This is a genomic window from Staphylococcus sp. CoH_129_LAB_1 (genome assembly GCF_058191515.1).
This window is the reverse complement of record NZ_JBXWKZ010000005.1, coordinates 12,198-69,868: the sequence shown is the minus strand read 5'-3', so window position 1 is coordinate 69,868 and position 57,671 is coordinate 12,198. Positions and strand designations below refer to the sequence as shown.

Annotated in this window: 53 protein-coding genes, 2 pseudogenes and 2 riboswitches (1 of these 57 only partly in view); of the genes and pseudogenes, 34 read left to right on the top strand and 21 right to left on the bottom strand. The window is 32.0% G+C overall.

The genetic code is table 11. The features are described 5' to 3' along the window. A protein-coding gene (locus AC2FB1_RS02960; protein ID WP_490673791.1) for a DMT family transporter crosses the window boundary here: on the top strand, window positions 1–475 show its 3' portion. It extends 446 nt beyond the left edge of the window; 475 of the gene's 921 nt are visible here — the last part of the coding sequence; its start codon lies beyond the left edge, outside the window; its stop codon occupies window positions 473–475. A gap of 362 nt (window positions 476–837) precedes the next feature. Then, window positions 838–2,006, top strand: a pseudogene (locus AC2FB1_RS02955) (MFS transporter). 64 nt (window positions 2,007–2,070) lie between these two features. Here AC2FB1_RS02955 and AC2FB1_RS02950 read toward each other — a convergent pair. Together AC2FB1_RS02950 and AC2FB1_RS02945 are read right to left on the bottom strand one after the other, a co-directional pair. Then, window positions 2,071–3,612, bottom strand: coding sequence for a bifunctional metallophosphatase/5'-nucleotidase (locus AC2FB1_RS02950; protein ID WP_490673790.1), 1,542 nt, complete (start codon window positions 3,610–3,612; stop codon window positions 2,071–2,073). A 100-nt stretch (window positions 3,613–3,712) separates the two neighbouring features. Further along, window positions 3,713–5,311, bottom strand: a complete 1,599-nt coding sequence (locus AC2FB1_RS02945) for a DNA-binding protein (RefSeq protein WP_490673789.1) — start codon at window positions 5,309–5,311, stop codon at window positions 3,713–3,715. 250 nt (window positions 5,312–5,561) lie between these two features. Between AC2FB1_RS02945 and AC2FB1_RS02940 the strand changes: the two genes are divergently transcribed. The 4 genes from AC2FB1_RS02940 to phnE (AC2FB1_RS02925) all read left to right on the top strand — a co-directional run bounded on the left by AC2FB1_RS02940 (window position 5,562) and on the right by phnE (AC2FB1_RS02925) (window position 9,064). Continuing rightward, window positions 5,562–6,524, top strand: coding sequence for a phosphate/phosphite/phosphonate ABC transporter substrate-binding protein (locus tag AC2FB1_RS02940; protein ID WP_490673788.1), 963 nt, complete (start codon window positions 5,562–5,564; stop codon window positions 6,522–6,524). A gap of 140 nt (window positions 6,525–6,664) precedes the next feature. Then, the gene (gene phnC / locus AC2FB1_RS02935) at window positions 6,665–7,438 is read left to right on the top strand and encodes a phosphonate ABC transporter ATP-binding protein (protein WP_490673787.1); all 774 of its coding nucleotides are present in this window, start codon (window positions 6,665–6,667) and stop codon (window positions 7,436–7,438) included. 1 nt (window position 7,439) lies between these two features. Beyond that, window positions 7,440–8,240, top strand: a complete 801-nt coding sequence (gene phnE / locus AC2FB1_RS02930) for a phosphonate ABC transporter, permease protein PhnE (protein ID WP_087436633.1) — start codon at window positions 7,440–7,442, stop codon at window positions 8,238–8,240. Further along, window positions 8,237–9,064: a phosphonate ABC transporter, permease protein PhnE gene (phnE, locus tag AC2FB1_RS02925; protein WP_490673786.1), complete on the top strand. Its 828-nt coding sequence runs from the start codon at window positions 8,237–8,239 to the stop codon at window positions 9,062–9,064. Before phnE (AC2FB1_RS02930) ends, phnE (AC2FB1_RS02925) begins: the two co-directional genes overlap by 4 nt. Before the next feature lie 143 nt (window positions 9,065–9,207). Here phnE (AC2FB1_RS02925) and AC2FB1_RS02920 read toward each other — a convergent pair whose 3' ends face one another. Next, window positions 9,208–9,843 (bottom strand): hypothetical protein, encoded by a 636-nt coding sequence (locus tag AC2FB1_RS02920; protein ID WP_490673785.1) that lies wholly within the window; start codon window positions 9,841–9,843, stop codon window positions 9,208–9,210. A gap of 208 nt (window positions 9,844–10,051) precedes the next feature. Between AC2FB1_RS02920 and AC2FB1_RS02915 the strand changes: the two genes are divergently transcribed. Then, entirely contained in the window at window positions 10,052–10,534 is a 483-nt protein-coding gene (locus AC2FB1_RS02915; protein WP_490673784.1) for a GNAT family N-acetyltransferase, read from the top strand. 560 nt (window positions 10,535–11,094) lie between these two features. On the opposite strand, the gene AC2FB1_RS02910 is transcribed toward AC2FB1_RS02915, so the two are convergent. From AC2FB1_RS02910 to AC2FB1_RS02900, 3 genes are read right to left on the bottom strand one after another with little or no spacing between them, the layout of a single operon-like run. Next, window positions 11,095–12,093: a sensor histidine kinase gene (locus tag AC2FB1_RS02910; protein WP_049413992.1), complete on the bottom strand. Its 999-nt coding sequence runs from the start codon at window positions 12,091–12,093 to the stop codon at window positions 11,095–11,097. A 3-nt stretch (window positions 12,094–12,096) separates the two neighbouring features. Continuing rightward, window positions 12,097–12,753: a response regulator transcription factor gene (locus AC2FB1_RS02905; protein ID WP_490673783.1), complete on the bottom strand. Its 657-nt coding sequence runs from the start codon at window positions 12,751–12,753 to the stop codon at window positions 12,097–12,099. Window positions 12,754–12,774: 21 nt separating this feature from the next. Further along, window positions 12,775–12,966, bottom strand: a complete 192-nt coding sequence (locus tag AC2FB1_RS02900) for a hypothetical protein (protein WP_049413988.1) — start codon at window positions 12,964–12,966, stop codon at window positions 12,775–12,777. Between the two features lie 219 nt (window positions 12,967–13,185). Between AC2FB1_RS02900 and AC2FB1_RS02895 the strand changes: the two genes are divergently transcribed. The 4 genes from AC2FB1_RS02895 to AC2FB1_RS02880 all read left to right on the top strand — a co-directional run bounded on the left by AC2FB1_RS02895 (window position 13,186) and on the right by AC2FB1_RS02880 (window position 15,098). After that, complete coding sequence (locus AC2FB1_RS02895; RefSeq protein ID WP_235063263.1) at window positions 13,186–13,809, top strand: DUF4352 domain-containing protein; 624 nt, start codon at window positions 13,186–13,188, stop codon at window positions 13,807–13,809. A 103-nt stretch (window positions 13,810–13,912) separates the two neighbouring features. Further along, on the top strand, window positions 13,913–14,176 hold the full coding sequence (locus AC2FB1_RS02890; protein WP_235063264.1) for a hypothetical protein: 264 nt from the start codon (window positions 13,913–13,915) through the stop codon (window positions 14,174–14,176). Window positions 14,177–14,190: 14 nt separating this feature from the next. After that, window positions 14,191–14,595 (top strand): hypothetical protein, encoded by a 405-nt coding sequence (locus AC2FB1_RS02885; protein ID WP_490673782.1) that lies wholly within the window; start codon window positions 14,191–14,193, stop codon window positions 14,593–14,595. Between the two features lie 26 nt (window positions 14,596–14,621). After that, window positions 14,622–15,098: a peptide-methionine (S)-S-oxide reductase gene (locus tag AC2FB1_RS02880; RefSeq protein ID WP_490673781.1), complete on the top strand. Its 477-nt coding sequence runs from the start codon at window positions 14,622–14,624 to the stop codon at window positions 15,096–15,098. Between the two features lie 50 nt (window positions 15,099–15,148). On the opposite strand, the gene AC2FB1_RS02875 is transcribed toward AC2FB1_RS02880, so the two are convergent. Both AC2FB1_RS02875 and AC2FB1_RS02870 read right to left on the bottom strand, forming a co-directional pair. Then, the gene (locus AC2FB1_RS02875; RefSeq protein WP_490673780.1) at window positions 15,149–15,502 is read right to left on the bottom strand and encodes a hypothetical protein; all 354 of its coding nucleotides are present in this window, start codon (window positions 15,500–15,502) and stop codon (window positions 15,149–15,151) included. Window positions 15,503–15,639: 137 nt separating this feature from the next. Next, window positions 15,640–15,993, bottom strand: coding sequence for a hypothetical protein (locus tag AC2FB1_RS02870; RefSeq protein WP_490673779.1), 354 nt, complete (start codon window positions 15,991–15,993; stop codon window positions 15,640–15,642). Window positions 15,994–16,205: 212 nt separating this feature from the next. Between AC2FB1_RS02870 and AC2FB1_RS02865 the strand changes: the two genes are divergently transcribed. Next, a complete protein-coding gene (locus AC2FB1_RS02865; protein WP_490673778.1) occupies window positions 16,206–17,384 on the top strand; it encodes an MFS transporter in 1,179 nt (392 codons plus the stop codon). A gap of 326 nt (window positions 17,385–17,710) precedes the next feature. Here the strand turns inward: AC2FB1_RS02865 and AC2FB1_RS02860 are convergent, their stop codons facing one another. The 5 genes and pseudogenes from AC2FB1_RS02860 to AC2FB1_RS02840 form a co-directional block, all read right to left on the bottom strand. Next, window positions 17,711–18,271, bottom strand: a complete 561-nt coding sequence (locus AC2FB1_RS02860; RefSeq protein WP_490673777.1) for a TetR/AcrR family transcriptional regulator — start codon at window positions 18,269–18,271, stop codon at window positions 17,711–17,713. 183 nt (window positions 18,272–18,454) lie between these two features. Then, the gene (locus tag AC2FB1_RS02855) at window positions 18,455–19,396 is read right to left on the bottom strand and encodes a glycine betaine ABC transporter substrate-binding protein (RefSeq protein WP_490673820.1); all 942 of its coding nucleotides are present in this window, start codon (window positions 19,394–19,396) and stop codon (window positions 18,455–18,457) included. A gap of 397 nt (window positions 19,397–19,793) precedes the next feature. Continuing rightward, window positions 19,794–21,939, bottom strand: a pseudogene (locus tag AC2FB1_RS02850) (MMPL family transporter); the annotation flags it as partial. Window positions 21,940–22,176: 237 nt separating this feature from the next. Then, entirely contained in the window at window positions 22,177–22,344 is a 168-nt protein-coding gene (locus AC2FB1_RS02845) for a hypothetical protein (protein ID WP_002449294.1), read from the bottom strand. Between the two features lie 269 nt (window positions 22,345–22,613). Continuing rightward, window positions 22,614–23,486 (bottom strand): LysR family transcriptional regulator, encoded by an 873-nt coding sequence (locus AC2FB1_RS02840; protein ID WP_490673776.1) that lies wholly within the window; start codon window positions 23,484–23,486, stop codon window positions 22,614–22,616. Window positions 23,487–23,709: 223 nt separating this feature from the next. Between AC2FB1_RS02840 and AC2FB1_RS02835 the strand changes: the two genes are divergently transcribed. From AC2FB1_RS02835 to AC2FB1_RS02825, 3 genes are all read left to right on the top strand, one after another. Next, a complete protein-coding gene (locus tag AC2FB1_RS02835) occupies window positions 23,710–24,321 on the top strand; it encodes a metallophosphoesterase (protein ID WP_490673775.1) in 612 nt (203 codons plus the stop codon). Window positions 24,322–24,436: 115 nt separating this feature from the next. Beyond that, a complete protein-coding gene (locus tag AC2FB1_RS02830; RefSeq protein ID WP_490673774.1) occupies window positions 24,437–26,695 on the top strand; it encodes an LPXTG cell wall anchor domain-containing protein in 2,259 nt (752 codons plus the stop codon). A gap of 288 nt (window positions 26,696–26,983) precedes the next feature. Then, window positions 26,984–28,561: a YfcC family protein gene (locus AC2FB1_RS02825; protein ID WP_490673773.1), complete on the top strand. Its 1,578-nt coding sequence runs from the start codon at window positions 26,984–26,986 to the stop codon at window positions 28,559–28,561. A 60-nt stretch (window positions 28,562–28,621) separates the two neighbouring features. On the opposite strand, the gene AC2FB1_RS02820 is transcribed toward AC2FB1_RS02825, so the two are convergent. Then, complete coding sequence (locus AC2FB1_RS02820; RefSeq protein WP_490673772.1) at window positions 28,622–30,838, bottom strand: amidase domain-containing protein; 2,217 nt, start codon at window positions 30,836–30,838, stop codon at window positions 28,622–28,624. A 263-nt stretch (window positions 30,839–31,101) separates the two neighbouring features. Here AC2FB1_RS02820 and AC2FB1_RS02815 point away from each other — a divergent pair, with 263 nt between their 5' ends. Beyond that, entirely contained in the window at window positions 31,102–33,930 is a 2,829-nt protein-coding gene (locus AC2FB1_RS02815; protein WP_490673771.1) for a YhgE/Pip domain-containing protein, read from the top strand. Window positions 33,931–33,986: 56 nt separating this feature from the next. On the opposite strand, the gene AC2FB1_RS02810 is transcribed toward AC2FB1_RS02815, so the two are convergent. After that, window positions 33,987–34,502, bottom strand: coding sequence for a hypothetical protein (locus AC2FB1_RS02810; protein ID WP_490673769.1), 516 nt, complete (start codon window positions 34,500–34,502; stop codon window positions 33,987–33,989). Window positions 34,503–34,704: 202 nt separating this feature from the next. Between AC2FB1_RS02810 and isaB (AC2FB1_RS02805) the strand changes: the two genes are divergently transcribed. Next, the gene (gene isaB / locus AC2FB1_RS02805) at window positions 34,705–35,226 is read left to right on the top strand and encodes an immunodominant staphylococcal antigen IsaB family protein (RefSeq protein WP_490673768.1); all 522 of its coding nucleotides are present in this window, start codon (window positions 34,705–34,707) and stop codon (window positions 35,224–35,226) included. A 46-nt stretch (window positions 35,227–35,272) separates the two neighbouring features. Here the strand turns inward: isaB (AC2FB1_RS02805) and AC2FB1_RS02800 are convergent, their stop codons facing one another. Further along, window positions 35,273–35,671 carry a YolD-like family protein gene (locus tag AC2FB1_RS02800; protein WP_490673767.1) on the bottom strand — a complete coding sequence of 133 codons (399 nt, stop codon included), beginning with the start codon at window positions 35,669–35,671 and terminating at the stop codon, window positions 35,273–35,275. A gap of 319 nt (window positions 35,672–35,990) precedes the next feature. On the opposite strand from AC2FB1_RS02800, the gene isaB (AC2FB1_RS02795) reads away from it, so the two are divergent. The 3 genes from isaB (AC2FB1_RS02795) to AC2FB1_RS02785 all read left to right on the top strand — a co-directional run bounded on the left by isaB (AC2FB1_RS02795) (window position 35,991) and on the right by AC2FB1_RS02785 (window position 38,911). Beyond that, a complete protein-coding gene (isaB, locus tag AC2FB1_RS02795) occupies window positions 35,991–36,515 on the top strand; it encodes an immunodominant staphylococcal antigen IsaB family protein (protein WP_490673766.1) in 525 nt (174 codons plus the stop codon). Between the two features lie 262 nt (window positions 36,516–36,777). Next, window positions 36,778–38,013: an arginine deiminase gene (gene arcA, locus AC2FB1_RS02790; protein ID WP_490673765.1), complete on the top strand. Its 1,236-nt coding sequence runs from the start codon at window positions 36,778–36,780 to the stop codon at window positions 38,011–38,013. Window positions 38,014–38,149: 136 nt separating this feature from the next. Beyond that, window positions 38,150–38,911: an alpha/beta hydrolase gene (locus AC2FB1_RS02785; RefSeq protein WP_490673764.1), complete on the top strand. Its 762-nt coding sequence runs from the start codon at window positions 38,150–38,152 to the stop codon at window positions 38,909–38,911. Between the two features lie 42 nt (window positions 38,912–38,953). Here AC2FB1_RS02785 and AC2FB1_RS02780 read toward each other — a convergent pair whose 3' ends face one another. Continuing rightward, the gene (locus AC2FB1_RS02780; protein ID WP_232133104.1) at window positions 38,954–39,082 is read right to left on the bottom strand and encodes a magnetosome magnetite crystal formation protein family; all 129 of its coding nucleotides are present in this window, start codon (window positions 39,080–39,082) and stop codon (window positions 38,954–38,956) included. Between the two features lie 249 nt (window positions 39,083–39,331). On the opposite strand from AC2FB1_RS02780, the gene AC2FB1_RS02775 reads away from it, so the two are divergent. Next, complete coding sequence (locus tag AC2FB1_RS02775) at window positions 39,332–40,474, top strand: CapA family protein (RefSeq protein ID WP_490673763.1); 1,143 nt, start codon at window positions 39,332–39,334, stop codon at window positions 40,472–40,474. Between the two features lie 80 nt (window positions 40,475–40,554). Here AC2FB1_RS02775 and AC2FB1_RS02770 read toward each other — a convergent pair whose 3' ends face one another. Then, window positions 40,555–42,195: an alpha-keto acid decarboxylase family protein gene (locus AC2FB1_RS02770; RefSeq protein WP_490673762.1), complete on the bottom strand. Its 1,641-nt coding sequence runs from the start codon at window positions 42,193–42,195 to the stop codon at window positions 40,555–40,557. Window positions 42,196–42,342: 147 nt separating this feature from the next. Here AC2FB1_RS02770 and AC2FB1_RS02765 point away from each other — a divergent pair, with 147 nt between their 5' ends. The 5 genes from AC2FB1_RS02765 to AC2FB1_RS02745 all read left to right on the top strand — a co-directional run bounded on the left by AC2FB1_RS02765 (window position 42,343) and on the right by AC2FB1_RS02745 (window position 45,532). Beyond that, on the top strand, window positions 42,343–42,798 hold the full coding sequence (locus AC2FB1_RS02765) for a MarR family winged helix-turn-helix transcriptional regulator (protein ID WP_490673761.1): 456 nt from the start codon (window positions 42,343–42,345) through the stop codon (window positions 42,796–42,798). Between the two features lie 154 nt (window positions 42,799–42,952). Then, window positions 42,953–44,521 (top strand): poly-gamma-glutamate hydrolase family protein, encoded by a 1,569-nt coding sequence (locus AC2FB1_RS02760; protein WP_490673760.1) that lies wholly within the window; start codon window positions 42,953–42,955, stop codon window positions 44,519–44,521. A gap of 155 nt (window positions 44,522–44,676) precedes the next feature. After that, window positions 44,677–44,910 (top strand): DUF1361 domain-containing protein, encoded by a 234-nt coding sequence (locus AC2FB1_RS02755; protein ID WP_490673759.1) that lies wholly within the window; start codon window positions 44,677–44,679, stop codon window positions 44,908–44,910. Between the two features lie 80 nt (window positions 44,911–44,990). After that, window positions 44,991–45,269, top strand: a complete 279-nt coding sequence (locus AC2FB1_RS02750) for a hypothetical protein (protein ID WP_490673758.1) — start codon at window positions 44,991–44,993, stop codon at window positions 45,267–45,269. A 161-nt stretch (window positions 45,270–45,430) separates the two neighbouring features. After that, window positions 45,431–45,532, top strand: coding sequence for an SE2200 family small protein (locus AC2FB1_RS02745; protein WP_071859546.1), 102 nt, complete (start codon window positions 45,431–45,433; stop codon window positions 45,530–45,532). A gap of 355 nt (window positions 45,533–45,887) precedes the next feature. Here the strand turns inward: AC2FB1_RS02745 and AC2FB1_RS02740 are convergent, their stop codons facing one another. Next, on the bottom strand, window positions 45,888–47,363 hold the full coding sequence (locus tag AC2FB1_RS02740; RefSeq protein ID WP_490673757.1) for an alkaline phosphatase: 1,476 nt from the start codon (window positions 47,361–47,363) through the stop codon (window positions 45,888–45,890). Between the two features lie 206 nt (window positions 47,364–47,569). Next, window positions 47,570–47,670, top strand: a riboswitch (SAM riboswitch). A 76-nt stretch (window positions 47,671–47,746) separates the two neighbouring features. On the opposite strand from AC2FB1_RS02740, the gene AC2FB1_RS02735 reads away from it, so the two are divergent. From AC2FB1_RS02735 to AC2FB1_RS02705, 7 genes are all read left to right on the top strand, one after another. Further along, complete coding sequence (locus AC2FB1_RS02735; protein ID WP_490673756.1) at window positions 47,747–47,920, top strand: hypothetical protein; 174 nt, start codon at window positions 47,747–47,749, stop codon at window positions 47,918–47,920. Between the two features lie 170 nt (window positions 47,921–48,090). After that, window positions 48,091–48,258, top strand: a complete 168-nt coding sequence (locus tag AC2FB1_RS02730; protein WP_490673819.1) for a hypothetical protein — start codon at window positions 48,091–48,093, stop codon at window positions 48,256–48,258. Window positions 48,259–48,270: 12 nt separating this feature from the next. Beyond that, the gene (locus AC2FB1_RS02725; RefSeq protein ID WP_490673755.1) at window positions 48,271–48,936 is read left to right on the top strand and encodes a response regulator transcription factor; all 666 of its coding nucleotides are present in this window, start codon (window positions 48,271–48,273) and stop codon (window positions 48,934–48,936) included. Window positions 48,937–48,940: 4 nt separating this feature from the next. Further along, window positions 48,941–49,837 (top strand): sensor histidine kinase, encoded by an 897-nt coding sequence (locus AC2FB1_RS02720; protein ID WP_490673753.1) that lies wholly within the window; start codon window positions 48,941–48,943, stop codon window positions 49,835–49,837. A gap of 128 nt (window positions 49,838–49,965) precedes the next feature. Further along, complete coding sequence (locus AC2FB1_RS02715; RefSeq protein WP_490673752.1) at window positions 49,966–50,715, top strand: ABC transporter ATP-binding protein; 750 nt, start codon at window positions 49,966–49,968, stop codon at window positions 50,713–50,715. A 1-nt stretch (window position 50,716) separates the two neighbouring features. Continuing rightward, entirely contained in the window at window positions 50,717–52,672 is a 1,956-nt protein-coding gene (locus tag AC2FB1_RS02710; protein WP_490673751.1) for an FtsX-like permease family protein, read from the top strand. Between the two features lie 92 nt (window positions 52,673–52,764). Continuing rightward, window positions 52,765–53,529: a DUF4064 domain-containing protein gene (locus tag AC2FB1_RS02705; protein ID WP_490673749.1), complete on the top strand. Its 765-nt coding sequence runs from the start codon at window positions 52,765–52,767 to the stop codon at window positions 53,527–53,529. A 108-nt stretch (window positions 53,530–53,637) separates the two neighbouring features. On the opposite strand, the gene AC2FB1_RS02700 is transcribed toward AC2FB1_RS02705, so the two are convergent. Both AC2FB1_RS02700 and AC2FB1_RS02695 read right to left on the bottom strand, forming a co-directional pair. Then, complete coding sequence (locus tag AC2FB1_RS02700) at window positions 53,638–54,933, bottom strand: LLM class flavin-dependent oxidoreductase (RefSeq protein ID WP_490673748.1); 1,296 nt, start codon at window positions 54,931–54,933, stop codon at window positions 53,638–53,640. A 63-nt stretch (window positions 54,934–54,996) separates the two neighbouring features. Then, a complete protein-coding gene (locus tag AC2FB1_RS02695; RefSeq protein WP_490673747.1) occupies window positions 54,997–55,746 on the bottom strand; it encodes a 3-oxoacyl-ACP reductase in 750 nt (249 codons plus the stop codon). Between the two features lie 124 nt (window positions 55,747–55,870). Then, window positions 55,871–55,971, bottom strand: a riboswitch (TPP riboswitch). A 428-nt stretch (window positions 55,972–56,399) separates the two neighbouring features. Here AC2FB1_RS02695 and AC2FB1_RS02690 point away from each other — a divergent pair. Continuing rightward, window positions 56,400–57,602: a 5,10-methylene-tetrahydrofolate dehydrogenase gene (locus AC2FB1_RS02690; protein ID WP_490673746.1), complete on the top strand. Its 1,203-nt coding sequence runs from the start codon at window positions 56,400–56,402 to the stop codon at window positions 57,600–57,602. The last annotated feature ends 69 nt before the right edge of the window (window positions 57,603–57,671 follow it).

Below are 57,671 nucleotides of genomic sequence, written 5' to 3'. Positions count from 1 at the left end.
TACGATATATCTAGGGTTAGACCGTTCATTGCTAGGGTGGGGTGCGTGTGTCGCATTACTTGGTTCACTATGTTGGTCATGTAATACTGTCGTGACTAAGCAATTTAAGTTTGATAAAGGTGCCTGGGTATTAACGGGATGGCAGCTATTATTTGGTGGCATCATCATGTTCTTGATTAGCCAATTGTTAGGAGAGCGCTATCACATTGGACAATTGAATGGTTGGGGATGGGTATGGTTTTGGTGGCTTGTGTTTCCTGCGTCTATTGGATCATTTGGATTATGGTTTAGCAGTTTAAATTTACGAGGTGCTACGATTTCGAGCAGTTTTCTATTTTTAGTGCCCTTATTTTCAACCATTTTTTCAATTATAGGGTTAGGTGAACCTTTCACATTGCACATTATGATAGGCGGATTATGTGTTGTGGTCGCATTGATTGCAATTAATTATTCACCACATCACTTAAGTAATTAAGGTATTAAATGTTTGAAAAATCGAATGATCGCACTAAATAGTTCTAGGATAATATTAATTATGAGTTCCCAAAGTGGCTGTTTGGATTTATCTTTTTTAGATTCAGACATCATATCACTCCTATGCTAGTTAGATTAACATAGTGACATTTTGATTGAAAATGTTGCATATATGGAATGGTTTTCGAAATACTTCATACTTGAAATTGTCTTAATTTTAATACAATGAAAATATATGAAAACTTGCGAACACTGACTTAAGAAAATAAAAAAATCTGAACAAATCTCTTCACATGGTATCTAATTTTTTGTAATATAGCACTCGTATTATTTTTGAGAGCAACAAAAAAGGAGGTAGCAATGATGAAAGGTAACAGAATGATGTTTTTCATATTCATGTTAGGTACATTTACAGTCGGTATGGCAGAATATGTTGTTACAGGATTATTAACTCAAATCGCAAGTGATATGAAAGTGTCTATTTCAAGTGCAGGTTTATTAATTAGTGTGTATGCTGTGAGTGTTGCATTAATTGGACCATTCATGCGTATATTTACAATGAATGTACGTGCCAAACGCTTATTACCATTTTGGTTGCCATATTTATAGGTAGTAATGTGGTAGGGATGTTGGCACCCAATTTTCAAGTATTGCTGTTATCAAGATTGTTGTCAGCTTCAATGCACGCACCATTCTTTGGCGTATGTATGAGTGTGGCTGCAGCCGTTGCACCTCGTGGTAAACAACCGCAAGCCATCGCATTAGTCCAAGCAGGATTAACAATTGCGGTTATGATTGGTGTGCCATTCGGATCATTCTTAGGTGGCTTTGCGAATTGGAGAGCTGTATTTGACGTTATGATTGGTTTAGCGATTATTACAATGCTAGGTATGTTGAAGTTTGTACCAGATGTATCTCTAAGTACAGAATCTAATGTAAAAAATGAATTAAAAGTATTTAAAAACCCACATATCTTAATTGTTATGGCAATTATTGTCTTTGGTTATTCAGGCGTATTCACAACTTATACGTTTATGGAACCAATGATTCATAAATATGCACCATTTGGCATTGTTGGTTTAACTGTATGTTTATTTATGTTTGGACTTGGTGGAGTTGTTGGTAATTTACTTACAGGTAATGTACCAGAACATAAGCTGACGCAATATCTATTTTATACGTTTATTTTGCTGTTTGTAACTATTGTTTTATTTGTGACAGCGGTTCATAGTGCGATTTTAGCAATTATTATTTGTTTCTTATTTGGTTTTGGCACATTTGGTACAACGCCTTTATTAAATAGTAAAATTATTTTAAGTGCACATGAAGCGCCACTTTTATCAAGTACACTTGCAGCGTCTATTTTTAATATTGCAAACTTCTTAGGGGCAATTATTGGCTCAATATTATTATCAATAGGCTTCCCGTATCTCATCATTACATTTGTATCAGGCGGGATCATTATCTTAGGAATTATAATTAATATAATTAATCATTTTTATGAAAAAAAGTATGTTACATTTGATAACTAATAAAAAACGTTCTAAATTGAATTCACTCAGTTTAGAACGCTTTTTTTAAAATGTAAAATTAATGCTAAATAATGACTTTAAAATTGACTACTTGAGGAATATGAGATAAATCGTGTTGTGTCATGTAATCAATTAACACTTGTGCGCCTTCCTCTTGTATATCTTTAACAACTGGCGATTCTGCAAACATTTTATAATCTCCGCCACCAACTGCACGATAGTTGTTCACACATATGGTATACGTTTTTGTATCTTCTAAAGGTGAAGCGCCGACTTTAATATCTGAAACACGTTGTCCTACAGGTGCACCAGCATGAATAGTATAAGAGATACCACCATACATATCATAATTAAAATGTTGAGGTTTTGGAGATAAAAACGTATCGTTAACTGTGATGTCATTATTATCATTGACACTGAAATAACTTGCTGATTTTTCTAAAGCTGCTTTAATTCCTTCGCCAGTAAGTTCTAACACTTGGAATGTGTTAGGGAAAGGATAGTTATTAATGATATCTCGCATTGTGACTTGTTGATTAAAGCCTTTAGCTGAATCGAAAAGAGCTGTACTTGCTATATCTGCACCACTTTTTTCTAATAAAATGTAGTTGATTAAATTAATAAGTGGGTGAGGATGCGTCCGAGCTTCAAATTGATCGTTTATTAACATCGGTTCAGGCAATGTAGTTATATTTGTATCAAGCCAATCTTCTAGTCCGTTTAACAGTGCTGCATTGTCATTAGACAATGTTAGTGATAAATCAGTAGGAACAGGGATGAGTGATACATGTTTATCTACAATATGATATTTATGATCTAATGTTATGGTCACTTTACCATATTCTACACCACGCGTACCTGGTTGAATAATTGCTATATCATTTTTAACCAATGCAATATCACGATGTTGGTGTCCTGTAATGAGTACATCAATCGATTTATGAAAACGAGAAATAATTTCTGACCCTTCATTTTCGCCAGTTAATGCTTCAGTAGGTGTGTCAGTATCCAGATCTCTTTCAAAACCCCCATGATATGATACAACGACAATATCAGCTTTTTCACGAACTTCTGGTAAAAGATGCTCTAATGTGTCAATTGCACTATTAAACGTTAAGCCTTTAATATGGGCAGGTTGTTCCCAATTTGGAATGAATTGGGTTGTTAGCCCAATGACACCTATAGTGATATCACCACGTTTAAAATAACTCACGCCTTGACCAGATAAAGGCTTCCCATTGCTATCATGAATGTTTGCACATAATATAGGATGGTTGAGATTGTTCAACGTGTGTTGCAAATAAGATAATCCATAGTTAAACTCATGATTTCCTAATGTACCAAAATCAAAATTTAAATGATTATAAATTTGGGTGAGTGGTAAATTCGATTGCTTTTCAGTAGCTAGATAGTGACATAAAGGAGAGCCTTGTAAAAAATCACCGTTATCAATTTTAAAACTATAGTCATCCTGTTGACGTTCTTGTTCTATAAATTGATTTACCTTTAATAATCCCATAGGAAGATTTTGATCTCTTTTTGAAAAATCAGTTGGGAAGATATAGCCATGTATATCACTTACGATATAAAAAGAGAGTTGTGTCATAAGTCATTTCCTTTCATAAATAAAGAGATAAAAAGAAGAAAGTAGTTTAATAAACTCCACATCTCTTTATATCTCTTATGTGTTTGATTACTATTATAAATTATTGAATTGAACCTGTAGCAAGAATTTTACTACCTTGTTTTAAACGAATGGTCGCTCCTGAAATAGGTTCAGACGTTTTGGCTGTAAATGTTATTGTCGCACGACCTTCATTGTCAGTTGTGATACTTTGTTCTTGACTATATCCTACAGTATCATAATTTTGTCCATCTTGAGAAAAGCTTGCAAGTTGTTTACCACCTTCTTGATAAACACCTAATTTTAAATGCTCAATAGTTGTATTTTTATCCATATTTGTTAATTTAACTTGAATATTAAATGGTTCATTTACTGACACATTATCTGGCAAATGAAATTGAACATTATTGCTAGAAATCATTGAATTAGAAGTAGTTGTATCTTTGGATGACTGTGTTGTGTTCGTGTTCCCTTGTGAACTATTATGTTCAGTCGTATTGTTTTCTATACTATTCGTATGATTTTGTTGTGATGATGTACTGCCATAACTACCTAGTTTAAATGTTGAACGGTCATACCATTTATAACCAGTTGGAGGTTGTGACCATGGTTCTTTTTCAGGTTCAGTTGAATGTTGTGGTTGTTCAAAGTTAAGTAATGGTGTTGGTTGATCTAACTTAATACCTGTTTCTTTTAAATTCGGTGTATGATCTTGTTTTCCAAACCAAGTTGTAATATTTTCAAGTAATTTACTATTATCTTGTTCTTTAAACCCATCATACGTTTTCTTAGTCTTTCCATTATCTTCACGTACATATTTAGGTGTACTATCTTCGACTAATGATGAATCTCCAATGAAGGCCGCTTTTCCTTTACCTACTTTTGAGATAGCGACATAAGGTCCTTCTGCGATACCACCGCCATTGTAAATACCTTGATCGACTGCATGAGACCAACGTTGTTTTTGAGATAAATGATCTGGTAAGAAGATAATACCTTTTGCTTTTGTAGGATCTGTAATGGCAAGAGTTGAACCAGCATGCATTGATACAGAATGTATACCTTCAGTAATACCGAAGCTGTCACTGGATGGCACAATATTTTGAGTGTTTAAATCACCTAAAGCGTTATAACGAAAACGTACACCGAAGTGTTCAGAAAGCCAATCTGAACTTTTAACATTGCGCATAGCTTTAGAATGCTTTTCCTCATTTGTTAAATCTTTAGTGATATCTTGATATGCACCACGACGATAACCATTCATCACTTCTGAAGAATCAAAACGATTTAAGTTTCTGTCTGCATTATAGTGATCAGCGATAAAGATGATATTGCCACCTTTTTCAACAAAATTAAACATAGCTTGTTGTTCTCTCTTTTTAAAAGGAATATTGGCTTCTGGAAGAACGAGAATATTGATGCCACGTAGTGTATTAGGTGTAATGTTAGATTCTCCATCGATTTGTTTCACAGTGTATCCTTGTTGACGCATTGAATCAGCATAATCTGAAAAGCCACCGTCAATCACCCAATCAGCAGCTCCTGCCGTTTGGCCGTGTGAAGCGTCAAAAGCGACAGTTTGAGTGGTAGTTTGATTTGGTGCAGCGTGACTGATTGGCGTTGCAGATAATGTAATTGCTGAAGCTAAAATAGTACTACTTAATACTTTTATCCATGTCATTGTTTTATCTCCCAATACATTTTTTATTGATTTATAAAAAAAGTATAATAAAAAAATGAATCGATAATAGATTGTTTAGTGAATATTTAAATAAATTTTACAATTCTTTAACAATATAAACTTATTTTATAAGAAATTCACGAATAATAAATATTATTTTAATTAATATTGTGCTAATCTTAATATTGTCAAATGAAATGCGTTGACAAAATTATATAAATGTATACATAGCGAACGGGGGCAATATGTTATGAAGGAATTGAAGTACCTTTTAGTATTGGCGCTATCAGTCGTTATTTTCGCTGCAGCATGTGGAAATAATAGCTCGTTAGACAATACTAAGAGTAGCAGTTCAGATAGTGGATCAGGATCAAGTAAAGATGGTTATACACCTAAAGAGTTGACTGTACAATTTGTGCCATCACAAAATGCAGATACACTTGAAGCGAAAGCAAAACCACTTGAAAAATTATTATCTAAAAAATTAGGTATTCCAGTAAAAGTGTCTGTATCGACAAACTATAATACAATTGTTGAGGCAATGAAATCTAAAAAAGTTGATGTTGGTTTCTTACCACCAACTGCATATACTTTAGCACATGATCAAAAAGCAGCTAATTTATTATTACAAGCACAACGTTATGGTGTAAATGAAGATGGTTCTAGTAACAAAAAACTTGTAAAAGATTATAAATCAGAAATCTTAGTTAAAAAGAACTCAGGCATTAATAGCTTAAAAGATTTAAAAGGGAAAAAAATCGCATTACAAGATGTAACTTCAACAGCAGGTTACACATTCCCATTAGCAACTATTAAAAAAGACGCTGGTATCGATGCTACAAAAGATATGAAAATTGTTAACATGAAAGGGCATGATCAAGCAGTTATTTCATTATTAAATGGTGACGTTGATGCTGCTGCAGTATTCCAAGATGCACGTAACATTGTTAAAAAAGATCAACCTAACGTATTTAAAGACACTAAAATTCTTAAATTAACAGAACCAATTCCTAACGATACGATTTCAGTTCGTCCTGATATGAACAAAGACTTCCAAGAAAAACTTAAAAAAGCATTTAAAGACATCGCTAAAACAAAAGAAGGACACAAAATTATTAGTGAAGTATACTCTCACGAAGGTTATACAGATGCTAAAGACTCAGACTTCGATATCGTAAGAAAATATGAAAAAGAAGTTCAAGATATGAAATAATTATGACAATCACATAATTAAATAGGTAATAAAGAGAAGAGGCTAGGACAATAGAGCAATAATAGAAATGTACATATATCATTTCGTATGCTCTGCTCCCGACCTCTTTCTCTGTATAAAAAAGAAGGGTGTAAACATACATGAGTCAGATAGAATTTAAAAATGTGAGTAAAGTATATCCAAATGGTCATGTGGGACTGAAAGATATTAATTTAAATATTGAAAAAGGCGATTTTGCTGTTATCGTTGGTTTATCAGGAGCAGGTAAATCTACATTATTACGATCTGTTAATCGTCTACATGATATTACTTCTGGTGATATTACAATAGAAGGAAAATCAATTACGAAAGCGAAAGGCAAAGAATTATTAATGATGCGTCGTAATATTGGGATGATTTTCCAACATTTTAACCTAGTCAAACGTTCTACAGTATTGCGTAATGTATTGAGTGGTCGTGTCGGTTATCATCCAACTTGGAAAATGGTATTAGGATTATTTCCAAAAGAAGATAAAGTAAAAGCAATGGACGCTTTAGAGCGTGTGAATATATTAGATAAGTATGATCAACGTTCAGACGAACTTTCTGGAGGACAACAACAACGTATTTCAATCGCACGTGCCTTAGCACAAGAACCAGCTATTATCTTAGCAGATGAACCTGTTGCCTCTTTAGACCCTTTAACGACAAAACAAGTAATGGATGACTTGAAAAAGATTAACGAAGAATTAGGTATTACAATTTTAATCAACTTACACTTTGTTGACTTAGCATTAGAATATGGTACGCGTATCATTGGTTTACGTGCAGGTGAACTTGTATATGATGGGCCAGCAAGTGAGGCTAATGAAGATGTATTTAATGAAATTTACGGTCGCAAACTTAATGATGATGAGAAGCTAGGGGTGGATTAAGATGGCGACACCTACAACAAATAAATACGATCAGTATTTAAATAAGAAAATCTCTTTTAAAACCAGTTTAACTATCTTTTTAGTTATAACATTAGTGGTATGGAGTTTTTTATATACAGGTTTTAGCTTTAGTGACTTAATGGTAGGTATTCCACAAATTGGTTCATTTTTTGGGCAAATGGTACCCCCAGATTGGAGTTACTTAAGTACCATTACTAAACCAATGTTAGATACGATTCGAATGGCGATTGTTGGTACTTTTTTAGGTGCCATTGTCTCTATTCCAGTTGCTTTATTATGTGCGAGTAATATCGTAAAAACCAAATGGATCACCATTCCATCACGTTTTGTGTTGAATATTGTACGTACCATTCCTGATTTATTATTAGCTGCTATTTTTGTTGCAGTGTTTGGGATTGGACAAATTCCTGGGGTATTGGCATTATTTATTTTAACCATTTGTGTTATTGCGAAATTGTTCTATGAATCGCTTGAAACAATTGATCCAGGTCCAATGGAAGCGATGACGGCAGTAGGTGCAAATAAAACAAAATGGATTATGTTTGGAGTAGTTCCACAAACAATGTCTACATTTTTATCCTATGTATTATTTGCATTTGAGATTAATATTCGTGCCTCAGCAGTTCTTGGATTAGTAGGTGCTGGTGGTATCGGTTTATTCTACGACTCAACTTTAGGATTATTCCAATATCCAAAAACAGCGATGATTATTCTGTTCACTTTAGTCATTGTTGTCATTATTGACTATGTCAGCTCGAAAGTGAGGGAGAAACTCGCATGACACGAGAACAGCATCAGTTAGAAAAGAAATATCCAGTGAGATCAAAGGAACACAAACAAAGAATGATTAAAAATTGGCTGATTGCCATTGTTGTTTTAGCTATCATTGTTTGGGGATTTGCAGGTATGCCTGCTTTAGAATTAAAAGCTAAATCAATTGAAATTCTTAAATCTATTTTTAATGGATTATTCCATCCTGATTGGGATTACGTTTATATTCCAGCTGGAGAAGACTTACTTCGTGGTTTACTTGAAACGTTTGCCATTGCTGTTATTGGTACATTTATTGCAGCAGTGATTTGCATTCCATTCGCATTTTTAGGTGCACGTAACTTAGTAAAAGTTCGACCAGTCACAGGGATTACTAAATTCATTTTGAGTGTGATTCGTGTATTCCCTGAAATTGTTATGGCGTTAATTTTTATAAAAGCAGTAGGTCCTGGTTCATTTTCAGGGGTACTTGCATTAGGGATTCACTCAGTAGGGATGTTAGGTAAATTATTTATAGAGGATATTGAAAGTTTAGACTTCTCATCAGCCGAGGCTTTAAAAGCAAGTGGTGCGAATAAAACTAAAACACTTGTCTTTGCGGTAATCCCTCAAATTTTACCATCATTCTTATCTCTTATTTTATATCGCTTTGAATTAAACCTACGTTCAGCATCTATTTTAGGTTTAATCGGTGCTGGTGGTATTGGGACACCACTGATTTTTGCACTTCAAACACGTTCATGGGATCGAGTAGGGATTATCTTAATCGGCTTAGTCATTATGGTAGCCATTGTTGACTTTATCTCGGGAGCTATTCGTAAACGTATTGTGTAATAGAAGACATAATTTGAATATTTTTATAAACAAATAGAGCTATTGCCAGGACTTAGAAAACTGGACAATAGCTTTTTTATAATGCATGAAAGAAATGTTGTTACAGTATTAGTAACAGATACTTAGAAAAATACAGTTAATGTTTATTTAGAAAATTTACGTCTAAGGCTAATTACACCTACGCCTAATATGAAAGCTATAAGACTGTAAACAAACGGTGTGGTTGAGGTGCGTTCACCTATCATAGGTAATTCATGATGTAATGAAGTTTGACTCGCTTGTTGAGAACGAGTTGCTTGTTTAATAAGTGGCGAATTCATTTGTGATTTTGTTGATTGATCTTGTTGTTTAATTAAATGATGCTTTTCGACATAGCCATTGAATCCCATGTCATTATCTTCAGCTTGGTGTTTAGCAGAGTCTTGTTGAGAATTAGACTTAGATGTTTGTTTAACTAGACCGTTTTGTTCGACATAGCCATTGAATCCCATGTCATTATCTTCAGCTTGGTGTTTAGTAGGGTCATTATTGTTAATTACATCATGATTGAAACCAGGATCAGTATCGTTATTGTCATCAACATCATGGTTGAAACCAGGATCTACATTGTTGTTACTATCTTGGGATGTAATTGGTTGACCATTGTTATCATGGTTGAATTCTTGGTCAATGTTACTTGTTGCTGCAAAAGCATGGCCGTGTGACATAAGTAATAGTGATGATGTTACCAATGTTGTTCCAAAAGCATATTTAAAACGTCTTTTAATCAATTTATTCACTCCTTAGTAAAAAGCATTCTTCATACATAAAGATGATTATTTAATAATTAAAAATATCATAAATATGTATATTTATAACTTAACATAATAATTTAATTTAAACCTTAATATCTTCTATCAACTGAATGACAGTTTTGTCATACATTTATTTAAGGCAAGCGTATGCTATTATATAATCAACTTTTTGAAACTAAGAGAGGGTGTTTTAATGCAATTACGCAAAGTTACAGAAGAAGACTTGTTCTCACTTATTAAACTTGAAAATGAGGGCTTTACGCCAGATGAAGCGGCAACGCCAAAAACTTTGAAACAGAGAATCAATAAAATACCTGATACATTCATTATCGCTGAAAAGGAAGGACGCATAATCGGATATATTAATGGACTTGTAATTAATCAACGATATATAACCGACGATTTATTTGAAGAGATTCAACCCAACCCTAACAGTGGTGGTTATCTTAGTGTATTAGGTCTAGTCGTTAACAAAGATTATCAAGGACAAGGGACTGCGGGCAAACTGTTAGAGCAATTTGAGAAACTGGCGAAGCAACAATTAAGATGCGGTGTGACACTCACATGTCGAGAAGCTTTAGTGTCATTGTATGAACGTTATGGCTACAACAATGAGGGAGAATCAACCTCACAACATGCTGGTATAAAGTGGTATAACATGGTTAAAGAAGTGTAAGGATAAGGTTGAGACAAATACGTTTCAACCTTATATCTATATTATGTTTAATTTATTTCTTGAGTGTTCTAACATTTTTTATTCTCACATTTTAAATAGATATTTCCCCCTTTGGACATTCACTCCAGTAATTAAATAATACTTTCTTCTTAAAGCTTTTTGATTAATTTTTAAATTTCAATTTTAAAAGTATAAGAAAACTATATTTTAATTGGAAGAAACTAGTTCCATTTCAACTTAAATATTCTGTATTCAATAATAATTCTTCAATACATTCTTATTTTAAATACGATAAATAAAATTAGGATAGTTACAAAATTGTTATATAGTTTAATTCTATGTATTTACATGCAGTTTAATGAATTTTACCCCTAATCATTGAAGTGGTTATGTTTATTGGTAGATGCTCCCCTAGGAGTCTTCGCAACTATGTTTCGTAATCTATCTTAGAACTACACACGAAAGAATGTGAACGCTTATGTTTCTTATGTGGTTTTAATTTAAAACAATTTTCAAGGAAGTATATCTAGTTTTAACAAATAAATGATTTATATAAATAATTACTCTCTGTTGTTTTCAATAGTGATTATAGTACCGTTAGAATCAGATTTAATATTTAATTTTAAAGAGAATCTTTCGCAAATATCTTTAATAATAGTTAAACCTTTAGATTTAGTAGACATATCATTAAAGCCAATACCATTATCCTGAATAGTGATATAATCTTCATTTAGAAAAATGGTAATACGCGATGAATCAGAATGTTTATAAATATTAGAAATAATGTTATCAAATAAGCGCTCATACCATAATTGGTCACCAAGCCAATAAATAGGGTTACCTTCAACATTTAGAATGGTTAGAATGTTCTTTGAATCTAATAGATAGTGCCATTTATCAATTGTTGTGTTTATACATGCTTGTATATCAACTTGGTGGTTAAACGTATAAAATCTAGTAATATCATCTTTGTTAGGTAATGCCTTAATTAAATTAGAAATATAGTTTATCTTTTCATAAGATAACTCTATATCATTATCATTAATTTGGTATTGAAATCCGAGTTGGTATAACTCTAAATTTAATGCAGTTAGAGGCGTATTAATATCATGGGCAAGTTGAGTAATGTAATTTTGTTCTTGCCTTTTGTTTTCGATGATTTCTAACTCTCTATATCTTAGTCTGTCTATTAAGATATTTATAGATTGACCAACTTCATCAATTTCGTCATTTATATGAGTAGGTATGTCTAATTTATTAGGTAATTTGTCACTATTAGCAATGTCTAATAATTTATCATTAAGTAAACGTAAACGATCCACAATTTTATATACATAGCGTGAAGCAATAATAACTAAAGTAATTAGAATTAAGAAGAAAAAGATATAAAAAATTATTGTAAGACCACTGGATTTAAAATTTAAACCGATTGGATAACCCAAGACTTTTTCAATAAATAGAATACATAGTAGTATCATACTATTGATAGCTAAAAAAACTAAAGGTATCGATAATAAACCCAATCCCATGAACATATAGTATTTTTTTAATAGTCTCATAAATTAGCCCCCATTTAATCTATAACCAATACCATAAATTGTCTCAATAATTGTTCCAGAATCTAATAACTTAGTTCTTAATTTTTTTACATAAGCGTTCAAAGTATTTTCAGAAGCGGATTCAAATTGCCAAACGTAATCAATAATTTGATCCTTAGTTAAAATCAAATCTCTGTTTTCATACATATAGAAAAATAATCGACGTTCCGTTTTAGTTAAAGATAATTGGTTTCCATCATTAGATTTGATTATCTTGTCTTTAGCATTAACTTTAAACTCATAAAATTGAGCCTCTTTATCAGCATAATGGATAGTTAAAAGATTATTAATCCTAGAAATAAGTTCTCTCGGATTGAAAGGTTTGGTAAGGTAATCATCGCCATTATTCAAACCTTTAACTTTAGAATCGATATCAACTCTTGCTGATAAATAAATAATAGGTATAGTAGAAATGCTTCTTATCCCATCAGTGATAGACAAACCATCATTATTGGGTAACATTATATCCATAATAATGATATGAACGTCATTCAATACGTAAAAAACGCTATCTCCAGTTCTATCTAATGTCACCTGTGCACCTTTTTGTTGTAATATTTGTTTTAAATTTTTAGCGATGGTTTCATCGTCTTCTACTAATAAAATATGAAACCCCTCCATATATTTCACCTCCATGTTTTATTAATTAATTAATATAAATGTTGGTATATAGAATAGCACGTATAAACCAAAGAATAATACGGGAATTTTAAATGTAGGAGAATAATCTTTATCTCTTAACCATGAAAGTATTTCGTATATTCCTGTTAGAAAAGCTATTGCTAAACTCCCCATTGAAATGAATAATAATACTGATGATATGATACCAGTCATTCATATGCACTCCTTTATCTGATTTTGTAATTCCAGTTTAAAAACTAATTCTGAAAAAGTTATGAATAATTCGTATTATCTTCTTAAATTCATATAAAAGAGTATGAAAGGTTGGGATAACAATTTATTATTTATGTCACTAAAAAATTTAAATCAAGTATAAAAAAATATATGTAAATAGTATCTTTTCAATTTGCAAAAAAAGATAAGGAGGCTAATATGAAAAGATTATTTTTTATAAGTATTATATTTTTAGTATTTTTAGGAGGATGTTCCTTCAGTGACAACAAAGATAAAGCAGAAGGTGAAGAAACCAATAACAAGGCTAAAGCTACAGACAAAATGAAAAAATTTAAAATAGGTCAAGTCGTGGATGCTGACGGTGTAGATATTAAAGTAGTTAAAGCAGAATTCGTAGATAACCATGATGAGTATAGTGCGCCTGTAAATGGCAAAGCCTTGAGAGTATACATAAAGTTTAGAAATAATAACGATGATCAAGTTTTAATGGATAATACTGATTTCAGTATGAAAGTAAATAACGAGAATTATGAAGAATGGTATGGTAGTGAAGATATGCATGAAGGATTTAGCCACCAATTAAATCAGCATAACACTGCATCAGGCTACATTACTTATAATGTACCGGATAGTGATCAGTATACTTTAGAATTAGATACCGTACCTAATTTCAACAAAGTTAGGGCACAATGGATTATTAATAAATCAGAAATTAAGAATTCAAATGTTACTAAAGATACTTCGACTAGCTCAACTACAGATGTTGAGGACGAATCAGATACAACATCTTCTAGTAAAAAAGAAAATGATGATTCTGATTAAGTGGACGTGGGTGTGACATACCCTGCTTATATGTATAATGCTTTAGTAGATGAATATAATTCACTCACTGATGGTGAAAAGATGAACCATAATATCTAAAGATGTGTTAGAAATTGAGTATGATCAATTAGAAGATCGTGTAGCAGCATTGTATGAGAAAGAAAATGCTAAAGCGGAAAAAGAGTACGAAAAAGCAATGCAAGATTATGAAGACCAATTGGCTCAAGAAGAATATGAACAACAACAAGCAGAACAAGTTGAAAATGAAGCATCTGAATCTGATGACAATTCAAATGGTCCTGGTTCTGATGATCCATCATTAGACAGTGGAACAGAAGATACTTTTTCTGAAGATGACGCAGCATAGAAAAGGAGACAACAATGGAACATAATTATATGAATGAACCTAAGCCAACTAACAGAATTATTGAAATGATTCTTGGAATAACAGGAAGTATATTTGGAATTATTGGTGGATTGATTGCACTAATTCTAACAAACCATGACAAAAGTTATGGTTCAGAACTTGTTGGATTAATGACTATTGTGACAACCAGCTCTATTATTTTATCAGCAATAACTTTAACATTAAGCTGTTTAATTAATAAAAGACGTGTTTTAATTGGTATTATACTTATTGTTGCTGCAATAATTCATATATATTTATTAGGATTTTTTGGTTATTTATCAGGTATTCTAATCCTCGTTGCTGGGATTATCGCATTAGTTAGGAAACAATTTGATAGAATAAAAGGAACTATGACAAAGTTCCTTCTATTTTTTTAATTATGATTCGAAATGAGGTGTTAAAGATGGAAACTGTGTACATTGCAGGTGGATGTTTATGGGGAGTTCAAGCGTTTATAAAAACATTGCCAGGTGTCTTATCGACTGAAGCGGGACGTGCAAATGGGATATCTGAAACACTTAGTGACAAATATGACGGCTATGCAGAATGTGTCAAAACGACATTCAACCCTATGCAGACATCAATTACTGACTTAATGAATTATCTTTTTGAGATTATAGATCCATATAGTATTAACAAACAAGGTGTTGATAAAGGACTTAAATATCGTACAGGTGTTTATAGTGAAATTGAGAGCCATCTTAAAGAAGCACAACAATTCATTCAACAACGTTCAGATAGAGATAAAATCGTTGTGGAAGTACTTCCTTTAGAAAATTATGTTAAAAGTGCAGACGAACATCAAGATAGATTAGATAAACATCCTGAAGATATCTCGTTATGTCACATCTCTAAAAGTATATTAAATAAATACAACTAAAAGGAATGGGACAGCATTCATATTGTATTCGTTGTCCCATGCACTCTTTATTATTTCTTAAAAAATGTATCGATAAGACTAAGTGAAGCTAAACCTAATAAGTCTAAAGCATGTTGTGCGCCAACCTTACCATGACCTGCTTCAAGGCGTTTGTATACTGCGACGCTTAATACACTAAACGTGACAAGTGACCCTAAGCGAGAGATATTTTTATGCAAGAAACTTGTGACAAACAAACCCGATGCAATGAACTCAATCACACCTGCTAATTTCATTGCACGTTCCGATAATTCAAAATCCTGTGTAAATAGTTGTTTAGTATAAGGATTACCGGTAAGTTTACGTTTTGAAGCGGCATATAAATCTTTAGCGAGTTTTAAATTGGTAGCATAACGTAATATCATTATCAAAATGCTCCTTTATATCATATTTTTTAGTTAAACTAAGTATAAAAGTCGCGTTAAAAAAAGTTAAATAAAAACGTTCAGCACAAATGTATAATGCATTCACGCTGAACGTTTTTATTTATATAAGTATTGAATTAGTTTTTACCGAATGTATCAGTAAAACTTAAAGCAGCTAAGCCAAGTAAGTCTAAAGCGTGTTGTGCGCCTTCTTTACCGTGACCAGCTTCAAAGTGTTTGTAAGCTGCAACGCCTAATACACCAAATGTTGCAATAGAACCTAAACGAGAAATATTTTTGTTTAAGAAACTTGCAGCAAATAATGCAGCAGCAGTAGCTTCTACTGTACCTGCTAATTTAACTGATTTTTCTGGTAAACCAAATACATTTTTAAATGTATCAATCATTTCTTGGCTACCTTGTAATTTTGGTTTTGATGAATCATATAATTCTTTTGCAAGTTTTAAATTGGTAGCATAACGTAAGATCATTAATAAGCACTCCTTTTTTAGTTAAATTATTTTATAATAAAATAAGTATAATTTTTATACTAGAAATTATATGCTTATTGATAAGTAAAGTCAATAAAAAGCGTTAGATAATTATCTTTTTATAAGAAAGTGTTAATCTGTACACTTTAGAAACTATATTGAACGTGTCATAATAATACTGTTGTGAAAAAATCTATGAAAGGAGTTATATTATGGAAACATCGATGCATTATAATCGAATGACTACAATTTTCTTTATTTCGGGTATTATTGTTATGGCAAGTTTATATACTGCTTTACCCCTTACCTCGGTATTCGCAAAAGATTTTGGCATTTCAAATGCTGTTGCCTCTCTAAATGGTGTTATCTTTTCAATTACATATTCAATAAGTTGTCTATTTTATGGTACAATTTCTGAAAAATTTGGACGTGTTCGTACGATTTTATTTGGACTTATTGGACTCGTCATTATATGTTTACTTATAGGTTTCATTCATTCGTTCACACTACTTATTGTTCTTCGTGCAATTCAAGGTATATGTGCGGCAGCTTTTTCACCTGTATCTATTACTTATGTCACTGAAACGTATTCACCAGTAAAACGTGTGACTGCGATTAGTTTTATTAGTACAAGTTTTATGTTATCTGGTGTCATTGGCCAAAACTTGAGTGAAATTGTAGTACGTTATTCTAATTGGCATATGGTTTATTTTATATTAACGTTACTATATATCTTTATAGCAGTACTTATATATAAATATATTCCAGAAAGTCCAGTGAAAAATCCTCAACTTAAACTAGTAGGTTTCTTCAAAAACTTTAAAGATTTTAAAGATAATAAAATAGTCATATTATGTTATCTTATTTCTTTAACCTTACTCACAATGTTCATTAGTATGTATACTATCTTTAATCATTATATTACTTCTGATATTGTAGGTGGATCGGAAGCAACAGCAATTAATGCTAAACTCTTTGGTATTATTGGGATGTTACTGTCATTATTAGCAGGACGTATGAGTGAGCGAATAGGTGTTAAACATGTGATTGTAGGAGCATTAATTGTTAGTATCGTTTCTCTTATTTTAATGGGCTTTACCACAAATATTATTTTATTAGTGATATGGAGTGTATTGTTTGTGGGAGGTATTGCGTTTGCAATTCCATCTACTATTTCAAAAGTAGGTATGGTAGTCAATCGAAATCAAGGTTTCTTCTTATCCGTTAATACATTTATTCTGTTTTTAGGAACAGCCATTGCGCCATTATTGATGATTCTTATTCAACCATTATCTAATTTTACATTACAATTTATAATGATTGCAGTCATTGGGATCATTGCTCTTATAGTGGCTTTACTTTTACCACGTAGAAAAAATGTAATACGATGACATTGCGGTATCAAAAGCATTCAAATTCAAAATGAGTTTGGATGCTCATTTTTTATAAGTTGGGTTGTCAAATTAAGTGCAACAACTTAGAATTTAAAAATTCGTAAGACGTCTTCCAATTAAGACACTTTCTAGGTCGATGGTTAATAGAGATGCCATTATCCCTTTCCTTTCCATTTACAAAATGAAATTAAATAACGTGGAGTAACCTACTTGGCTAGATGTCTTCCATTTATAATTTATGTAGAAGTAGATGGACATGTGATGACAGGACAAAACTCATAATCTGCTTCTCAAGTAGGACGCGAAGTCAAAGCACTATTAGACTATTTACAGTTTAAAGATATATCTAAAATGTCATGCAATGTAGCAAAAATCTCATCTACACTATAATTGTAATCATTTTCTACCCAACGTCTTAAGACCTCTATCATGCCACTGCTATAAAAATCTGCAATAATTTCAGGATGATGACTGTGTTTAATTTTTAAAGCAAGTGGATCATTTTGATTTTCTACGCTATCTAACATTAATTCACGACTTACATGCGTTAGATTGCGAAAGACATCTGCTTGACGAGAAGAGGTTAGTAAATGTTTAAATACTTTCTTATGTTCTCCAATAAAATAGATGAATTGTTGAAAAGATTCTTCTGTAGAAACAAATGGTCGAGTATCTTCATGTTGAAATTGAGTTGCGATATAGTCAGGTAAAGAGAATAGAAGGTCATATTTATCTTGGAAATAACGATAAAATGTACTACGATTAATTTCTGCGATATCACAAATTTTTTGAATTGTTATTTCGTCAAAATGATAATCTTTTAATAATTTAAATACAGTTGCGTTTATATGTTTAATCATACGCTTTTGATTGGGAGTAGGCATAATCTGAAAATGCTCCTATTAATTTTTTCTAGTTCGAACGTTTGACTTATTAAAAGTAAAGTATCATAAACTTTAGAATAATTCCAAATATACATCTTTAATATGATAATAAAAAAGTGTGACGATAGAACATTTAATGTTCTTCGCCACACTTAATTGTCAAATAAAGTGTCAATTTAATAGTTATTTAGTGTCGATATCTTTTAACCAATCATCAACGTTGTGATCATGATTGTCTACATAATCTTTTGCTACTTGTTCAGGATTTTTACTTTTAACAAAGATGTTTTTAGCTAAACGTTCCTCATCTTTTTGATCCCAATCTTTTGCAATACGTGTTGCAATGTCATATGCCGCTGGATGTTTTTCTTTAAAATTATGATTGAATACTAAATCAATATGTTGTTTATTATTTCCATAAATTTTATCTGGATCTTTAAGCATTTTGACATCTAATTCTTTCGAGAACCAATTTGGTTCCATTGATGTGAAAAGAATAGGTTGTTGTTGTTGATAGGCTTTTTGAATTTTTTTGAATTGTTCTTCATCGGAACTTTTATCTAGGCTATATTTACTCAAATCGTCTCTATCTAATTCATCATTCGTTTGTTGCATAACACCATTTCTGTTATCAGTACCTTGAATTGTCCAATCTACAGATTTACCAAAATCTTTATCATCTTTTAAATCTTTAATTGAATCAATATTCTGAACATATTTAGGTACTGCTAATCCAACATTAACATTATCAATTAAATGTTTGTCATCGTATAAAGTAAGTGTACTTCTAAATTTATCATAATATCTTTTATCTGTTTCTGGAAAAATACCTGAAGCATGAAATGCATCATCACTTGCAGAGACTGCTGCGTATAATGGTCCACTTGCTGGTACAGGTGTAGTTGTAACATCATATCCAGCTTTCTTTAATACTTCCGCAATCACAAGTGAACGTGCGGTTGAATTATCACTTGCAATATAAGGGATTTCAATCGTTTTATCTCCTAATTCGGTTTTACTTTGTGTAGAGGAGTTGGAATGACTATTACCACAGGCACTTAAAACTATGACTAGAGTAAGTGTGGCTAATAGTGCTAAAAATTTTGATACGCGTGATTTAAGCATCAATATCTTTCGCCTCCCTGATCATCTTTTCTATTGTCTGTATGACTCGTTTGATATTTATCGTAAACATGTTGATTATGTTCGCGGGCATAAAGCATCAATGCTTTAAATAATACATCCTGCTCCGTATTATTATCAGTTAAATCTTTGTATAGGTGTGTGGTTTTATCAAAGTAAGTTGTAGTGTCATGTTGTTCTTGTCGCTTAGAAGGAACCGTTTTGGGTGTACCTTCTTCAGTATATAAAGCTTCGTAATCAACATCATCATATGCCTTATAACCATTAGAATGGGCATCATAGCTGCGATTTTGATGTTGATAAGATACATCTTGTGTATCAACGAATTCTCTATAACGCGGTGCATCTGAGTGCTTATAATTAGAAGTAGAAGATTCATGACGTTCTTCTAATGCTTTACCTTCAACATCAATTTTAGGTAATATAACACCTAACCATTTCGGTAAGTACCAAGATGCATTACCGAATAATTTAGTTAAAGCAGGGATTAATGTCATTCTGACAATAAAAGCATCAAATAATACACCAAATGCAAGAGAAAGGCCCATTGATTTAATTGCAGTATCATCTTGGAAGATAAAGGCAATAAACACACTGAACATAATTAATGCAGCGGCAACGATAACTGGACCACTTTCTTTAATACCTACGCGAATAGAGTGATCGTTATCACCAGTTTTGCTGTATTCTTCGTGAACACGTGTCATTAAGAATAATTCATAGTCAATGGCTAATCCGAATAATAAACCGATTGTAATAACAGGTAAGAAGGCAAGTAACGGACCTGTATTGTCTACACCAAATAGACCACTCATCACACCATCTTGCATGACTAAGGTTGTAAATCCAAGGGTTGCCATTAATGATAAGACAAATCCAAGTACTGCTTTTAATGGTACAAGGATAGATCTAAATACAATCATAAGTAAAATAAATGCTAGTATAACGATAACGCTAGCGAATACTGGGATAGCATCATTCAGTTTTTCTGACATATCGATATTAATGACGCTTTGACCAGAAATCTCAGTATCATAATGATATTTATCTTCGGCATCTTTGTGATAATCTCTCAATTCATATACAAGATCTGTGGTAGATTTAGCGTTTGGACCTTCATTTGGAATAATCGTAAAGATAGCATAGTGATTATTACTATTCAATCGTGCTTTAGATACTGTATCTACATTATCTAAATCTTCTATATCTCTACGCATATTACTTAAATCATTTTCAATTGATGTTTTACTTCCACCATCTTTAGTATTCACTAACATTACAATTTGCCCGTTATAGCCTTCACCAAAATTATCTGAAATAAGTTGGTAAGCTTTATGCTCAGAAGAATCGTTTGGTTTAAGACTATCATCGGGAATACCAAGACGCATTCCTGTGATAGGAATGATAGCTAGAACAAGAATCACTAAACTAATAATAGTTGCAAGCACAGGTTTATCTACAACGAATTTAGCCCATGGATGACGTTTAGGGTCTTTATTTTTAGTAGGCTTATTTTTAATTTTAATACTTTTATGGAAAATACTAATTAATGCAGGAAGTAATGTTAAGGCTGCTAAAACAGCGAATAACACACTAATAGCTGAAGCAAATCCCATAATTGCTAAGAAATCAATACCTACTAGTGATAAACCACACACTGCCATCATTACTGTAATACCAGCAAAGATAACAGCACTGCCTGCAGTACCTACTGCTTTACCAATTGCTTCTACTGTGTCAGTACCTGATTTTTTGATTTCTTTATATCTAAATAGGATAAATAAAGAATAGTCAATACCTACCGCTAAGCCAATCATCACAGCTAGTGTTAATGTGAAGTTTGGAATATCAAATATAAATGTAAGTAATGAAATAATGCCCACACTTGTTGCTAAACCAATAATCGCACTAATAATTGGCATACCTGCTGCAATAAGAGAGCCAAATGTGATAAGTAAAATAATGAAAGCAACTACGATACCTACTATTTCAGAAACACCACCAGGTTCAGAGCCCATTGACATACCAGTTGTTTTTTCAATTTGAATGTTGTGATTATCTTTAATATCTTGAAGTTCTTTATTTACTATCTTTTTAGATGAATCTTGCATACTTGTTTGAGGTACAACATAGCTGATATTAGCAATAGCTGTATCGCCTTCACTATTGACCTGTCCCGAATCATATGGATTAGAGACATTTTGTATATAATCATCATCTTGTTTAATATTGTCTAAGGCATCCTCTATGTCTTTTTTCGTTGTTTTATCTTTTAATCCATCCTCTTTATTTGAGTGAAAGACAATTTTCATGGATGCTTTTTCACTGTCTTGATGAAATTCTTTACTGATTTTATCATTCGTATCAATGGATTTTAATCCATTCATTTTGATATCACTATCAAATTTTGGTGTAGTAACTAATAGGGGCGCAATCACTACACCAAGTATGACTAACCATATAATAATACTTAGCCATTTATGCTTAGCAATAAATGTACCAAGTTTATATAATAGATTTGCCAATATAATACCTCCTTTTGTTATTAAAATAATGTTACTAGACTGCGTTAACAGAACGTATTTTATAATTTAACAAGAGTTTGATTATATGTGTACCATTAAAAAATTTAAGACGTTGGAAAATGCAACATTTTATTAAAATTGTTGTTTTTTTATAGAAGAAGTGAGAAGGAGCATAAAAAAGAGAAGGAGAACATTCATTTAGAATTCGTTATCCTTCTCTTTACGATATGTATAAATTTAAGCTACGAAATATCCGATAAGACAAATTGCACCGATGAGTACAAATAAAACGCCTGGTAAATATATTTTTTCTCTAAGATCAATATCTTGTCTATATGCGACGAAGCTACTAATAGAGATGAGTATGATACCAACTACTAGTAAAATAATAGAAAGTATAAGCATCAACTCAGCCTCCTTCATATCAAAATTGATGAAAACGGTGTTCTCTTAATTTTATTATATTAGGAATAGACAAATTTTTATAGCGATTTATTAATATAATGTAAAAATGTTATCATTTTTATAGTTATTTATTAATAAAATTTATTAAAATTTTACATTTGATAAAAAAATTAAAGAGAGCGGAAAATAATTCTGTCGGAATTTATTTTCGCTCCCTATTTATGTAAGAAAAAAGATAAGTTGTCGCTTTAATATAAGTAAACATTTACTTATATTATGGAATATATTAATGTAATAAAATTTTGAATAATAGAAGTGAGATGACGATCTGATCGGTAAACAATGGAAAGATAGCTTGATGGTGGACCGTCTTTTAATGGCTTGCCAATAATATTTGGGTGATGGAACAATGTGCTTTGGCTAACAAGACTCAGATAGTTAGAATCTTTAATAATAGTTAATATACTGCTAATACTATTCGATTCCATATGAACATTTAAATCAATAAAATTGTTTTTGCGCCAGTTATCAATGCTTTCTCGTGTGGAACCACTACTATGAATAATGAAACGATACGCTTTTAAATCTTCTAATGAAATATCTGTTTTTGAAACCAAAGGATGTCTTTTATCCATTGCAATAACCAGCGGATTTTCTTGTAGACGTTTCACTTTTAGTTCTTTTTCAGTAAATCCTTTTTCTGAAATGACGCCAATATCAATTTCTCTATCTTTCACTTTCTTTAGTATCGTTGGGGCAGTATCCACAACTAAATTAACATCAATATCTGGAGAATCATGCATATATTTTTTGAAAGCAGTAGGAAGAATGCTGTAAATAGGTGCATGACTCGCCCCAACACGTAAAGTTCCACGCTTAGATTGTTTAAATTCTTCAATTATATTTGTAGTTTCATCGATTAAATTTAACATTTTATTAGAATTACGATATAGTAGTTCTCCAGCTTCTGTTAAATTGAAATGTTTTCCTTTTTTAAAGTATAAAGGTAACCCAAACTCATTGTTTAAATTTTTTAAATGAAACGTTACAGTTGGCTGTGTTATCCCCAGTTTTTCAGCAACTGCGTTTTCATTTTGCAATTCAACAAAGTTCTTAAAAATCAGCATTTGTTTTGTATTCATAAATTAATTCCCCAAAATATATAAATTTTTTCTATTCTATTATGTATATTAAAGAAAGAATTTTGAGGCTACGTTAATAAATTGTTTAAAGTTAGTTAATCTTAATGCATTATAATAGAATATACAATATTATTTTATGTACTAAATTGAAAATTTAGGGTAATAATTATGTTGCGTACCCTGTCATACAACACGAAGAATTTACATTTGAGGAGAGATTCACATGGTAGAAAGGCTACTTGTGGTTTCTGATATTCATGGCCATCGGAAAGCACTCGTAACACTTTTAAAACGAGCAAAATATAACCCCAAAAAAGATCAGCTCGTACTTATGGGAGATTATGTTAATCACGGACCTGATTCATTTGGAACATTAAAACTGATTAAAAGATTAAAACGACGCGGTGCGCTTGCCTTAGCAGGTAACCATGAAATGCGTTGGTTAAATAGTAAAGATAAAAAGATTAAGCGATGGCATGCATTCTTACGTGAATTATCTGCAGTTGAAGTGATTGGTGATTATATCTTTGCACATGCAGGGATAGATACAAACAAACCTTTGAATAAGCAAATAAAAGAATATACTACAGGACATTATTCACATTCACTTAATCGTCAGATTCCTAAAAATAAATATCTAGTCCATGGCCATGTACCGAATTACCGCTATGGATTAAAAAAAGATAATATTTTTAAAAAGAAAAATGAGTTATCTATAGATACAGGAGCAGGACATAATAAATTTTTATCTCTAATTGATTTAACGGGTCAGTATCAATATTCTGTGGATGTAACGAATATTCGAAAGATTAATATAAAACGCTTAAAAATATAAAAGCTAATATGTTTAGTTTTTGATAAAAATGAATAAATAAAAAATAATAAGACGTTCAAGTTTTATGTAAAATGTTATATAATAAAATGGAATATTACTAAAAAGGGTGGCATTAATGAATAAAAATACGCAAAATGAGAATCGTAAAATGTCGAAGATAAGTTCGTATTTAAAAGTGTCATGTTCAGCTTTAATATTAAGTAGTTCACTTATAGGTTATGGATTTACTAAAGATGCATTTGCAGCAACACAAGATGTACAAACAACAACTTCTGAAAATACAACACATATTCAAAAAGATTTACAAGATGCAATTAATAAAGCGAAAAAAGACATTAATCAACTAAAAAATTTAAGTGCAGTCGAATTAAAAAATTATAAAGAAGATATTGAAAGTGCTAAAGATCAAACTGAAATTAAAGATATAATCAAAGAAGCGCAAAAAGAAAACAAAGAAACGACTCAAAAAAACACAACGGATGTTTCAAACAAGGATAACAGTACAGAAACAGACAGTACTGAATCATCTAGTACTCAAGAGGCTTCAACAAACGAAAAAGCTACAACTAGTAATGATACTTCTTCTGATAATACATCAAGTGAATTAGATAAAATTGTGTCAGATTTAGATGCTTTGTCTAATAAAGTTGATAGCAGTCAACAAAATGACGTAATATCAAATGAAGCTTCGTCTTCTGAAACAAACACTTCTGAAAACACAACTGATGAAGTAACGAAAGAAGAACCAACTACGGAAGAAACAACGAAAGAAGAGTCAACAATAGAGAGTGATTCAAAGCAATCAGCATCTTCTAAATCACATTCTTCTATTATTGATAAATTAGATAGTATAAAAAATGATATCGATGGTGCTAAAAAAGACATCGAACGTTCAAAAGAAAACAATTCAAATCAATTATCAAGTAATGAAAATAGTACAGAAGAAGCGACACCTGAATCTACTACCCAGGATGCTTCAACAAAAGAAACACCATCAACAGAAGATACAACACAATCTCATTCAAACCATCATTTACTAGATGGATTAGCTGATTTAAACAATATTAATAAAGATCACGATTTAGATACAGATGTACTAAATCATCAATTTGATAAAGTGAATAACCAATTATCTGAAACTGAAAAAATCAATCAAGCTATTGCTAAAGTTGAAAATAGTCGAGATGATGCAAGTCATTTATATATCACTCGTAAATTAGATCAATTATCAGATTTACGTAATAAAGTTCAAAATCAAGCTGACTTAGCCAAAAAAGATAAACAGGCCATCGAAAAAGACATTGAAACAGTACGTCAAAATGTAGAAAATAATCGTGACATTATTCTTAATCGTTTACAACAAGTCTCTGACAAACAACGTGCAGCTGAAGATATATTAAACAGTGTGTTCAGCAAAAATGAAGCGCAACACATCTTGAAAAATATTAAAACAAAGGGACAATCTGATAAACAAATTGCAGATCAGATTATGAAACAAATTGATGGATTGACTTCAACAACGAGTGATGACATTTTAACATCTATGTTAGAACAAGCTACTAATAAAGAAGATTTATTAAAAACAATTTTATCTACACGTTTAGGTCAAAATGAAGCGGCTACTATTGCAAAACGATTAGCTAATGATCATTTAACAAACTCACAAATTGTTGAGCGTTTGAAACAACAATTTAGTAAACACGGTCTTGTGTCTAGCGATGATATTTTAAATGATATTTTAGATAAAACGTCTAATCGAAAACAAGCCATTGAAACAATGTTAGCAACAAAATTAAACCAAGCAAAAGCCGATGCTTTAGCTAATATTATTTCAAGAGTACAGTCTGATAAAGCGAATGCTTTAGATTTAGTAAAAAGTTCAATTAATGGTAAGGCCAATGACTTATTACAACTTCAAAACAGTTTAGGTCAAGCCAAAAATAGATTAAATTATATTCTTGATCCAATTGTAAATCGACCTTCATTATTAGATCGTATTACTGGTAACACAAATGGTTCAAATCATGGTTCTAGTCTATTAGGTAATGGGTTAGATTTACTAGGCGGTTTAACTGGAAGTAATTTGTTAGGTAATCTTCCTTCAGGCAATAGTTTGCTTGATAGATTAACAAATGGAAATAGTTTACTAGATGGTATTAGTGATATTCCTAATCCAACACAAGGCTTATCATTAGGCAATATAGGTGATGATGGTTTGCTTAGCGGTTTATTTGATGATAATGGCGATGTATCGTTGCCAGCCACAGGTGAAGCTATTAAGAAAAACTGGGTTCCAATTGCAGCAGTGATTGCTATTGCAGGTGGAGCGCTTGTATGGTTCAGTCGTCGTAAACATCATCAATCAAATAACTAAATCAAATATATATGAGTAAATAATTAATGTCATTGAACATTAGTTATTTACTCTATTTTTATATAAAAAGCACTTTCATAAAAAGCGGATATGAATTGATATTAGGTGAAATTATACATAAACGGTATATTTAAATGGTGAATAATAATCGATTTATTTTAAATTATTATTGAATGTAATATATATTAGACATACTCTTAAAGTATGAAAAAATAATTTTTAAAATGACTGAATTATAATCATTACGTGGTACATGTTGAAGTAATAAAGATAAAAGGGGTGGGAAACATGGAACACAGTGAACGCGTGTCTCATACAGTCTCTAATAAAAAAGAGAAAAAAAGATTTCGATTAAAAATGCCTGGTGCATTTACAATATTATTTATTCTAACCATTATTGCGGTGGTAGCAACTTGGATTGTGCCAGCAGGTGCTTATGCTAAGCTTTCTTATAATGCAGGCGCTCACGAATTTAAGATTGTTGATGCACATAATAAAACAACGACAGTCCCAGGGACACAAGATCAACTTGATAAATTAGGCGTCAAAATTGATGTGAATCAATTTAAATCAGGTGCTATCAATAAACCCATATCAATTCCTGGAACTTACGAGCGCTTGAAACAAAATCCAGCTGGCCTCGAGCAAATTACTTCAAGCATGGTAAATGGGACCATTGAAGCTGTCGATGTCATGGTATTTATTCTTGTGCTTGGTGGTTTAATAGGAGTTGTACAAACGAGTGGGTCTTTTGAATCCGGATTATTAGCACTAACTAAAAAAACTAAGGGTCATGAATTTTTACTGGTCTTTATGGTATCTATCTTAATGATTTTAGGTGGAACATTGTGTGGTATAGAGGAAGAAGCAGTCGCTTTCTATCCAGTGCTTGTCCCTATATTTATAGCGATGGGTTATGATTCTATTATATGCGTAGGATCTATTTTCCTTGCAAGTTCTATTGGTAGTACATTTTCAACAGTTAATCCTTTTTCAGTAGTAATCGCTTCTAATGCTGCAGGAACAACATTTGTAGATGGATTATATTGGCGTATCGCTGGACTCGTTGTAGCAGCCATATTTACGATTGGATATTTATACTGGTATGCAAAGCGTATCAAGAAAGATCCAAAACTATCATATACTTATGAAGATAAAGTGAAGTTTGAAAGACAATGGTCAGTGATTAAGAATAATAGTGAAGAAAGTATTTTCACCTTACGTAAAAAAATTATTTTAATATTATTTATCTTACCTTTTCCAATTATGGTATGGGGCGTAATGACTCAGGGATGGTGGTTCCCGATTATGGCATCTATGTTTTTAGCCTTTACTATTGTGATTATGCTTATTGTTGCATTAGGTAAGAATGGATTAGGTGAGAAAAAAGTGGTTGATGCATTCGTTAATGGTGCATCAAGTTTAGTGGGTGTATCATTAATCATTGGTCTTGCACGTGGTATTAACATGATTATGAATGATGGACTGATTTCAGATACAGTTTTAAACTTTTCATCTTCACTTGTAAAACATGCGAATGGACCACTGTTTATTCTTGTGTTATTGATTATCTTTTTCTTTCTAGGATTTATTATACCTTCATCATCAGGATTAGCTGTACTTGCAATGCCAATATTTGCACCACTTGCTGATACAGTAGGCATTCCTCGATTTGTGATTGTGACAGCGTATCAATTTGGACAATATGCGATGCTATTTTTAGCACCAACAGGATTGATTATGGCTACATTACAAATGTTGGATATGAAATATTCACATTGGCTTAAATTTGTATGGCCAATTGTTGCATTTGTATTTATCTTTGGTGGTGGTTTATTAATTGCCCAAGTGTTAGTATACTCATAATAAATAAGCCATTGATTTTCAAGTATTTGAAAATCAATGGCTTTTGTTATGCACTTACATTTATTTAGGTTGAATATAGTGTAGAGATGAGGCAGTATCGGCATCAATTTGACGATATGATACAATACCTAATCCTTTCACGTTTGATTCTGAAATAATGATTGAACCATCATTATTTACTTTTTCAACGAAAGCAACGTGACCATATAACGCACTTGCTCCAGATTGACCCGCTTCAAATACAACAGCTGTATGATTTTTAGGTGTTGTACTTACACTATAACTAGCGTCTTCAGCACTATTATTCCAGTTATGTGCATCGCCCCAATGACCGCCTACGTGTTTACCAAATTGTTGAACACGTTCGTATACATACCAAGTACATTGACCATAAGGATATGGTGAAGAACCATCTGTAATTGAAAATGGTTTAAATGCACTTCCTGAAGCATCTGTGCCATTACTTCCTATTGATTTTGAATATTTATCTAAATTAGGCATTTTTTTCTTATCAAAATCAGTTAAATTGTAATGGTCAATTAAGCCATTTAACTTCGTTGCATAGTTAGGATCAGTAGCATAAGTTTGGCTCAGATGACGTGTTGCTGAACGATAAGTTGGAGCAACCTCTTTCCAAGATGATTTATAAATTGTAGGATTACCGTCAATACCGTGTTTGATTAAATCAGCATAATCTTTTAATGAAGCTTTAAGATTTGGATATTTGCGGAAACCAGCATTAATACTAAACATAGTGTTGTCACTACCAGCTTCAAGTGTATTGAAGTTAACTGTAGCTCCTTTATAACTGCCTTTCATACCGAATAAATTGTAGTTTGGTGCTTGCGCAAGTGCACTATTACCTGAACTTGATTCTAAAATAGCTTGTGCAATCATTACAGAAGCGTAGATATCATTATCTTGGCCGATTTTATGCGCGTCTTTAGCAATAGATGTGATAAATTCACGTGTTTCTTTATTTTCTACTACTGCAATGTCTCCATTAGTAACATTGTTACCATTTAGTTGTGGTATATCTTGGAATAAACTTACAGCACGTGTATTACTTTGTTTAAAATCATTTTCAAATGATTGTGGTGCTTCTTGTTTATGTTTTAGTTGTTTTTCTGTTGGCAATTGTGGATTGTCTTTATTTGTAGATGTTTGATCTTGAGTTGTTGATTCATCTTTTTTTGAATCTTCATTTTGTGATGTTTGAGATGTGTTATTTTTTTTAGATGATGTATAGTCTTTATGTGTTTGTTGTGCTTTATCACTATATTGATCAAGAAGCGCATCTAACACAGCTTCTGATTGTTGTCCATCTTTGTCAGAAGGTGTTGAATGTGAAGTTGAAGATTCCGATGTTGCTTTCTCTTCTTGAGATTTAGATGTTTGAGATGCTGTATCTTTTGTTGTTTCTTCTGATGTTGATGATTCGTTAGTACTATTATCATTTAAATCTGAAGCTAATTGATTCAATGAATCTAAAGCTTTACTTACGCTAGAGTCATCATTTGAATGATTGCTATTATCGTTACTATATTTAAATGATGAATGAGATGTTTGATTAGATTGATTATTTTCAGTTAGTGCATCTGATTGACTTGATGATGTGACATTACTATTTGACTTGTCAGATGAATCCTGAGTTGATGCATCTGTTGTTGTATGTTGATTTGACGATTCGGTGTTATCTTTATCTGAAGAAGTGGTATTCGTTGTATGTTTGTCATCACTATTATTAGATGAAGATGAATCACTTTCAACATGTTCATATTTTGAAATATCATCATCAAAATTAAATAGGGATGAAATCAAACTTGTTAAACTGAATCCATTTTCATATTGGCTAGGACTTAAAAAGTTTGATGAGAATGAAGGATTTGAACCATTAATATTAAATGCAGATAATGGTGTATGATACGTGTCTTCATCTTTAGTGTTAGATGAGCTATTATTTTTTGAATGTGTTGATGATGACTTAGAATGAGAGGATGCATCTTCATTTAAAGTTGTGTCTGTTTGATTTTCTTTTGACTGAGATTCTTGCTTTTTATTATCAGAACTATCAGAAGTTGATTCTTCTGAAGATGGAGTTTCGTTGCTTTCAGTACTTGCTGTTTCTGATGTAGAAGTTGACCCCTCATGATTTGATTCAGATGTTTTAGTTTGTTTTGTATTTGTATTCTCTTCAGCTTGAGCAACACTAGACGTAAATGTTGGTAAAACAAGAGTTGTAGTTAGCAAATATATCATAAATTTTTGCTTCGACATCAATAAACGCTCCTTAGTTTTGTATAATATATTTTATAAATCCGTCTTAAGTCAGACGATTTCTATCATATTTTAACGTAGCATTAGCTTTGTAGCTAAAAACATTTTCTGCTATAATGCATGAGTACCATTTGATTGTTGATATGTATCAACTAATTATGGCAATCGTGATAAAAGTATTATACTAATTCTACGATATAAAAAACAATGTTTTAAATCATATTGATATAAATTCTTAATATTTCATTTCTAGGAGAGTGAAAATGAAGAACGCGTTTAAATTATTTTTGACAGACTTAAAGCGTGTAGCTAAAACACCAGCTGCTTGGGTCATTCTAGGTGGTTTGGCAATTCTACCTTCATTTTATGCATGGTTTAACTTATGGGCGATGTGGGATCCTTATAGTAATACAGGTCATATTAAAGTGGCAGTTGTAAATGAAGACCAAGGCGATAAAATTCGAGGTAAGAAAATTAATGTAGGTAATACGCTCGAAGACACATTGAAAAAGAACAATAAATTTGATTGGCAATTTGTCAGTCGAGAGAAAGCAGATCATGACATACGAATGGGTAAATACTATGCAGGTATCTACATACCTAAGAAATTTACACATCAAATTACTGGAACACTTCGTAAACATCCTGAAAAAGCAGACATTACATATAAAGTGAACCAAAAAATTAATGCTGTTGCTCCTAAAATGACCGATACCGGTTCGACAATTATTGTTGATGAAGCTAATAAGCAGTTTAATACGACCGTAACAAAAGCATTATTGAAAGAAGCAAATAAAGTAGGTCTTCAAATTGAAGATGAAGTACCAACAATTAATAAAATTAAAAATGCTGTATATGCAGCACATCAATCTTTACCTAAACTGAATAAAATTGCAGATAGAATTGTTTATCTTAATGATCATCAAGATCAGCTTGATCAATATGCAAATCAATTCCGTGATTTAGGTAACTATAAAGGTGATATTTTAAATGCTCAGCAAAAATTAAATGACGTCAATGCAGCTATTCCTTCATTGAATCAAAAAGCGAAATTAATTCTCGCATTGAACGAGTATATGCCTAACATTCAGAAATTAGTGAATGTAGCAGCAGATGATATACCTCAGACATTCCCTAAAATTAATAGAGGAGTAGATATTGCGGGTCAAGGATTAGACTTAGCAAATCAACAACTTAACGATGCGCAAGGTTATTTAGGTATGGCTAAACAACGTGTTGGAGATTATCAAGAGGCAGCTGGGCGAGCACAGGCAGTTAATGGTAATGTAAATAATAATCTACGACAACAAAGTACTACAACTAATGACAATGGCATGCCTCAATATACGATTCAAAAATTAAGTAATAGTTCGAATAATGATCAATTACCTAATGGTCAGATTCTTTCAAATGAAGATGTTAAATCAATGAATAGTGGACTTGCTGAAGCATTACTTGCATTATCTTCAAATGCTGATAAACAAGCTAAGGCGTCACAATCTGATGTAAAAGCATTAAGAGATATAACTTATGGTGTCATTGCCTCTAATCGACCAACAGAATACAATGATATGCTTCGAAATATTAAAGGACGTTTAGAAAACACATCAAAATACAATCAACAACTTATTGATGTATTAAAAGAGTTACAACAACGTGAACATGTGAATTTAGCACCACAAATTAAACAAATAGAAAGCGCGAATAATCGTATTAATGATACGTTACGTTCTACTAATCAATTGATTGATGCATTATCTAGCGGTGGTAAAGGTAGCGCTGAGTCTATTAATGTATTAAGAAGCTTGCCAGCTTTAAATTCTGGCTTAGGTAGTTATAGAGATTACATTAAAAATAATTTAAATAATCGTTTACTTGTAGTTTCTAATGATATTACAAAACAATTAAGTGAAGGCCAAGTTGTATTATCAGATGTTCAATCTAAATTAAATACGATTAATCAAGTCATTCAAGCAGGTCAACAAATTGTAGGCGATGGTCAAAGTCGTATTGCGACACTTCAAAGTGAATTACCATCACTTGAAGCGGGATATATTGAAGCAACACAAACTGCTAAAAATTACTTCCCAACAGTAAGAAAAAATGTAGAAAAAGCTGCAGACTTTGTACGTAATGATTTACCTGATTTAGAACAACGTCTTGCGAATGCAACGGCTACTGTAAATGCTAATCTACCAACGTTATTTGATAAATATGATAATGCAGTTGATTTATTAGATGAAAATCAGCCAAAAGCAAAAGAAGCTTTAGCGAATTTAGCGAACTTTGCACAAACAAAATTACCTGGCATCGAAAGAGATTTAAATAAGGCTAATGATATATTCAATCAATTAGACGATGACGATGCAGTAGATAAGCTTGTTAATAGTCTGAAAAATGATTTGAAAAAACAAGCAGATGTTATCGCGAATCCAATCAATAAGAAAACAGTTGATGTTTTCCCAGTTAGAGATTATGGTTCAGGGATGACACCGTTCTATACAGCATTATCTATTTGGGTGGGCGCTTTATTATTAGTGAGTTTATTAACAGTGCATAACAAACATGAAGAATTAGCAGATCAGTTAACGAAACGACAAGAATATCTTGGTAAAGGAATGTTCTTTATCTTGATGGGTGTATTACAAACCCTCATTGTTACAACAGGTGACTTATTCTTACTTCATGCGCAAGTAGAATCACCATTGCTCTTTGTACTCGTTGCATTATTTGGCGCAATTGTGTTTAATACCATTGTTTATACGTGTGTATCTATATTGGGTAACCCAGGTAAAGCGGTAGCCATCATTCTTTTAGTACTACAAATTGCAGGCGGTGGCGGTACCTTCCCAGTAGCGACACTACCTAAGTTTTTCCAAAACATTTCACCATATTTACCATTTACGTACTTAATTGATTGCTTACGTGAAGTTGTAGGTGGAATCGTACCAGAAATCTTAATTACAAAATTAATTATATTCGGTTTGTTCGGTCTTAGTTTCTTCCTAATCGGATTTATTGCTAAACCATTCTTAGATCCAATTATGACTAAGATTGCAAAACGCGTAGAAGAAAGTAAAGTAACAGAATAGAAAATATAAATAGCCTGATTGATAGTAAAAAATCATTATCAATCAGGCTATTATGTTTAATTAGATTTATTATTAGATTCACTACTGCTATGATGACTTTCAGTTGAAGACTGCGTACTTTGTTGTGATGAAGGCTTTGCTTCTGTTGAAGGTTGTTCAGCTGATGGTTGCTCTGAAGATGGTTTCTCTTCTGTGCTTTGAGATGTAGGTTGTTTTGACGTGTTACTTTCTGAACGATGTTGTGATGTGTTTGATGATTCACTTGTTTTTGGCTGTGTAGTCTGAATATTAGATTGACGTTGTGTCGCTTGTTGAGACTCTTGTGTCGCTTGAGAAGTTTGTGATGACTGACTTGTTGGCTCAGATTGCGCATTGGTACCATTGTCAGATTGACTTGTTTCATTAGATTGAACTGTATGACTTTCAGAAGTACTTTCTTTTTTATCTTTCTTTTTAGTAGATTGTGTTTGATTTGAGTCAGATTGATTAGAATGTGTGGCTGCAAAAAAGACTGAGAATCCTAATGCCACAACAAGTAATATAATGACTATAGTTGCTAATATTTTTTTCAAATTATAGTCCTCCATTTTTAATTGATTTCTTTAGTTTATTATAATCAAAGTTCAACAAATAGGAAGTATTTATATAACTAAATAATATTACATTTTATTCACATAATTCTGTGATAGATACATCTAAAGTACAGTGAATTAAGATAAAGAGTATGAGATAATAGTAGTGAAACAAAAATCCATTAGAGAAAGAAGGACAATCATGAATAAAATAGTTAAATCTATAGCATCAGTTACTTTAGCATTTGGGACAGTATTAGGCGTAAGTACAGCTGTTTTACCAATCGAGGATACAGCTCATGCAGCTACAAAGCCATATTATGTATATAACGGGTATGTAGATAAAGACGCAAAATTTGTAACAAATAAACATTTTATTAAAGCAGTTAAATATGGAAATGTAACAATGAATGGGATAAAATTTGAAAAAGCGGATAGTAATAAAGAACTTGAAAAATATAATCAAAAATTTACTGGTGTAAGTAAAGATGGCAAAAAGGCAAATAAAGTTCAATTTAGTGTTAAAGGAGATTTGACATATAATCAATTGAAAAAAGCGTATGGCCAAGATTTAAAAAAAGTAAAAGGAACTCCTAATGATAAACAAAGTGGTATTTTTGAATATCAACCTAAGAAAGACGGCTTAATTGTTTCATTTGTTATAACACATGGAAGAACAGTAGAAGTTGATATTGGCTACGAAGGTGTGACAACAAGCAAATAAATAATAAATATGAGCGGGACTGAATTCAATTCCCGCTCTTTTTTTATTATTCAATATGGCATAACACTTCAAACTCCAGTTTCATTGTTTGTGAGCCATTCTCATTACTAATCGTAACATACTGGTTTAAAGTATCAATGCGTTTGATATAGGCAGTAATAGAATGAATAGCACCATTTTTAAAATAACTAATCATAGCGAGTTGATGAGTTGTATATTTTTCAATTAATCGTCTATTCAGAATATTGAATTGATCTTCTGACAAAGAGGGCATTGTTATTTTATTTTGGTCTTCGATAAATGCTTTTATTCGTTCATACTGTTCAGGCATTACTGCAAAAGGCGCCCACTTAATCATGCCACGGCCTTGTGGTATATTAGCGTCTAAATATTTTCTAGGAATTTTACGGTAATCTGTTTCACGTTTGTATTGATCAGGAATCATAAGAACCACCTCAATCATATTATAGAACATATGTTCGTATTATTAAAGTGCTTTCTTATAATATAAATAAATCTTATATTTTAAAATTAAAAAAATGAATTTATATATAATGAGACCACAAGTTTAACAAAGGGGAAGTAAACTTATGGCCTAATGTTATTACGTAATATAACTTTTTGTGAAGGAGTGAATAGGACTATTACTCCCATTTGTATTATAACACAATTTTATAAAAAAATATTTAAATATATTATTAATTGTATAGATATAAGTAATAAAGTATGATATGGGTAGTTTAAAGAGAAAGAGAAGGACACATATGAAAAAAACAACGAAAGTATTTGTAGCTACAACAGTAGCATTTAGTACATTTTTAGGTGCTAGCGTTACAGGTGCGCTTGTTCAACAGCCAACTGCACACGCAGCAACGTCGTCATATTATAACTATAATGGTTATGCTGGTCAAAATGCTTCATTCGTATTGGATAAAAACTTTAAAAATGCGGTTAAAGCTGAAAATGTCAAATTTAATGGTATTAAAATCAAAAAGTCAACATCTAATAAATCAGCAATGAAATATGATCAATACTTCAGAAATGTATCTAAAGACGGTAAAACTGCATCATTATTAGATATGGAAGTAAAGGGTCGGCTTTCATTGACACAACTAAAAAAAGTATATAGTAAAGATCTACAAAAAATTGATAATGGTAAAAACAACACAACAGGTATTTATTACTATCAACCTAAACAAAATGGTATGACAGTTTGGTTTGACGTTAATAAAGGTACAGTAGATCGAGTAGTATTGGGCTATAGCACAGTACAAAAAGCAATGAACTAAATGGATTAACGGTAATGGTTGAAGTGAGTGTTGTCACTTTAACTATTTTTTTATACATAAAAAAGAATAAAAATAAATGCGGCATTTTATTAAGGTTTTTAGAAATATTAGATTTTTATCGTATTAATCGTATATTAAGATTTTTGTTATTAAAAATTATAGAAGGGTGATACGATAGATTCATCTACAAAAAATGTATATATGAGACTGTTTTTGTATGATAATTATATAGAAATATAATTTACTTGAAGGAGGAAGACGAATGACAAAGGGGCCAATTCAAGTTAATAACGAAATCGGGACATTAAAAACAGTGCTATTAAAACGGCCAGGTAAAGAATTGGAAAATTTAGTACCTGATCATTTAAGTGGATTATTGTTTGACGACATTCCATATCTAAAAGTAGCACAAGAAGAGCATGATCAGTTTGCGGACACATTAAGAGCTGAAGGGGTAGAAGTAGTTTATTTAGAACAGCTTGCAGCTGAAGCGATTGAAGATGAAAAAGTAAGACAGCAATTTATTGATGATATTTTATCAGAATCTCAAAAAACGATTTTAGGACATGAGAAAGAAATTAAAGATTATTTTTCAAAGTTATCCAATCAAGCACTGATTGAAAAAGTAATGGCAGGTATAAGAAAAGAAGAAATTCAACTTGAAACAACTCATCTCGTTGAATATTTAGATGATCGATATCCGTTTTATTTAGATCCAATGCCTAATCTATATTTTACACGTGACCCACAAGCATCAATAGGTAGAGGGATGTCAATTAATCGTATGTACTGGCGTGCAAGACGCCGTGAATCTATTTTTATGACGTATATTTTAAATCATCATCCTCGATTTAAAGAAGCAGATATACCGGTGTGGCTAGATCGGACGTCACCTTTTAATATTGAGGGTGGAGATGAACTAGTATTGTCTGAAGATGTTTTAGCGATTGGCATTTCAGAGCGTACTTCTGCTGAGGCCATTGAACGTTTAGCACGACATATCTTTAAAGATAAACATACGACATTTAAGAAAGTACTTGCGATTGAAATACCCAATAGCCGTACATTTATGCATTTAGATACTGTATTTACAATGATTGATTATGATAAATTCACAGTACATGCAGCTATTTTTAAAGAAGAAAATCATATGAATATCTTTACAATTGAACAAGATGAAATAAAAGAGGATATTAAAATCACGCATTCTAGCCAATTACGAGAAACACTTGCCAGTGCATTAGGATTAGATAACGTAGAATTTATACCTACTGGGAACGGGGATATAATTGACGGTGCTAGAGAACAGTGGAACGATGGATCTAATACATTATGTATTCGCCCAGGCGTTGTGGTGACGTATGACAGAAACTACGTCTCTAATCAATTATTACGTGACAAAGGTATTAAAGTGATTGAGATTAAAGGAAGTGAGTTAGTACGTGGCCGTGGAGGTCCAAGATGTATGAGCCAGCCACTCTTTAGAGAAAATATTTAATGTTTTCACGTGAAACATTTTATAGTGAAAGACGTTAGTCATTTGGCTAGCGTTTTTTTATATTAAAAATATTCCATTAGTCTACAAAAAGTGTAAAATAGATAACATACTTTATAAAATGAAAGGAGAAGTCAATATGGCATTGATGACTATTAATTATAAATCACCTACGATTGGAATGAATCAATCGTTTACAGCCATCGTTCCAGAAGACGATAGCTTTTTCAAGCAAGATGAACCTGCAAAACCTTTGAAAACGTTATTACTGTTACATGGCTTATCAAGTGATGCGACGTCTTACATACGCTTAACAAGTATTGAACGTTATGCTGAAGCACATCATTTAGCAGTGATTATGCCGAATGCTGATCACAGTGGCTATGCGAATATGGTCTATGGACATAGTTATTATAACTATATTTTAGAAATATATCATTATGCGCACCAAGTATTACCTCTATCTAAGAAAAGAGAAGATAATTTTATAGCTGGACATTCAATGGGGGGCTATGGCACAGTGAAATTTGCTTTAACACAAAGTCATTTGTTCTCAAAAGCAGCCCCATTATCTGCGGTATGTGATGTACAATCTTTACTTGATATTGAATGGAATGACTTTGATCCAAAAGCCATTGCCGGCGAAGCTTTGAAAGTTAAAGGTACAGAGTTAGACACGTATCATTTAGTTGATGAAGCGGTAGAAAAAGGAATAACACTCCCAGAATTCTTTATTCAATGTGGTACAGAAGACTTCTTATATGATGACAACCAACAATTTATGAAATATTTAGATAAAAAAGGAATCACTTACAAATATGAAGAGGGACCTGGAGAACATGATTATGCTTTCTGGGATAAGGCTATTGAACGTACCATTGAATGGTTAGTAGAAGAATAAAAAATTCCCTTTGTGAGAAACATTCACAGAGGGGATTTTTATTTATTTAATAATTTCAATCGTAAATGGAACAACAAAATCTTCGCCTTTATTCATTGCAAGAATAGCTAAAATGGTATAGACAAAACCAGCAATACCTACAATGAATAAAGTTAAGTAACCAATTAACACTATAGTTAAAGCTAAACTTTCAAATTAGCGAATGCTATCGATCAACCTATCAAACATGTTGATATATTTGGTAAGGATAGATAACCAAAAATAAGAAATAGATACTTTTTCTATTTCTTATTTTTTTAATTCATAAACTAATTTGAGTTATTATTTTGAGTATCTTAAAATAATGACAAGTATTAATTATTTTAGGTTTTTCGTGAATATAAAAGAAGCTACTCTAAATTAATAAGGAGCGTAAGTTTAGTGTACAGATATTACATCACTTCAGTCGTTATTTTTCTAGTATTTTCACTGATATGTGGTATGGCTCTTGCTGAAGATAACAGTGAGAAATTATCAGTTGTGGCAGTGGGAGATAATTTAATTCATCCTGTTGTCTATAATGATGCACAACGTTCTGATGGCTCATTTAATTTTAAACCAATGTATTCTAATATAAAGAACGATATAACTACACCTGATCTAGCTTTTGTAAATCAAGAGTCTCCGCTTGGTGGAGATGATATTCCATTTTCAGGATTTAAACAGTTCAATACACCTAGTCAGGTAGCAAGTGACATTGTTGCAACTGGTTTCGATATGATTAATGGTGCAAATAATCACTCCTTAGATCAAGGGGATCAAGGGGTTACAAATCATATACAGACTTGGGAAAAATTTGATCATAACGTATTGTTTACAGGAATATACAATTCGAAAAAAGAGGCGAATCGTGTACATACCATTTCTAAAAATGGTGTAAAAATTAGTGTATTAAGTTACACGTATGGAACAAATGATATGGTCTCAAACGATCCATATACAGTAAAAACGTTTGACGAAGCTACTATTAAACAGGATATACGAAAAGCAAAACAACAAAGCGACGTAGTCATGGTGTCGGCACACTGGGGAAATGAAAATCATCATAAACCAAATAAGACACAGAAGAAATATGCTCAATTGTTTGCAAATGAGGGTGTAGACGTCGTTATCGGTACGCATCCACATGTAATTCAACCAGTAAAATGGGTCAAAGCAAAAGGTCATCATCATAAAACGTTGGTAGCCTATTCTTTAGGTAATTTTTTAAATGGACAATATGGTGGAGATGAAAATAATCAATTGCTAGGAAGGATAAATTTCGATGTAGTGAAAGAACCTAAAGGCGTACACGTAGAGAATGTTAAATGGACAAGTATGGTCAATCATTATGAACAAGTTAAACCTAATAATAAACAAACACGCCAACATTTTAGAATTTACAACCTAGATGATTACACACCACAATTAGCACAGAAACATGGACTACAGTATGATGCAGAAAGTGAATGGAATATTCCTCATTTACAAGACATTACAAAACATGTTATTGACCCAACATTTTTAAATGAAAGAAGTTTATAAAAAAGAGCGACTGCACATGTGTAAATGACACGTACAGTCGCTTTTGATTTATCTATTTAAAAGTTCTCCCAATACACAATTTATTTATTTTGATTTGCAAAAGCTTTAGAAATATCTCGCAATGTTTGTGGTGCATCATCCCACTTCATTGTCACTTCAGTGAAGTGCATGTGTTCTTGATCTTCGTTTATTTCATCGAAGACAGCCTTTAAATCTTTTGAAGTCTTAACATCATGGACTTTCACGCTATCTCCACCAAATACGTTTGGTAATGCTTTGTAATCCCACATATTAATGTCATTGTATGGTGCTTTCATGCCGTGAATAAGACGTTCAACAGTATAACCATCATTATTAATTAAAAAGATCACTGGTTTAATATTTTGACGAATCATCGTTGATAACTCTTGAACAGTTAATTGGAATGAACCGTCACCAATTAATAAAATATTACGACGTTGTTCATTGGCTAACTGTGAGCCTAATGTAGCTGGTAGCGTATAACCAATAGATCCCCATAAAGGTTGACCGATAAATGACATGCTTTTAGATAAAGCCAAACTGTAAGCACCAAAGAATGATGATCCTTGTTCGGCAATTAATACATCATCGCCACCAATGAAGTCTTGCATCATTTTAAAGTAAGTGTCTTGTGTGAGTGCATCATCTGTTAATTTATAGTTGTTTGATTTAGGTTGTTGATATGAAGGGAATGACGCTTCATTCTTATAGTCAATGGTACATAAAGCATTTAATAAATTTGGTAATGTGACGTTATGGTCAACCGTATCATTCAATTTAAATAAACGATGATTTAACATGATAACGTCATCAATATCGAATTGATAAGAAAATCCGGCAGTAGCTGAGTCAGTTAATTTAGCGCCAATATTTAGTATGACATCGCTATGATCGACGTAGTTTTTAATGTCATCTTTGGCAATTTGACCATCATAGATGCCCATGTAATAAGGGTTTTCTTCATTAAATGCACCTTTACCTAATGACAACTGTACCACTGGAATATGTGTTTGATTTACAAATTGTTCTAATTCATCATGTAAATGGAAACTATTAATTTCATGTCCAGTGATAATTAAGGGTTGTTTAGCTGAATGTAATTTATCAGCCACCATATTTACATAGTGAGATACATCTTGTTGAGATGCTTTTTCAACTTCGAATGGCTGTTCAACTTCAATGTCTGACATAGCAACATCAATAGGTAAGTGAATGTGTACTGGACGACGTTCTTGAAGCGCTGCATTGATCACTCTAGGGATTTCAGTCGTTGCATTTTCAGGTGTAATATAGGCTTGCGCTGTTGTAATCGGTTCAAACATGTGTCGATAACTATCAAACTGACCCTCGCCTAAAGAGTGATGAACATATTTACCAGCTTGCTCAACGGCTCTAGTTGGAGCGCCAGTAATAGCAATGACAGGTACGCGCTCAGCATATGATCCCGCAATACCATTGACTGCACTTAATTCTCCAACGCCGAATGTTGTTACGAGTACGCCTAGTCCTTTCATACGTGCATAACCATCAGCTGTATAGGCACCATTTAATTCATTTGTCGAGCCTACCCATTCAACGCCTTCATGGCTTATAACGTCATCTAAGAAAGCTAAGTTAAAATCTCCTGGCACGCCAAATATTTTATTGACGCCCGCTTCGTGTACTGTGTCCATTAAGTATTGTCCTACACGTCGTTTCATATTCAATTCCACCTTTGTAATCATTATGTTTACGCATACAGAATATAACCTATTCAAAATAAAGTCAACTATATTGACCTTTTAGTGAAAATAAATTAAAAGTCTACTATAATAACTAATAATTACTTTGAAAAGGACAGAACATATATGGATCGTAATAAGAATGATTATGAACATATGCTATTTTATTTCGCATATAAGACCTTTGTTTCTACGGCGGATGAAATTATTGAAAAATATGATATGAGCCGCCAACATCATCGCTTTTTATTTTTTATTAATAAGTTACCAGGTATTACTATAAAGCAATTATTAAATATGTTAGAAATATCAAAGCAAGGTTCTCACGCGACATTGAAAAAGTTAAAAGAAGAAGGCTTAATCATTGAACAACAATCTGAAGAAGATCGCAGAGTAAAACAATTATTTCCTACCCCAAAGGGAAGTAAACTAGTTGAAAAATTGAATAAGGCGCAAGATGAATTGATGCAACAGACGTTTCAAAAAGTAGGAAAAGATTGGTATGCAATTATGGAAGAACTATCTAATTATAGAGAAGGCTTCCAAGATATCAAACATTTAAAAGATGAAAGAGAATCGTAGATAAGATAGCTAAACTGATATCATATGACAGTTTAGCTTTTTTATTGCGTGAAATATTAATAAAAATTAAGTAAAACAACTAAATATAATATTGATTTTTTTGAAAATATTAGTAATATTAAACTATAAGTTTAATGATACTGAGGGGAATATTATGAAATATAAAAAAAGTTTATTAAGTTTAGGGATGACAGTGATTGGAACAGTCACATTTACACATGGACATGCTCATGCATCAGAGGAAATGAGTCAACACTATGCACCTATCAATTCAACACAAGATGGTGAATATGGTTATGTTAGTGAGGAAGGTAAAATTAAGTCATCATTTCAAACAGGAACAATCGAAAATTCGAATGACTATAATAATGAAAATGCGATACGTATAAATGAAACGAGTAGTAAGGTCTCATCAACAGCGAACACGTCTACGACTAATGCACCTAAAACGACATCGACAAAGTTACCACAACCAACACTGTCTAAGATAAGTTCAAAAAAAGCAGTGACACCTTCAACAACAGCTCAACACGTAACTAAGAATGTGAACAAAAAGACGACAGCACCAAGTAGCTCAACAAGCTCAGTAAACGTTAAGAAAAAAGCTACAATAAATAAAACAACTTCAAAAACGACATCTTCTAAAAAAACAGCATCATCACAGAAGTCTACAACGTCAAAGCGTATAAGTGCTAAATCGACAATATCAAAAGCACCAGTGAGTAAAGTCAAAAAGAAGACCATGCCACAGAAAAATAAAAATATAACAAAGACAACTAAAACAACAAAGTCATCGAAAGCATCAAAAACACCAACAACTCAAAAAGTAAAAAAATCGACAAAATCAGTGAAAGCACCAACAACTCAAAAAGCGAAAACAATTAAAAAAGTAAGTCAACCTGTTGTTCAACCTAAATCAAAAGCATCATCTCAAAATGCTAAGAAATCAAACAAACTTAAAACAAAGACTATAAACAAATCGAAAGTGACACCAGCAACAACTAAAAAATCATCAGTAGTCCGCCCAACTTCAGGCATAACTACATCAAAAGTTAAGACGACACCATCTTATACATTAGGTAAAGTGAAGCCAACAGACTATTATCGTTCAATGACTGACTTATTAAATGATACACAAGAAGGAAAAGATTGGATAAAAGAAAGTACGAATAGAAACAGTAATGTCCTTATTTTTGCGCCTCATGGAGGTAATATTGAGAAGGGAACGACAGAATTAGCAAAAGCTATTGCGAATAAAGGGAATTATGATTATTATGCCTTCAATGGTGTCAGAAATAAAAATAATTCACAATTACACGTGACCTCTACTAATTATAATGATTCAGATTTAATTCATCGTAACTATAATAAAGATGTGTCTATTTCTGTTCATGGTGCAGGACAAGCACAAGGTACCAATACAGTGCTTATTGGCGGAAGAGATGAAAAGCTAATTCAATTGATTACTAGAGAGCTTAGCGCATTTAAATTTAATGTAAAACGTGGTATTGGACATTTAGCAGGATTAGATCCAAATAATGTAGTGAATTACAACAAAAAAGGACAAGGTGTACAATTAGAGTTAACGCCAGATTTACGTAAATCTTTATTTAATATTGGTGATGATTCATCGAAAGCACGTAAAAATGAAAAAAATTGGACATCAACAATGGATCATTTTGCCACAGCCATAAATAATGCAATTCAAAAGTATATGATTTAATATTGAAAAGGTTAGAGTAAAGTAGAATGTTAAGATATCACGTGTTAGCATTCTATTTTCCTAACCTTAATTTATTTATAGAAAGAAAGTAGTGTATAATGTAACACCACGTTATATTGTAAGGACACATTTTATATAGTTACTGATTTAATTGAATGGGCAGTATTTACTTATTCACTTGTAGGTGTTTTCTTTACAATAAATTGTATAATCTTTATATTTATAACATTTTACTTCTAATATATGACCTTAATCATTACTTAGTATTATTTTTAAAGTTTCTAAATGGAATAGGAATATTTGTAGTACATTTTTTAAGATTTCATACAGTTTATTTATTTACACACTCATTAACCATTACGTATCAAATGTTTGATACCATCAATTAAAAAATTGTTGTTTTTATTGTGCTTATAGTATTATTACAAGCCATTGTTATATTATTTGTGAAAGGAGTACGATTAATAAAATGATTCACATGTCACTCCTCTTAGCTATTGTCGTTATATTGCAAGTGCTGATTAGACATTTTCTTAATAAAATAGAGTTAGAGTCAAAGTATAAAAACATCATTACTTATATTCCATTTGGTTTAGGATTATTTTTTAGTCAAAATGTATACTATGAACGTAAGTATCCGCATTGGGAGGTACCACTTAAAGAAAAGCTGAATTTAAAATATATTTATCTTTTTACTTTCTTAGAGTTTGTTGCGATGTATATTTGTTTATTTGTGATGAAAAATTAAATATTGTTGACAATACCCTTTTTAAAATGACATAAATATAATGCAATTCGTTCAATTGACTTTAAAAATCATACCAAATGAGTGTATAATATATTTAGTCTAGGCTTGTTTTTTGACAAAACAAATCTAATGTACGCTAAAAATTAAAAGGAGTGACAATAATGAAAAAACTTTTAGTTACAACTATTATTGGTTTTGTAGGCTATATTGCTTTCAAAAAATATCAAAGCAAAGTAAACGAAATGCCAAATATTGAATATTAATCATATAAACCGAGATATTTCTATGATTGAAATATCTCGGTTTTTTGTCTTAATGTATTGATATATGAAAGAATTAATTATAATTAAATTAAATCATTTATAGCTAAAAATATTATTAAGTAAAAAAATACATAATTGAAAAAGATGTCAAAAGAGACCTTGTTATACCAGCTTTAGTCTCTATCCTAATAAAGACAGCTTAAATGAAATGAAACAAAAATTAAAAGATAATTTAGAAATTAAATAATCACATATTAAAAGCACTTTAGCGCATCAATCATCGTTAAAGTGCTTTTTTCTGAACTAAAATAAGACGCTCTCTACATTGGAGAGCGTCTCTCTAAAGAATAATAGATTATTGTTGGTTTTGATTAGACGTTACATCTTGACTAAAGAAGTCGAAGATATTTTTCGCACTATCTGTGTTATCCATGTTACCACGGAATTTGCTAGAACCTGGGCCATATGCGTAAGTATTTACGTCTTCACCAGTATGACCATATGTTGTCCAACCAGTATGAGATTCGTCGTTAATAGGTTTTTGAATTGCATCTTGTAATGTTGTTGTTGCTTCAGCAATTTTTGGATCATCTTCATTTTTAGCTTTATCTTTAATATCTTTTAGTTCTTTCGCTGCATCTTTGACTTTATCTAATTGTTCTTTAGGGAAGTCGATCCCATAACCGTCATTGATCACTTTTTCAGGATCTTTGCCATCAGCAATCTGTTCAGTCATGTAGCTACCAGAATGTTTCATTTTATGAATCGCTTCTGGATTCCATACATAATCTTTACCTTTAGCGATTGATAAACCACCAGTTGAGTGGTCAGCTGTTGCTACAACTAATGTGTCTTTATGATTTTTCGCATAATCGATTGCGTTTTGAAATGCTTTATCGAAACCGCTCATTTCTGACATAACGCCAGTGATATCATTAGGGTGTCCTGATTTATCAATTGAAGCACCTTCAACCATTAAGAAGAATCCTTTATCATTTTTTTCTAATTTAGATAATGCGCTATCTTCCATATCTGCTAATAGTGGATTTTGTTGTGGTGCATCAATTTGTAAAGGCATATTTTTTTCAGCGAATAATCCTAATACTTGATCGCTTTTAGAGTTTGCTAAGTCAGTTTTATTTGTTACGTAATCGTACCCGTCTTTTTGGAATTGATCAGTTAAGTTACCGTTCTCTTTACCGAAGTATTTAGAGCCCCCACCTAAGATAACGTCTACTTTATGTTGACCATTAATTTTATCATTATAAAATTGTTGGGCTATTTTATCTTTTTTATCACGATCATCTACATGTGCAGCATAAACAGCTGGTGTTGCATCAGTGACTTCTGCTGTTGTCACTAAACCAGTTGATTTACCTTGTTCTTTAGCATATTCTAATACTGATTTTAAAGGTTTTTTATCATTATCTACAGAGATTGAACCATTGTATGTTTTATGACCTGTAGCGAAAGCTGTGCCACCTGCAGCTGAGTCAGTGACATTTTCTTTAGGATCATTAGGATTAGTACGGTTAGTCCCTTTTAAATATTTATCAAAAGCAGTTTGATCTAATTCTTTGGTATTAGGATTATCTGCATAATAACGGTAAGCTGAATTATAAGAAGGCCCCATACCATCTCCAACCATAAAAATCACATTTTTAGGATTTTTAGTGTTACCAATTGCCATATAATCGCCATCTTGGCCTTGTTGACCTTGAGCGCCTTGTCCTGCACCAGATGCAAATGACACGTGTGTTGTGCCTAATACTGAAGCAGCTAAAATTGAAGTTGCTACTGTCGTTTTTCCAAATTTATTGATGAAACTCATAATTAAAAAGCCCCCTAATATGTAAAATATAGATTACTTACATATTTATATTAAGAAACTTTATTTGATTTGAAGTTAGTATTTAGTAAAGTTTAGTTTAAGCTATTGTAAACAATTGTTAAACAAGTAAGAATATTTATTTTAAAAATTATTTTTATTTTCAAAAAGAAAGTTCCGCGTTATAATATATTTAAATAAAATAGTTCGTCTTATTAAGAGCAAGTGGAGGGATTTGGCCCTATGAAACTTCAGCAACTGCGTTTAGCGTGAGGTGCTACATCCAACAGGATTTCCTGAAAGATAAGAAGATGTTGACAAGCGCTTCTTATTTAAGGAGGGCTATTTTATTTACCTAAATTTAATAAAAGGATGGTAAAGTACACATGGTAACATTACAAGAACTATTTAAAGAATTGGATCAATGGGAGCAACATAGTCCGAAAAGTTGGGCGGGAAGTATGGGAAGAACAGCAAAAATCAATGATATCCAAAGACAAATTAAAGAAGCGATCACCATAGAAGATATTAGAAAGTATATTTTAAATAAAGAAGATTAAAAGTAAAAGAAGCATGGGAGTGAGACGGCGTATTCAAAATGAATTCTAATCTCGCTCCTTACTTTTTTATGAAACAGTCAATCTCGAACATATTCATTTTAAAGAAAAAGCGTTAAAATATGAAGTAACGATGATATGTCATGATTAAGACAAATAGAGGTGAATAAATGATGATACTGATCATGTTATCTCCATTACTAATAATTGGATTTATCGCATTATCAATAATGGAAGAGAAAAAACGTAAAAGAAAAATGACTAGTAAGACGCATGAAATGGAGAAAGAAAAACATAAAATGTCTAATCCTAACTATGACAATCATGATGAAAATAAGTAGAGGATGTCTAAAATGAAACTATTTATTGTAGAAGATGATTTTGTGATTGCAGAAAGTTTAGGTAATGAGCTATCACAATGGAATTATGATGTCGTCATTGCCAAACAGTTTGATACGATTCTCGAAGAGTTTAATGCCATCAATCCAGAACTTGTACTATTAGATATTAATCTGCCAATATACAATGGTTATCATTGGTGTCAAGAAATTAGAAAAGTGTCTAATGTCCCCATTATCTTTATTAGTTCACGTACAGATAATATGGATCAAATTATGGCGATTCAAATGGGTGGCGATGATTTTATTGAGAAACCATTTAATCTGTCGCTTACCGTGGCTAAAATTCAAGCTTTACTTCGTAGAACATATGACTTAGCAACGTCAAGTAATGATATAACCGTCAAAGACTGTAAATTGGTAGTAGACGAGGCGACGCTTTATTATCATGATGAGTCGGTACAACTTTCATTTACTGAATTACAAATTTTAAATAAATTATTTCAAAATGAAGGGAAATATGTGAGCCGTACAGCACTTATTGAAAAATGTTGGGAGTCTGAAAATTTTATTGATGATAACACATTAGCGGTTAATATGACACGTCTACGTAAAAAGCTCCAATCTATTGGCGTTGTCGATTTTATTGAAACAAAGAAAAATGTAGGATATAAGGTGTGACAGTATGCTTAAAGCATTTATACAATCTATACATCGCGAAATCATTATTGTAAGTGTATTTGTGTTATTGTTTGCACTTATATTCTTTCTATTTAACTTACCATTCCATGCTTTCTTTTTAGGTGTGGCTATTATACTGTTTGTGATGACAATTTACTGGTTGATTCAATTTAGCGGTTTTAAAGAAAATATAACACTCAGTGAAAAAATAGAAGATTTAGAACATGAATTACAACAAGTAAAAAGTGATCAAGCTATGTATCAAAGTGATGTTGAAAACTACTTTTTAACCTGGGTCCATCAAATTAAGACGCCTATTACTGCTTCGAAATTATTATTAGAACGAAATGAAGAGAATGTAGTGAATCGGGTTCGACAAGAGATTATTCAAATTGAAAATTATACGAGTTTAGCGCTCAGTTATTTGAAATTAATGAATCAAGAAACAGATATGTCTTTTTCAAAAGTAACCATCGATACGTTAGTTAAACCGTTAATAATGAAATATTCAATTCAATTTATCGATCAAAAAACAAAAATCCATTATGAACGTTCTGAAGATGAAGTGTTGACGGATGTTCAGTGGTGCTCAATCATGATTGAGCAAATACTTAATAATGCTTTAAAATATGCGCGAGGTAAAGATATTTGGATTACATTCAATAGCGATACAAATCGTTTGTTAATACGTGATAATGGTGTAGGCATCAGTAAAGCAGACCTTCCGAAGATTTTTGATAAAGGTTATTCTGGTTACAATGGACAACGTAATCAACATTCAAGTGGTATCGGTCTATTTATTGTGAAACATATCGCAACACATTTACATCATAAAGTAGATGTAGACTCATCTCTTGGTGAAGGTACAACATTTAGCATATATTTCCCAGTAAATAACTAAATGATCCATTATTTAAGTGAGTCAGTGACATTTTTAGAAATGATTTATGTTACTGGCTCTTTTTTTGTTTTATTATAGAAGAGAGTAATACAAAAGAGTTTATTAAATAGAAAGGAAGCATAAGACTCATGTTATTAGACGTGAATAATGTAAAAAAACGATTTGGGAGAGGAGTAAATGCTACAACAGCACTTAATGGTATTTCATTTAAAGTAAATAAAGGAGAATTTGTAGCGATTATGGGTGAATCTGGATCTGGTAAATCTACGTTACTTAACCTTATTGCTACTTATGATAAAGCGACAGAAGGTACGATAGCCATTAATGAACAAGATATTCATAGATTAAGAAATAAAGAAATTGCCTATTTTCGTCGGGATCATCTTGGCTTTGTCTTCCAAGATTTTAACGTGTTACCTACAATGACGAATAAAGATAATATTTTAATGCCGTTAGTACTTGCCAATCGTTCACATCAAACGATGCGTCATCGTCTTTATCGTTTAAGTTATCAATTACACATAGAGTCATTACTTAATAAATATCCATTCGAAGTATCAGGGGGGGAACAGCAACGTGTAGCAATTTGTCGTGCATTGATTAATCACCCAGATTTATTACTTGCTGATGAACCCACAGGTGCACTTGATTCTAAAACGTCTAAAACTATTATGAAATTATTTAAAGAAATCAATGAGAATGAACAAACCATCTTAATGGTGACACATTCTGCTGTTGATGCATCGTATGCAAAACGGGTTTTATTTATTAAAGACGGCCGTTTATATCATGAAATCTATCGTGGGGAGGAACTACAATCAGAGTTTCAAAAACGTATTGCTGATAGTTTAGCAATGCTTCACGAAAGTGGTGATTAAAATGATTTTTCGCTTGGTTTGGACGTTAGTCATTCAGAATTTTAAGACACAGCGTCATATTATAATTCCATTTATTCTAGTAATCAGTATATTATTTGGTATTGAATTTATTTTATTATCCTTAAACATGAATACTTCGCTTCATAAACATAGTGATGTTATTCCAGTTTTTATTAGTATAGGAAATTTTTTTATGTGTCTATTTGGACTCCTTTTTATTCTTTATGCTAATCGTTTTATTATGCGACATCGTCAAAAAGAGCTGGCCATGAATATGATTTTGGGTATGGAAAAAAAGCATTTTAGGTTAATGCTGTTTATAGAAGGAATATATCAATATATTATCATTGGGTGTCTAAGTATTATAGGTGGTTATTTATTTGGTGCATTAACTTATATGTCGTTAAATAGAATATTAGGTTATACGCATGTATCTTTAAAAAAATATCCATTTGATATAAGTGCAATGAGATACACCTTGTTGATGTTAGCAATAATGATGCTATTTTTATTTATTGTCAACAATATAAAAATCACATTTCAAAGTCCTATTAAGTTAATACAACAACAACATCCAACGGAAAAACAATGGTCCAAACCTTTACTCTATATCTTATTGATTGTTGGGATCATAACTGTTGTTGACAGTTATATGATTGCCTTAAAAGATACACTCATTTTGGTTTCACTACGTAATATTTTTATTGCTCTTATTTTAGTGACAATAGGAACGTATTGCTTATTTATATCATTGAGTGTCTTAGTGATAGATTGGCTTCAAAAGATTCCAAGTATTTATTATCGATCTCAATATTTTTTTACTATTTCTGGATTACGTTCAAGAATGAATTCTAATTCTATTGGTTTGGCTAGTTTAACCATGCTATGTACTTTTCTTATTGTGACTCTAGGAATGAGCGTCGCTACATATCGTAGTGTAGACCAACGTGCGAATCATTTAATGCCAACACAATATCGTATTGAATTGAGTGGAGATGTGCATCATAGTACTACGAGCAAACACAAAGTACGTCAGCTAGAAAATGAGATTAAGAGACATGCTGATGTTGATGCTTTCAGAGAATATACAAGTGGAAGTGTTGCAGTCACTTATAAGAAGGGTGCATTTGTAAAGCGAGATAATGAGAACAGTCCATTAGATTTACATAGTGTATATTTAATTGTAATGAATCAGAAAGATTACAATACAATCAATCATACGCACCTGCGACTTAAACATAATGAAATGGGAATATTAGCGAAAAATTTTATGTTTCAAAAATTAGACCATATCAAATTAATGAATCAAACATTTAAAACAAATCAGTTAAAAGGAGATCATTTTTCATTTCCAGTTCCAGGTGGAGTCACACTTGTTACTCATAATGTAAATCAACAACGTCAATTGATTCATTATTATCAAACAACAGCAAATATTAACTCATACATTGCTTTTAATCTTAAAACAAAAGATACACAGTCCATAGATCATATTAAGTCTAAATTGATGAAACAATATGATATTCAAATTGATAATAAAGATGAATTAAATAAGGATATGTTTGATATTTATGGTGGTCTCATTTTTGTTGGAACTATTGTTTCTTTAGTCTTAATGATTGGTACATTTACGATGATGTATTACAAAAATATTGCTGAGGGATATGAAGATCGGAAAAACTATCGAATTATGCGTCAAGTAGGTTTAGAAGAAGAACGGATTAGATCTGTTATTAATGACCAAGTAGTTATTATTTTTACCTTACCTATTATAGTATCTATGATACATGTACTATGTGCTTCTAAAATGATTTATACTTTGCTTGGTATTTTAGATGTTAATGATATAAAATTATTTTTAACAACTTATATCGGTGTCTTAGTGTTCGTAATGATAATCTATGCTTTGATGTATGTGATTACGTCTCGTGTATATTATCGTCTCATTCATCGTTGATATATTAGTAAAAAGAAAATCTTATTCTTATATATAAATGAGTGTAAGACTCTAGGTAGTAGGGTATAAGGATAAAAAAAGGAGGCGGAATAATGGCGAAACAATATGATGATGCAACAATTAGAAATAGTAACAATAAAATTAAACGTACTGGGGAACACGTCCTTACTTGGATAGGTGTTGCAATTCAAGCATTAGTTGCAATTATGTTTTTAATGGTTAAACCCTTTATCGGTAATGCTGATTTTAAAGAACAAATTATTAATGAAGCTCAAAAACAAGACAATCAAGTTTCCATAACAGAAATAAATAATGGTATGGATGCATTAGGTGGTTTATTTAATTTCTTTACATGGGGCGCGTTCATTCCATTAATTCTTGCAATTATTGGTGGTATTTTAATTAATAAAAAACCTAAACTTGCAGGTATCTTATTAATTATTGCAGGTATTTTAGCGATTGCTACAAACTGGATTAGTTTAATTTTATGGTTAATTGCAGGTATTATGTTGCTTGTTCGTAAACCTAAGCATGACATGTATGACAATGCTGGTTATAATGATCATCACAAAAGAGACCATCATGATGTAAATGCAAATAATAATGCATTCATTTTGGATGAAGAAGAAGAAAGACAACAACAACGTTATATTAAAGATCATTATTCAAATAAAGATCAAGAAGCGGACAATAATAATGAAAGAGATCACGATACACACATAAATGATTCGAACGATGACGACTATCGTGATCAACGTTATTCAAATCATAAAACGAATAAACAAAGTAATGATTTTATTCAAGATGAAGCAAGAAAGCATCAAGATGAAAAAGATAACGATCCATACAAATATTAATAATATGATATATAAAAGCGATGGTATTCCTAAGTTAATACCATCGCTTTTTACGTTAATTTCTACTATATGGTTTGGATAAAATATATTAGATAAATGATTTTAATATTAAATTAAATCTAAGTGTTCTCTTAGTGTAGAACCTTTATACTGATGTCGATATAAGCCACGACGTTGTAATTCAGGTACAATGAGTGCAACTACGTCATTTAAACTATCTGGTAAAGAAGGTGGCATTAAGTTAAATCCATCTGCAACACCTGCATTAAACCAGCGTTCCATTTCATCTACAATTTCTTTTGGCGTACCTATTAATGTCAGATGTCCACCGCCTGCATTAAGGTAACTTAGCAGTTCTCTTACAGTAGGTTGCTTATCTTGAATAATTTCTAAGATGGTTTCATATCGACCAACGGGACCGTTAAACTCTTCTAAAGAAGGTAGTTTAGGCACAGGAGCATCTAACTCCCACTGACTACAGTCTTGTTGAATGAAAAAACTGAGTTGCTTTAAAGCAGCTTTGATAGGAAGTCGTTGATCAAGTTCTGCTTTCTTTTTCAATGCTTCTTCATGTGTATGACCTACATAAGTGACTAAGCCAGGAAAGACTTTAATATAACGCTGGTGGTCACGTTGTGCCATTTCATTATCTAAGCGCTCCCGATAACGTTTTGCTTGCTTCATATTCCAAGAAACAGAATATACTGCATCTGCATATTTAGTTGCTAAAGTGATACCTTGAGCTGAAGCGCCTGCTTGCATAGACACTGGTCTACCTTGAGGACTACCTGGTGTTGTGAGTGGCCCATTAATTTGGAAATAGTTTCCTTTGTGCTGAAGTGCGTTAATATGTGTATCATCAATTAATGTACCTTTATGTCTATTAGGTTTAAAATCATTCGTATGCCAAGAATCAAATAATCCATTCATGACTTGAGCAAACTCTTCAGCTTTCTTATAGCGTTCATCATGGTTAGGCAGATGCTCCATGCTATGATTTTGAGCTTCCATGTCTGTCATGGAAGTGACTAAATTCCATCCTACTCGACCACCACTAATATGATCTAAACTAAGTAACTGACGTGCTGCGGTGAATGGATTAGAAAATGTACTTGAAATCGTAGGAACTAATCCAACATGTTGTGTGACTTGAGATATAGCAGTTAAGTTAATCAATGGATCGAACCAAAAACTTGGCATCGAAGTATAGCTTGGAATAAATGACTGATTATCTGCAAAAAAAACTACGTCTAACAACCCTTTTTCAGATAACTGAGCTAATTCTTGATAGTATTGAATATCACCGATACGTTCAATACTTGAATTGGGAAGTTGCCAAGCAGCTTGGTGATGACCACATCCATAGATTAATACACCGAGATGAAGTTGATGTTGATGAGTCAATTTAATTTTTCACTCCAATGTTCTTGTTATTTCTATTCTAAGATAAGCAAGACCAGTCCTATATTAATTCATGGTTAAACCACCATCTACAGTAATATTTTGACCGGTTATACCATTTGCTGCTTCGCTACTTAAATAAGTAACCATATTTGCAACATCTTGTGGGGTAGTGACTTTACGTATTGGAGTCGTTTGCGCAATTAAATCAAAGACTTCCGGCGTAGTGACAGCACTAGCATCAGTTGTTTTAAGTAATCCTCCTGATACCACATTAGCTGTAATACCATATTGACCTAATTCAGCAGCAATATTGCGTGTGAATCCAATCAACCCAGCTTTAGCTGTGGTATATTCATGATATGGTACAACAGGATTTTGATATAAATTTGTACCAATACTTACAATTGTACCTGAGCCACGTTCTATAAATTGAGGAATGACACTTTGAGTAACATTAAAAGCGCCTTTCAGTGTACCATCAATTTGTTGTTGGTAGTCATCCCATGACAAGTCTTTAAATGCTTTTTGGACAGTAGGATCAAATTTGAAATTAACTAATGCATTATTGACAACAACGTCAATTTTACCGAAATGAGATGTTGCTTCTTTCACTAAGCGCTCAACCGCTTCACGTTGCGTCACATCTGCTTGAATTGCGATAGCTTTGTCACCAAGCTCCTCTGCAAGTGCTTCAGCTGTTTCACGACTTTGATTATAATTAATGATGACTTCAAATCCTTGTGTAGCTAATGTTCTTGCAATTACTGCACCTAAACCACGGCTACTTCCAGTTACTAATACTGTTCTCGTCATAAATATTGTGCCTCCATTTACTTCATTTACAGCAAAAAAATATGCAACCTTCACATTAGGAAAGTTGCATTAAAAAAGATATATATCATAATTGAGAATAGTTTGAAATATCTCAACAGATTACCTATTTTACACGACACTTTCCTACGCTAGTATAAGCTAGTTCAGGTTCAAAGGGTTTGAGGTTATACCTCATCTCAGTTTTAAACACCCCTAGTGCATATAATTAAACTATAGTTTCACTTTATGACTTCTATTATCAGAAGTCAAGCGCTCCCATTAAAGATTATATTGATTACTTTTTTATTTGAATATAAAAATAAAAATTTATATAATTTATTTTTATAATAATTTTCAATTATATGATTGAAAATCAGATATACCGTGCTTAAAATAGACGTTACACTAAAAGGTAAGCCCATCAGATCATTTTGATTTAAATACGAATAAAGTTAAAGTGGATCTTACACCATGGAAATATCGTTATGTTGTAGGCGGTGTGGTTTTAGGTTTAGTTGTAATTGCATACATTATCTTTTTACCACTAGTACTCGCAAAATAATAATGAAGATATAGGTGTACGTTTTTATAGGAGAATCATGCTCTTAACGTACGCCTTTCTTTTTATTTTTCACAGAAAGGAGGATAACACCATGCATAATATTGGATTGATACCTTCACCAGGTGTCGCTCATAAACATGTAGAAGCTGTTATTCCAGATATAAAAGCACATCTGAATCGACGTATTAATGACCAACAAGATTGGAACTTCGACATTCATATTGATTTAATGATAGGTTCAGCTGAAGATGTACATGAAAGTATTGATAAAGCAGCAGAAATGAAAGATAAGCATGATTGGGATTTTGTTGTATGTATCACAGATTTACCAAGTATTTCTGGAAATAAAGTGGTCATTAGTGATTTCAATAATGAAAAACAAGTAGCGATGCTATCTTTACCTTCATTAGGTTGGATAGACCTACGACGAAAAGTAAGAAATAGTTTAACATCTATTATTGAACAATTGTATTACTCAACATCAAGAGTTGCTCCAAAGATTCATCCTCTTATACATCCTAAAGCAGTAAAGCCAAATGAAGATGAAACGCCAAAGCAACGTTATATTCATCGATGGTTTATTCTCAGTTGGATTCAACTAATTTTAGGACTCACACGTGCAAATGAACCATGGAAAAATATTTTTAATTTTAAAAAGATTATTTCAGTTGCTTTTGCAACTGGAACTTATGTATCGATTTTTTCTATGCCTTGGGAACTGAGTATCCAGTACTCCATAGTAAGATTTATTATACTTATGCTTATTGCTATCCTAGGTATGACAGGCTGGTTACTCTATGCACATCAATTGATCGAACGTAAAACAGCTAAATCGCAACGTGTGTATCGCTATATTTATAATTTCACTACCATATTCACATTATTTATTATTACACTTTTAAATTATATTATTTTATATCTTTTATTAGCGATAAGTGTATCATTGTTTGTTCCACCAAGTTTATTTAATCAATGGACCAGCGCACATCCTCATTTTACATTTATAAATTATGTAAAATTAGTATGGTTTGTATCTTCACTAGGTTTACTTGCTGGGGCAATGGGATCTACTGTAGAGAATGAAGAGAAAATCCGTCAGATTACTTATTCGTATCGACAATATCATCGTTATAAAGAAGCAGAACAAGAGAAGAAAGAAAAAGAACAAGCTCAATCATCTTCTCATGATGCATCAAATCAACAAGTTAAAGAAAGTGCATCCAATAAACAAAATAATGATAATCAACAAGATGAACATAAAAAACAAGATCATAGAGAGGAGGAGACAACTTGAGTGAAGAAAAAATCATTGGTCTCGTTGTGGCGCCAGGAGTGACAGAGAAATTAGCACAAAGTTTAATTA

What these genes read in the sequence shown, in the direction of transcription:
- AC2FB1_RS02950 (WP_490673790.1), bottom strand. Translation starts at nt 3,612, where the DNA reads ATGACACAACTCTCTTTTTATATCGTAAGTGATATACATGGCTATATC.
- AC2FB1_RS02945 (WP_490673789.1), bottom strand. Translation starts at nt 5,311, where the DNA reads ATGACATGGATAAAAGTATTAAGTAGTACTATTTTAGCTTCAGCAATT.
- AC2FB1_RS02940 (WP_490673788.1), top strand. Translation starts at nt 5,562, where the DNA reads ATGAAGGAATTGAAGTACCTTTTAGTATTGGCGCTATCAGTCGTTATT.
- phnC (WP_490673787.1), top strand. Translation starts at nt 6,665, where the DNA reads ATGAGTCAGATAGAATTTAAAAATGTGAGTAAAGTATATCCAAATGGT.
- phnE (WP_087436633.1), top strand. Translation starts at nt 7,440, where the DNA reads ATGGCGACACCTACAACAAATAAATACGATCAGTATTTAAATAAGAAA.
- phnE (WP_490673786.1), top strand. Translation starts at nt 8,237, where the DNA reads ATGACACGAGAACAGCATCAGTTAGAAAAGAAATATCCAGTGAGATCA.
- AC2FB1_RS02915 (WP_490673784.1), top strand. Translation starts at nt 10,052, where the DNA reads ATGCAATTACGCAAAGTTACAGAAGAAGACTTGTTCTCACTTATTAAA.
- AC2FB1_RS02910 (WP_049413992.1), bottom strand. Translation starts at nt 12,093, where the DNA reads ATGAGACTATTAAAAAAATACTATATGTTCATGGGATTGGGTTTATTA.
- AC2FB1_RS02905 (WP_490673783.1), bottom strand. Translation starts at nt 12,753, where the DNA reads ATGGAGGGGTTTCATATTTTATTAGTAGAAGACGATGAAACCATCGCT.
- AC2FB1_RS02900 (WP_049413988.1), bottom strand. Translation starts at nt 12,966, where the DNA reads ATGACTGGTATCATATCATCAGTATTATTATTCATTTCAATGGGGAGT.
- AC2FB1_RS02895 (WP_235063263.1), top strand. Translation starts at nt 13,186, where the DNA reads ATGAAAAGATTATTTTTTATAAGTATTATATTTTTAGTATTTTTAGGA.
- AC2FB1_RS02885 (WP_490673782.1), top strand. Translation starts at nt 14,191, where the DNA reads ATGGAACATAATTATATGAATGAACCTAAGCCAACTAACAGAATTATT.
- AC2FB1_RS02880 (WP_490673781.1), top strand. Translation starts at nt 14,622, where the DNA reads ATGGAAACTGTGTACATTGCAGGTGGATGTTTATGGGGAGTTCAAGCG.
- AC2FB1_RS02875 (WP_490673780.1), bottom strand. Translation starts at nt 15,502, where the DNA reads ATGATATTACGTTATGCTACCAATTTAAAACTCGCTAAAGATTTATAT.
- AC2FB1_RS02870 (WP_490673779.1), bottom strand. Translation starts at nt 15,993, where the DNA reads ATGATCTTACGTTATGCTACCAATTTAAAACTTGCAAAAGAATTATAT.
- AC2FB1_RS02865 (WP_490673778.1), top strand. Translation starts at nt 16,206, where the DNA reads ATGGAAACATCGATGCATTATAATCGAATGACTACAATTTTCTTTATT.
- AC2FB1_RS02860 (WP_490673777.1), bottom strand. Translation starts at nt 18,271, where the DNA reads ATGCCTACTCCCAATCAAAAGCGTATGATTAAACATATAAACGCAACT.
- AC2FB1_RS02855 (WP_490673820.1), bottom strand. Translation starts at nt 19,396, where the DNA reads ATGCTTAAATCACGCGTATCAAAATTTTTAGCACTATTAGCCACACTT.
- AC2FB1_RS02845 (WP_002449294.1), bottom strand. Translation starts at nt 22,344, where the DNA reads ATGCTTATACTTTCTATTATTTTACTAGTAGTTGGTATCATACTCATC.
- AC2FB1_RS02840 (WP_490673776.1), bottom strand. Translation starts at nt 23,486, where the DNA reads ATGAATACAAAACAAATGCTGATTTTTAAGAACTTTGTTGAATTGCAA.
- AC2FB1_RS02835 (WP_490673775.1), top strand. Translation starts at nt 23,710, where the DNA reads ATGGTAGAAAGGCTACTTGTGGTTTCTGATATTCATGGCCATCGGAAA.
- AC2FB1_RS02830 (WP_490673774.1), top strand. Translation starts at nt 24,437, where the DNA reads ATGAATAAAAATACGCAAAATGAGAATCGTAAAATGTCGAAGATAAGT.
- AC2FB1_RS02825 (WP_490673773.1), top strand. Translation starts at nt 26,984, where the DNA reads ATGGAACACAGTGAACGCGTGTCTCATACAGTCTCTAATAAAAAAGAG.
- AC2FB1_RS02820 (WP_490673772.1), bottom strand. Translation starts at nt 30,838, where the DNA reads ATGTCGAAGCAAAAATTTATGATATATTTGCTAACTACAACTCTTGTT.
- AC2FB1_RS02815 (WP_490673771.1), top strand. Translation starts at nt 31,102, where the DNA reads ATGAAGAACGCGTTTAAATTATTTTTGACAGACTTAAAGCGTGTAGCT.
- isaB (WP_490673768.1), top strand. Translation starts at nt 34,705, where the DNA reads ATGAATAAAATAGTTAAATCTATAGCATCAGTTACTTTAGCATTTGGG.
- AC2FB1_RS02800 (WP_490673767.1), bottom strand. Translation starts at nt 35,671, where the DNA reads ATGATTCCTGATCAATACAAACGTGAAACAGATTACCGTAAAATTCCT.
- isaB (WP_490673766.1), top strand. Translation starts at nt 35,991, where the DNA reads ATGAAAAAAACAACGAAAGTATTTGTAGCTACAACAGTAGCATTTAGT.
- arcA (WP_490673765.1), top strand. Translation starts at nt 36,778, where the DNA reads ATGACAAAGGGGCCAATTCAAGTTAATAACGAAATCGGGACATTAAAA.
- AC2FB1_RS02785 (WP_490673764.1), top strand. Translation starts at nt 38,150, where the DNA reads ATGGCATTGATGACTATTAATTATAAATCACCTACGATTGGAATGAAT.
- AC2FB1_RS02770 (WP_490673762.1), bottom strand. Translation starts at nt 42,195, where the DNA reads ATGAAACGACGTGTAGGACAATACTTAATGGACACAGTACACGAAGCG.
- AC2FB1_RS02765 (WP_490673761.1), top strand. Translation starts at nt 42,343, where the DNA reads ATGGATCGTAATAAGAATGATTATGAACATATGCTATTTTATTTCGCA.
- AC2FB1_RS02760 (WP_490673760.1), top strand. Translation starts at nt 42,953, where the DNA reads ATGAAATATAAAAAAAGTTTATTAAGTTTAGGGATGACAGTGATTGGA.
- AC2FB1_RS02755 (WP_490673759.1), top strand. Translation starts at nt 44,677, where the DNA reads ATGGGCAGTATTTACTTATTCACTTGTAGGTGTTTTCTTTACAATAAA.
- AC2FB1_RS02750 (WP_490673758.1), top strand. Translation starts at nt 44,991, where the DNA reads ATGATTCACATGTCACTCCTCTTAGCTATTGTCGTTATATTGCAAGTG.
- AC2FB1_RS02745 (WP_071859546.1), top strand. Translation starts at nt 45,431, where the DNA reads ATGAAAAAACTTTTAGTTACAACTATTATTGGTTTTGTAGGCTATATT.
- AC2FB1_RS02740 (WP_490673757.1), bottom strand. Translation starts at nt 47,363, where the DNA reads ATGAGTTTCATCAATAAATTTGGAAAAACGACAGTAGCAACTTCAATT.
- AC2FB1_RS02735 (WP_490673756.1), top strand. Translation starts at nt 47,747, where the DNA reads ATGGTAACATTACAAGAACTATTTAAAGAATTGGATCAATGGGAGCAA.
- AC2FB1_RS02730 (WP_490673819.1), top strand. Translation starts at nt 48,091, where the DNA reads ATGATACTGATCATGTTATCTCCATTACTAATAATTGGATTTATCGCA.
- AC2FB1_RS02725 (WP_490673755.1), top strand. Translation starts at nt 48,271, where the DNA reads ATGAAACTATTTATTGTAGAAGATGATTTTGTGATTGCAGAAAGTTTA.
- AC2FB1_RS02720 (WP_490673753.1), top strand. Translation starts at nt 48,941, where the DNA reads ATGCTTAAAGCATTTATACAATCTATACATCGCGAAATCATTATTGTA.
- AC2FB1_RS02715 (WP_490673752.1), top strand. Translation starts at nt 49,966, where the DNA reads ATGTTATTAGACGTGAATAATGTAAAAAAACGATTTGGGAGAGGAGTA.
- AC2FB1_RS02710 (WP_490673751.1), top strand. Translation starts at nt 50,717, where the DNA reads ATGATTTTTCGCTTGGTTTGGACGTTAGTCATTCAGAATTTTAAGACA.
- AC2FB1_RS02705 (WP_490673749.1), top strand. Translation starts at nt 52,765, where the DNA reads ATGGCGAAACAATATGATGATGCAACAATTAGAAATAGTAACAATAAA.
- AC2FB1_RS02695 (WP_490673747.1), bottom strand. Translation starts at nt 55,746, where the DNA reads ATGACGAGAACAGTATTAGTAACTGGAAGTAGCCGTGGTTTAGGTGCA.
- AC2FB1_RS02690 (WP_490673746.1), top strand. Translation starts at nt 56,400, where the DNA reads ATGCATAATATTGGATTGATACCTTCACCAGGTGTCGCTCATAAACAT.